Below are 49,958 nucleotides of genomic sequence, written 5' to 3'. Positions count from 1 at the left end.
CTGATTCTACAGTCATTTCTTTTTGTGTTTCTATCGTTTTTGGATCTCGATAAACTGTTTCTGTAGTCATTCTTTTTTGTGTTTCCATCGTTTTTGGACCTCCTTAATACTCCAACACTTCCCTTTTAGTGACACCACTGATAATTGCAGATAATGCGAATGAGAATAAGAAAATGACCACCCCAATAGCCATACCGTAACCGTAAGAAGAATTCGTGTAAGCCTGCTTATACATGTAGCTTAAAAACACTTCCGTCGATCCATCAGGTCCGCCGCCAGTCATTGCTTGAACGAGAAGAAAACTTAAATTAATCGTACTAATAACAAAGAAAGTTAACGTCGTCCGAATGTTGTTCCAAATTAACGGTAAAGTAATACTAAAAAATTGTCTGAACCGTCCAGCACCTTCCAAAGCAGATGCTTCATAAAAACTTTCCGGGATACTTGCCATTGCCGCCATATACATGACCATATAGTAACCAATCGCTTGCCAAATGAGTGCCCCTCCAATGCTGTAAATGGCAATTTTTTGATTTCCGAGCCACATCTTTTGTAGATGTTCCAGGTTAAATAAAGCAAGTAAATTATTTAACAACCCTGTAGTTGGGTCATAAACTGCAGAAAATATTCCCGCGATAACTACAACCGATAAAATATTAGGGATATAAAAAATAATTCGAAAGAAGCTTTTTCCTTTTATTTTTTCTCTTGTTAACAAAGTGGCAAACAAAATCGCCATCACCATCGTGATGAGTGTGACGATAACAATCAAGACTATACTGTTTTGGAGAGACCGAAAGAAGTTCATATCATTCCATAAAATCTTGAAGTTTTCGAGCCCAACAAATACCTTATTATTAGAAAATCCTCCCCACTTATATAAGGACATCCTGAATACCTCAATCGTAGGAACAATCATAAAAATGGCTAACAGGATTAGTGCTGGTGCAGTACAAACAAAAATAAAAATTCTTTTTTCTGTCTTCTTATTCATGCCATCACCTCAGTTAATAAGTACAACGGTGAGACTAGGCGACTCACCATTGTACATAGTGAAAACGAATTTATTTTAATGCAGACCGTAATTGGTCACTCACTTTTTCAACAGAGCTTTGCCAATCTTTCACCTTTTTATCACCAGAAACAACACTGTCAATCGTTCTAAATAATGTATCTGGCATACTTACACCTTCAACAGCTTTCGTTGCAGCAAATCCACCTATTCCCACTTTCACTCCATTATCATAGATACTATAGAATGATTTATTTTCACCTGTCAGTTTATTAGAAAGGCCTTTGATAGGCTGGATCGCACTCGACTCAGCAAAAATTTCAGCTGCCTTATCCGAATAAACAAACGTCATGAAATCTTTAGCAAGTTGTTTATTTTTAGCTGCTGATGGAATCCACATTTGTTCAAAGAAAGTAAATGCATAACGGTCGCTATTAGCATCAATTGTCGGTAAAGCCATCATGCCCCATTCAAACCCTTTAGATCGAGGAGCTTCTTTCATTTCACCAACTACCCACGTACCATTTGGCATAAACAAAGCTTTGTTATCGAGAATCAACTGTTGATTTTTCTTGTAGTCTTTATCATTTGCATTCGCAACAGTAGTTGGTTCTGTATATTTTGCTAATTTTCCGATAATTTCAAAAGATTTTGTTGCTTCAGAAGTTTCCCAAACACCATCTGTATATTTCATAGCTTTATTAAATAACTCAGGCCCGCCCACCCCTAGTAGTAAAGAGTAGAAGAATGTATCAAAGTAGCCTGTAGTAGGGTAAGTAAATAATGAAATCCCTTCTGCTTTCACTTTATCTCCTAAAGCCCACATTTCGTCCCAAGTCTTCGGCACTTCCCAACCTTTTTCTTTAAATAAACTAGCATTATAAAATAATCCAGTTGGACTATAGAACATCGGTGCCATATAAATGTTACCGTCATTATAAGGATTAGTTGCAGGTGTACCAGTAAGCCCTGGTACTAACTTATCTTTGACTTTAACATCTTCACCATAAACATTTTTATCAAAAACATCAGTAATGTCTTCTAATGCTTTATCTTTAATCAAAGTTTCTGTTAGCGCCTGTTTTCTCCCGGTTGCCAACAACACAACATCCGGATACTTTCCTGCTTTCATATTTGAGCCTATGACATCCTCAAGATTTTTGTCCACTGTCAATTTAACATCAACTTTTGGATTAGCAGCTTCATATGCGTCAATCACTTTGCTCCACATCTCTTTACCATAAGCCGATTCAAGTGTTGCCACATGAAGGGTTTGTTTTTCACTGGAGCCTTTACCATCCTTAGCGTTATCAACTTTTGTAGTATTACCTTGGCAAGCTATTAAACTAAAAGATAACAAAGCTGTCATCCCAGACAACAATAACTTTTTTTTCATCTCTATTTACCCCCATCTCCTAATCTTCCTTTCATAATTAAAGAATACAAAACAGATAACGCTTTCACAATAAACATCTTGTTCTGTTTTTTAGATATCTTGCTTTTTACTGAATATCCCACTAAAATCTTTATAAAATAGATAAAAAGTCTACGAAGGAGGGATTCATTTGTCCAATGAAGTATATGAGATTCCACAATTTCAACGAAACCATCTTCCAGTAAAACTTCTTTATATAACAAAATCAAAATACGATAAAGATTGGCATAGCACCATTCACGCTCATCACTTTACAGAGCTATTGTATATTACTAAGGGCAAAGGAACTTTTATATTTTACAAAGAAGAAATCCCTGTCCAAGAACACAATTTGATTATCATTAATCCAAATATCGAGCACACGGAAAAGTCTGATACGGATTACCCGCTTGAATACATCGCACTTGGTATTCAAGGTCTGTCTTTTTCATCTTTAGAAAATCCTAGCCCAGTCACTATCCATAATTATAGCCAGGATCAAAAAAACTTTCTCTTCTATCTTCAGCAATTGGTGGAGGAAGTGGAAAACCACCAAGAAGATTATGACTTAATTATACAAAATATTCTGGAAATTTTACTACTTAAGATGATGAGAAAAAAATCTTTTAATGTAGAGAAAACATCTACTCAAAAAATTAATAAAGATATTGAATTTATTAAAAACTATATTAAGCAGCATTTTCACGAAAATATTAGCCTAGATACATTAGCAAGCATTAGTCATATTAATAAATATTATCTATCCCATTCCTTTAGGAAATTCGTCGGTGTGTCGCCTATTGAATATTTAATTCAAACTCGTATTAGAGAAAGTAAAATTTTGCTAGAAACTACTAATTATTCGATTTCTAATATTTCAACCATTACCGGTTTTTCTTCCCAATCATTCTTTGCACAATCATTTAAACGAGAAACAAATCTATCTCCTTCACAATACAGAAACGCTATAAATACTAGCAAAAATAAACTAGATTCTAGTGCAAAAATTTAAAGATACATGCAATGAACCTATACTTCTTTAATGTATTGTTACTATTATTTTGGAAAGAGAGTGTTCCTATGATTCAACAATTAAAAACATATTATGGTGAGGATATAAAAATTAATGAAGCTGTGTTGTCAGAAGATTATAGCTGGTTTTTAGTTGAAGGAAACAAAGTCGGAATCCGAAAAATTCGATTACATCAAAGGGAACATCAATTGCTTTCATCCATCTTAACACCCATTCATACTGATACGTTTTATAAAACAGAAAAAGAAAAATCGTGGTATGAAGCATTATACAGAAATAACAACATCCCTATACGGTCCGTTCGTTTTTTACACTTTTTCACAACACAATCTATTGTAGAAAGAGAAGAATTTCAAGATGCTTTACAGTCTATGTTTTCTTTTACTACTACAATGATATGGGAAACCTCGCAAGCTGGTGTTCTCATCTTAGAAGAAAACATAACGGAATCTGTATTGCAAACAGCCTTAGATACACTAGAAACAGATTTTTTTATATCCCTATCCTTCTTTGTTGGAAGACGTTATACGCAAACAGCTGAATTTACTTACCTGTATCAATGGGAACGAACATTATTTTCTGTTCTTTCTCCCTATTTATCAAAAAAAATTACATACATTGAACAACTGCTCCCTTATCAATTAATGATTTCATTACCGAAAGAAGAAAGAGGAAAATATACGCATCAATTATTGGCACATATTTCAAATGATAAAGAACTAATAGATAGCGTTAAAGTATTCTTCCAATGTAACTTAAATGTCTCTCTTGCAGCTAAACAATTATATTTACATCGTAATACTTTGCAGTATCGAATTGATAAATTCATTGAAAAAACAGGAATTAATATTAAAACTTTTGAAGGTGCAGTAACAGTTTATATGGCATTTCTTTCTTTAGATATCTCATGAAAGACGATACAATATTCATTTCCCTTATATCATCATCGTTTTATAGTATCTTGTGTGGTTCGGAAACTCTATTAACTTGTTTTTCTACGAAAAAAAGGATACTTTCTTCCCATATCTATAGATGAACTTAAGTTCTACAGAAGCTTTCTCATATCTTAAATATGTAAACTTGCATAAAAGCTCCTCATTCTTTTGTGCACAATGCCAATTTACTTACGCTTTTAATAATCTTATAATTCTATTAATTACAAAAAAGGAGTGGATATTTATGGCGGAACTTGTATTAGATCATATTTTTAAAGTGTATGATAATAAAATCACTGCCGTTTCTGACTTTAACTTACATATTGAAGATAAAGAGTTTATTGTATTTGTCGGTCCTTCTGGGTGCGGAAAATCAACAACTCTACGTATGATTGCAGGTCTAGAAGACATTTCTGATGGTTCGTTTTATATTGATGGAGATCGTATGAATGATGTCGCTCCAAAAGATCGCAACATTGCAATGGTATTTCAAAATTACGCACTCTACCCGCATATGACTGTTTATGATAATATGGCATTTGGCCTGAAACTACGTAAACTTCCAAAAGATGAAATTAATCGTCGAGTAACGGAAGCGGCGAAAATCTTAGGACTAGAAGATTACTTACAACGCAAACCAAAGGCATTATCAGGTGGACAACGCCAACGGGTTGCACTAGGAAGAGCTATAGTCCGTGATGCAAAAGTATTTTTAATGGACGAACCTCTATCAAATTTAGACGCAAAGTTACGCGTAAGCATGCGATCAGAAATTTCTAAACTTCACCGCCGTTTAAATACGACCACTATATATGTGACACATGATCAAACAGAAGCAATGACAATGGCATCACGCCTTGTTGTTATGAAAGATGGGCTCATCCAGCAAGTTGGAACTCCAAAAGAGGTATATGATACTCCTGAGAACATATTTGTTGGCGGATTCATTGGTTCTCCAGCTATGAATTTCTTTACCGGTACATTACAAGATAGCTATTTTCACATGGAAAATATCCGCTTCAAAGTACCAGATGGTCAACTAAAGACATTAAAGCAAAAAGGGTATAATGGAAAAAAAATCATACTCGGTATTCGTCCTGAAGACATTCATGATGAACCTATCGTTCTTCAATCTTCTCCTGAATCCACAGTCGAAATTACAGTAGAAGTCGCTGAATTATTAGGTGCTGAAACGATGATTCATGGAAAACTTTCAAACCAAAACTTTATTGCGCGAATTAACGCTCGTTCCGAGATTAAAACTAACGATACACTTCCATTAGCTTTTAGTTTAGCGAAAGCACACTTTTTTGATATCACTACCGAGCAAAGAATACGAAATAATTAACGAATGTCTAAAAAAATCCCGATAGAATTGTCCCGTAAGTAACTCAATCTTTCCATTTTATTGTATGCATAACTTCTACTTCAAAAAAATAGATGTAGCTACGACAAACATTTCTTGAAAAAGAATTCAAGACTAGATTCCACGATATATGCGACAGAACCATACTAAAAAACATCTCATATGAATATGAAATGTTTTTTAGTATTTTCTATTCTTTTAATAAATCTAATAAACCATTCCCTTCAGATGTACGTTCATATCCTAAAGGTACAGTTCTTTTAATAAGTTGTGCATATATTTCTGGTTCTGATAACTTTCTACCATATTCCCTTTCACACTGCTTTATGAGCAATGCCAGTGCTCCAGCGACATGCGGTGTCGCCATAGAAGTACCACTTAATACCGCATATTTCCCTTCAGGATACGTAGATAATATTTCATCGCCTGGCGCCACTAAATCAATTTCTTGATTTGAATTACTAAAACATGCGATTTTCCGATCTAAATTGACAGCGCCGACTTCAATTACTTCTGAGTATGCACCTGGGAAATCTAGTTCCTCCGTGTTATCATTACAATCTCCATTATTCCCAGCAGCACATACGACGAGAACATCTTGCTTTACCGCATTTTGAATTGCTTCATGTAATTCCGGAACGTCTTGCGGGCCACCAAGTGACATGGAAATGACTCTAACTCTTTCTTTATTAGGCCCTCTCCAATTTACAGCATAATGAATCGCCTCAATAATTTGCTCATAACTTCCAGAACCATCCCCTGCTAAAACCTTTAACACTAGCATTTTAGCAAGTGGTGCCACTCCTAAAACACCGATTCCATTTTCAGTCGCTGCAATTGTCCCCGCTACATGAGTACCGTGTCCGTTATTATCAAGATAAATATTTGGATCTCCTTCGTAATCTTTCGTGAAATTTCTTCCGCCGATAATACGATCCTTTAAATCTATATGATTCGTATCACACCCTGTATCTAATACGGCAACGACAATATCTTTTCCTTTCGCACTCTTCTCCCATACTTGCGGAGCGTGAATGAGTTGTACACCTGGCGGAATTTCATTTACTTGTTCAACCACCTTATCTACTGTAAAAGGAATCAATTGTATACCTTTTTGTTTATTCGCTGTACTACTATTCATCGTAATCCCTCCTGAAAATATATTATTTTCATTTCAGACCACTTTTGAAAACACTTACATTTAACATTCGTTTTATGTGTTTCGTTTTCCTTCCTTAAAAATGTTTCTCAATAAAGCTTACGAATTTTATACTACTCTTTTATCCCGCTTTAATAGGCCGCCCGATCGGTGAGGGCTGATAATCAGTGGGGATAAAGAACCCCCCGCTGATTAAAGTTTCACTTTATTTATCTCGTAATTTTTAGACACGAAAAATTACGAGATAAATAAAAGGACCAATTGAATGGTCCTTTTATAGTTTTTAAAGAATGATATGGAATTTTAAAAATAATTTAAATTAAGACTAAACCTCACTCTTGTTTAAAAACTTTTCTATTTCTTTTATTAAATATTTCGCTCCATCTATACTAACAGTAATGTTTCCATTTGCTAATGATATGTTTTGATTTGAAACATCACCTGTTATTTGACAAGCATTGTAAGGTTGATATTTTTGTAAAATGACTTTGTCTTCTTCTACGAAAATTTCAAGCGGTGATTTGATTTGTATTCCCAATACATCACGTAATTCTTTAGGAATTACAATTCGTCCTAATTCGTCTACTTTTCGAATAACTCCTGTTGCTTTCATATTACTTCCTCCCTTACTTTTTATTAATTTTTTCACCTCGCTTTTTCCATTTTATCACTTTTTGGTAATACCTGCCTCTTTTTAGAAAATTTTGTACTCAAGTTAAAAAAACACATTTAACGAATACGTAATCTCTCCTTCAATTGTTTTAAATAACGAGATCGAATCAGTAAAAAATATACAACTTGAATTCCTATGAAAATACTTAATACAATCGCATTTTCTTTAAATAATGAGTACTCAAACATCTGTCCGAGTGCAGTTAACGCTACTGCCCCATGTAATGTTGCAACACCTATTGGAACGAAGAATAAAAGTCCCAATCGAATTGTAACTACTTTCGATAATTCTCCACTTGTTAAGCCTACTTTTCGAATCATTTCAAACAAACGAGTATCATCCTCCAAGTCAGAAAACAAACGGAAATAAAGGAAGCTTCCTGCACATACGAAAAATACAATCCCAATAAAGAAACCTACAAACAGAATTGGTCCTGCAATTTGTAAACTTTGGTTTTGTTCGTACTCTTCTGCACTAAACGTTGTATGTTCTTCATAAGGATTCATCTGATGCGTTAGTTCTTTACCAACCTCAACTTCATCTTTCGTTCCTTCTGTTTTGTACACATAATCTTTTTCCTCTTTAAATCCATCTTGTAATACATCATACTGATTGTTAGAGATTACATAAACGTTACCTCTTATTATTTTACTTAATGAAGAAGTAGTAACTTTTTTCACTTTTAATGGTTCATTCAAATGCGGTAACGTAATTTCTTTTCTTTCTTTCATCGGTGGTCCTGGTATATCGACTGCTAAAAATAGAGCTTCTTTATTTGCAACAGTTTGAAATGGTTCTCCTGTTAATTTCGCATATTTTTCATAATCTGATTCTTTTATAAAAACGGCACTGCTTAATGACTGCTCCTCCGCCTTTTTCGTTGAAACACTCGTTTTAGAAGCTACTATATTATGTTTCTTTAATCCTTCGTCAATCATTTTCAAATGCTGTGATTCATTACTATTTCCTTGCTTAGAATGATAGTGAAACGCAATTGGTCTCTCCATAATCGCCTTTGTCATTGATGTAAAGCCAACTAATGTACCTATTGCTGAAAATGCTACAGTTGAAATTATGGTTACAATAAAGAACATTCTTGCGTTATCTCTCATACGGTAAGCTAAATCGGACAACGTAATAATATTTGTCTGTGTCCAATAGAAACGTTTACTTTTTTTACACAGTCTAATAATAAAGACACTCAACTGCTTATACAGCAAATACGTACCAATAATGACTACCGTTGTAACAGGAATCATCATGATAAATACCATTGCACCGTGTGACATAAGTGCTCCCGCATATCCCACACTAAGCAATATGACTGCTAATATAGAAGAAATAATGGATGCTTTCGGTTCCGGCTTCGCTTCTGCTGATCCTCTAAACAATTTCATAATTTTATTCTTTCGAATCATTCCTGCACTAAACAATGAAATGATCATAAATAATACGAAAAACATAATACTCGTTACAACAATGGCTTTCATTGGAATGTAATAAGGTAAGGAAATATCTAACTTTAATATCATGGGAGCTACAAACATTAATACTCCAGAAAATAACATTCCTGCAAGAATCCCAAAAATAATTGCCCCTATCCCAATCATAATATTTTCAAAAAAGATCAGACGCTTTAATTGATATTTTGTCATACCTAACATCATTAAAATCCCTAATTCACGCTTTCTCGTTTTTAAAAACATTCCCATTGAATATAAAATAAAGAAAAACGTAAATAAGTAAATAATGGACTGTGCAAAAGACATACTTACAAATACGTACCGGCCTAATTTTCCAGCACTTAACGCCGGATGAAACGCGAAAAATGAATAAACAAAAAAAGCCATAATAGCAAATGCACTACTTAAAAAATATGCTGAATATGTTCTTCTATTTCGCGTCACATTCCGATATGCGAGTTCTCTAATGTTCATATTACTTCTCCGCCCTTCTACTAACTATGTTCTTATATTAGTAAAATGCGGAAATAGCTTCCATCGATTCAAATGACAAAAACCTTACATTATTGAAAGGTTTCAAAAAAATTGCTTAAACGATGCAGTTTCATTATAATGACTACATTCATATTCATACACACATCCTATTGTATATTCGTTAATTTTGCGAAATAATAAAGGATAGAAGTATGTACCAATATACATATAAACTTATTTACCGCTTTAATATGAATAGGAGGAAAACATAATGACATTGCAAGAACAGATTATGAAAGCATTACACGTTCAACCTGTAATTGATCCGAAAGCAGAAATCCGTAAACGTGTTGATTTCTTAAAAGATTATGTAAAAAAAACAGGTGCGAAAGGATTTGTACTTGGAATTAGTGGCGGACAAGACTCTACATTAGCGGGACGTTTAGCCCAGCTTGCAGTTGAAGAAATTCGTAATGAAGGTGGTAATGCAACATTTATCGCCGTGCGTCTTCCTTATAAAGTACAAAAAGATGAAGATGATGCACAATTAGCATTACAATTCATTCAAGCAGATCAATCTGTTGCATTTGATATTGCTTCAACTGTTGATGCTTTTTCAAATCAATATGAAAACTTATTAGGTGAATCATTAACAGATTTCAATAAAGGCAACGTGAAAGCACGTATCCGCATGGTTACACAATATGCAATCGGTGGACAAAAAGGGCTACTTGTTATCGGAACAGATCACGCTGCAGAAGCTGTAACAGGGTTCTTTACAAAATTCGGAGATGGTGGTGCAGATTTATTACCATTAACGGGATTAACGAAGCGCCAAGGACGCGCGTTATTACAAGAGTTAGGTGCAGACGAGCGACTGTACTTAAAAATGCCAACAGCTGATTTATTAGATGAAAAACCAGGTCAAGCTGATGAAACAGAGTTAGGTATTACATACGATCAACTTGATGACTATTTAGAAGGTAAAGCAGTTCCAACTGACGTTGCAGAAAAAATTGAAAAACGTTACACAGTGAGCGAACATAAGAGACAAGTTCCAGCATCTATGTTTGATGATTGGTGGAAGTAAGTAAAACATAAAAAAGAAGCTAATCTCATTTAGCTTCTTTTTTATATGTTAACGATATACCCCTACTCTTTTCTCCAATAAATCTTGCAAGCAATCTTCATGCTGTTTACAAAATAACGGTGGCATGTCGTCTAACGGGAAAAACTGCAAATCCAACGTTTCATCACCGTCTGCTCTTTTCTCTCCTCCAACAATTGAGCATGAAAAGACTATCACAATTGACTGAGCTCTGTCTCCATTTGGATATGATTGAAAATATTTTGTATACACTCCAATAAGCTCATTTATTTCTACATCATACCCGGTTTCTTCTTTTATTTCTCGAATTGCGGTTTCTGCAGCCGATTCTCCAATTTCCATTGCCCCGCCAGGAAAGCCCCAGGCGTTAAAGTCTCCTCTTTTTTGCAGTAATACTTCTCCTTCTTTATTAAATACACAACCACCGGCAAAGTTTAAGAAAACATAATCATGCCCTACTTTTTCACGTAATTCTTTTATATAATTGGCCATTCTCTTTCCCCTTTTCATACTTCTTCTATCACTATTTCTTATCTTTTTCAAGCAATTCAATAATTCGATCTAGCTTCTGGTTCATATTAATCGCGTGGTGTTTCTTTGCAGCACCGCTTTGTAATACTCTTCTAATAAACAAAGTAAATGATATGAAAAACAAAACGATAAGTCCGATTACTAAACAAGTATATATCAATGTAAATATATTACTTTCGAAGAAGTTCATTCAGCATTCACATCCTCTCTTTGTTATTTTATCACATAATTCCCAATATTTTAAAGTAATAAACAAATATAAAAAGAGCACCTTTTACAGATGCTCTTTTTCATTACTTAATACGTAAATGTAATTGTCGCTAATGAATAATCTGCCATCGCACTATATGGTGCTACTTGATAAGATACACGCTTTGCACCTTTTGGCCAATTTATTTCATTTAACACTTTCTTTATATCTTGCATTGTTCCATCCATAGATTGCTTATATCGTACTTCTACCTTTTCTGGCTTAGAAGCGAATTGTTGCTGTAATTTCTTCTTAAACTCACTATAATTCTCTGCTCCGTATTGTGTAGACATATATTTTAAATTTGTTTCTTTTAACATTTGTTCATACGCCGCATTCTTTGAACTACCCGTTTTTATCTTGTTTGTTAATTCATTAAAATAACTTGTAGTTGCTGCTGGATATTTACTACGATCCCAGTCGTGATCTTTACTTAATTGCTCATCAGACATATTAAAATATGAATATGTTACGCGCCCAGCTTTATCCGGTACCGGATCATCGAATGTAGTATCAAGATGATACCATTTGTTTTCAATGTTTACTAAATTCCATGCGTGAGCTTGTCCATTTCCTGTACCTGTTACAATATGGTTTTGAATACCCGCTTCTTTTAGCAATTCATATGTTAATAACGTATATCCTTGGCAAACGGCAGAACGATTCGCTAACGCTTCATATGCTGTATATGCCCCATAAGACGTATCATACGATACATGTTTTACAACGTAATCATGAATAGCTTTTACTTTCTCATGCTCATCCATTCCTGGTTTTACAATCGAGCCTATAATCGCTTTCACCTGAGATTTTACATATTGTGTTTGCTCTTTTGATTCACGGTACTTAACTTGCAGTGTAAACGTATAGTTTCCTGGTAGCCCTTTAATAGAATATTTAGTAGAGGCTACATTATATTTTACATACTCGTCTGCATCTACAATTTTATTAAACTCGCCATACAATTGGTCCATCACATTTCTAGCATTTCTATCTTTCGTTTTATATGTGATTGTAATATTTTCTTCTCGATTATCAACCTGTTTTTTTAATTCTTTTCTAAAATCATTTAACAACTTTGCATCTGATTGTGATGTCGCTACAGTTGAATTCGTAGCTGCATAAGATACAGATGAAGCCTGTAAGCCTCCCATTACTATCGTTGAACAAAGTGCGGCAGCTGTCACATACTTACTTGTCTTTCCCATCATGTCACTCCTTACATTCTATAACTATACGAAAAAGTATCGTATAGTTTCAGAGTATACAATACTTTTTCGTATAGGTCATATGAGATTATGCATATTTAACATTGTAAAAAGGCTGTTCTTTTTATAAGAACAACCTTCTTCCTTAACAAGTTTGTAATACACAACATGCATTTTCAAAACGTCGATTTTTCAAGTCTTCATTTCCAATGCAGAAATAAAGCATCCCTAAATCTCCCCACATCATATTACAATTTTTAGTATCTGAGTCAATTTGGAATAAAAGCGTCATTTGCTGTGGGTCTATTTCCATATACTGTCCAGTTTCGTACAATACCTCATCTTGTACAGAAAATGGCTCACCAAATATTTGATGGTTATCGTAGTTATCTGGGATTAGCTCTTCAAGTAATTGTAAGAAACGATCTGAATCATCCTCATCTTCAATGAAAAGCTCTGGCAATTTATATGTCAGTTCAAAAGTAGTCGCACACTGGTTATAATTCGTTTGCAATTCATCCGCTCTCCGTAATTGCTCAACAGGAACATCATAATAAAACACACGTCCCGCTTCGGTTGGATTCACATCTTCTTCAAAGTAATTTTCAACGCTAAAGAAATATAACATCCCTGTCTTAGGAAGATCATGAACCATACCAACATTTTGTAAATCCTTTAAATTAAATTGTGCAATAAACTGTAACGGATTTCCTTTATGCGTTGGATATTCAAATGTAAATGGCAAGTCAGGAACCCCTCCCATTTTCGAACTACCTATCGCTACTGTTTCCTCCTGCTTTGGCACAACTTTTATACAAGGAAATACAGTATTCATAAGTTCCTCTTTTAAATGCGTCAGCCCATATTTATCAATTAATACTTCAATTTGTTTATTCATACATTCTCCTTATATTTACATACTTATTTATATCATCGCACAAAAATTATACTCCATTCTTTATAAAAACAACAAGCCTCCGAAAAAACGGGCTCTTCCTTCATACGCGAACAAGTTTAAAAAAGCATAGTATACATTGTTCCTACAAACACGATAGTTCATTATTTCTTCCAGTACATTTTCCCCTCGTTCATTTTTATTTTTAATATAAGGAGGAATTCCACATGGGTTACGGATATAGTTGCGGCGGTTACGGTTACGGCGGTTACGGCGGTAGTTGTGGTGGATGTGGTTATGGAGGTTTCGCTTTATTAATCGTTTTATTCATCCTTCTAATCATCATCGGAGCTAGCTGTTGGGGCGGCTTTGTAGGCTGCTAGTAAATTTAAAAACTATTGTAAAAAAGCACGTACAATACGTGCTTTTTTGCCATTTTCAAATTTTTTATGTGAAAGGAAGTATGCTTTATGAAGATTGATGGTGTTTTTGAAGGAGGCGGTGTACGCGGAATTGCGCATGTAGGGGCAATTTGCGCGTTAGCTGAAAAAGGCTATGAATGGGAACGTGTAGCTGGAACATCAGCTGGTTCGATTATCGCTGCGCTCCTAGCAGCAGGATACTCTTGCTCAGAGCTAAAAACGATTATAACAAATATTGATTATAATAAATTTACGAAGAAAACCTTTATTGACAGAATCCCATTTATCGGAAAAGGATTAAGCGCATGGACTACTCTTGGTATTTACTCTAATATTTTTATAGAAGAATGGATTGAAGAATTACTGCGAAAAAAAGGAGTTCACTTATTTACAGATTTACCTGATTTAAATAAGCTTAAAATTATCGCTTCTGATATAAGTAATGGTAAAATGGTTATCTTTCCCGATGACTTACCAAACTACGGATTTTTAAATTATCGCTTCTCTATTGCTAAAGCTGTAAGAATGAGTAGTACAATCCCCTTCTTTTTTGAACCGGTAAAATGGAGAACCCCAAAATGGAAGCAACCTTGTTATATGGTTGACGGAGGAATTTTAAGCAATTATCCAATTTGGATTTTCGACTCTCCTACCTCTCCCCGCTGGCCGACTTTTGGGTTTCATTTCGTAAAAGATGAGATTCAAGCTGACCCAGCCCACTACAACGAGCCTATCTCCATGTTCAAAGGACTTTTTAAAACAATGATGCAAGCCCATGATTTACGTCATTTAGACAAGGAATCAAAAGCAAGAACAATTACAATCCCAACAGGGTCCATTACTAGTACAAACTTTGAGTTAACAATGGAAGAAAAAGAGTGGCTATACAATTCTGGTTATAACGCCGCAAATAAGTTTTTACAATCGTGGAACTTCAGACAATATATTGATAACTATAGAAACGGAAATCAGGATCGAAAATCAAATCGTTATTTCCGTCAACTTGACTCATAATATTATTATCTTTTATACGAGAACACGTAACGCTTTCAAAAAATAAGCCTAGTAATAATATATTACTAAGCTTATTTACTTTCTGCATCATTATTATACGTTGTTTAAGGATAAGTTAACCCTTCTGCTTCCTCTGCAGTAATAACGGTGTATCGATTTCCCGTTCGTAATCCTAACAATTCTGCTTTTTCAATTGCTTCCTGCTTCGTCTCCGCATAAGCAGCTAAATATTTTTTTCCATTGATAATTTGACAAATTACATATTGTTTCATTATATTCTCCTCTTACTTTTTCATTAAACGTACAAGTTTTTTTATCCCCATTTCAATTTCTTCTAACGTTGCGTATGAATATGATAGACGCAAAAATTGATTTGCATTTCTATCATACAAAGTACCTGGATTTAATAAAACCTTTTCTTTCAAAGCTTTATCAAATAAGCTACGATTTGAAACGGAGATATTCATATGTAACCAAATATAAAAACCACCTGCTGGTTCATACCAAGTTGCTATATCATGGCAATATTTCTCTAACATTTGTAACATAAAATCTCTGCGTTTTTTCAACTTAGTTCTTACAAACTGTAAATGTTCATCATACGATCCATTTGTAAACCATTCCGCTGCAATTTGCTGGGATATAGAACTCGATCCATAATCTGTTTGCATTTTTATGTCTGCCAATCTTTGAATAACAGGCTCAGATCCAACAATCCATCCAATTCTTAATCCTGGACTAATAACTTTAGACATACTCCCGATATGTAGTACAATTCCATTTTTATCATATGCTTTTAAAGGCTTTGAAACTGGCTCATCAAACCATAAGTCTTGATACACTGCGTCCTCTATAATTGGCAACCCAATTTCATTACATATTTCCATCACTTCTATTCGTTTCTTCGTATTCATACTAAAGTTCGTCGGATTATGATAAGACGGGATTGTATATAAAATAGATGCATTAAATTGTTTCTTATATTTCGAAATATATGATGTATGTAAACCATTCTCATCCATTGGTATTCCAATGAGACGCATTCCTGCGGATTGAAAAACATTAAGCGAATATAAATAGGATGGTTTTTCTAATAAGATGGATGCCCCTTTTGGAAGAAGCCCCATAGAAATAAGTTGCAAAGCTTGAATTGCTCCTGAAACAATTAATATAGAATCAGGCGTTACATATATACCATGTCCTTTTAAATAGTCTGCAACCTTCTTCCTTAAAGAGAGATTTCCTTTCGGCTCTTCATAGCCAAGTATCATCTTGGATCCTAAAAGTTTATTTATAATATCTCTCATCTTTTTTTCAGGTAAAAGACTTGGCGCGAGCTCACCTGTTCCTAAACGAATTACATGCGGATCAAATTCAGCTTGATTTATTTCTTGAATAGCAGGCAGATTCGGATAATGAAGTCCTGTTTCTACATAAGACTGCCAATTAGGCGGGGGTGCGTATGTGGAGGCATTCACATTATTATTTACAACAATTGTTCCTTTCCTGCCATTCCCTTCAATGTACCCCTTGGCAACTAGTTCATCGAAAGCCATTACAATTGTGCTTCGATTCACACCAAATGTATATGCCAATTCTCTTTGTGAAGGTAATTTCGTTCCAACAGTCCATTCTCCATTAACGATTCTTTCTTTTATATACATTTCTATTTGTTTGTATAGAGGCGTCGCTAGAGACATATTCGGTTTCCAAACGATTCTTTCCATCATATCACCTTACATTCTTTTTGGTTGGTAACCTCCCCAACCATATGGATGGATACAAATTTTCATTTCTTCTATACAATATACACTATCATAATGAATTTAAATAGGAGGTAATATGATGGGTGAAGCAATTATTCATGGTATCATTCTTGCATTTGGTCTTATTATTCCGTTAGGCGTCCAAAATGTTTTCGTTTTTAACCAAGGTGCGAGCCAACCAAACATTTGGAGGGCAGCCCCTGTCGTATTAACTGCCTCTATATGTGATACGTTACTCATATTGATAGCGGTACAAGGTGTTTCCCTTGTACTCCTTACTTTTTCTTGGCTAACTAACTCGTTATATATAATTGGATTTTTCTTTCTCCTATACATGGGCTTTGTTATTTGGAGAAGTAACCCTTCCAACGATGTAAAACAAGAAAAAAGTATGCCCTTAAAAAAGCAAATCCTTTTCGCCGCATCGGTTTCGTTATTAAATCCACATGCAATTTTAGATACGATCGGTGTAATTGGAACCAATTCTATTCAATACATAGGAAATGAAAAATGGGCTTTCACACTTGCAACTATTATCGTTTCTTGGATTTGGTTTATAAGCTTAGCTTTAGCGGGGAAATTTCTAAAAAGGCTAGACTCAACCGGAAAGACAATCGTATTATTAAATAAATTTTCTGGTCTCATCATATGGAGTGTTGCACTTTATATGTTAAAACAAGTTATTTATTCCTAATGAACGAAAGAGAATTGCATGTTACTGAAAACATCATGCAATTCTCTTACAAATTATGAAGTAGGTTCTGGTTTCTTTTTTACGTTCTTTGCATCTTTTGCTGGTTTAATCCAAATGATTGCTATAGCAGCACCGATCCCAGCGAATATACTTGTTAAATAAAATACTTCATGGTCAGCACCTTTCATGAAAAAAGAGTATAGAGGTGGTCCAGCTGCTACACCGATAAAGCGCATTGAACTATAAAATGACGTAACCGTTCCCCTTTGCTCCTTTTCAATTCCTTGTGTAATTAAAGCATCTAAACATGGGAGCGCCATACCAATTCCTATCCCCATAATAACGAGACAAAGAAGTAGTAAATAAATCCCTTTTATAAATAAAGGAATGATGACTGATGCAGCTGCCATTAAAAAACCAATATAAATACACTTCTTCATCACATTTTGATTATCTCCGATTTTTTTACCAGCCATATAGGAACTAATTGACAGTACAAGTAATGGGATCGCAAGCACACACCCTTTCCATATACCATGAATGTCATACTTTGATTCCAGTATAGTTGACAAATAAAAGAGAATTCCGAATAAAATAAGCATAATAATTGCACCTAATGCAAAAATGGCAATTAACCATCTTCCTTTTTCACCAAACGTAGTAAGAATTGATTTTATAAACTCTTTAAGTGGTGGTACTTCTCCTTCTTGTTTCTTTGCCTTTACTAGAACAAGTAATAAAACAATTGATACTACGCATAAAACTGGAATCGCCCAAAAGGGTAAGAACCATACAATGGCAGCAAGAGCAGACCCTAAAATAGGGCTCAGAACTTTCCCAAATGTATTGGATGTTTCTATGATTCCTAAACCTGTACTAACTTGTTTTTCATCCTTGTATAAATCACCAACACACGGTATAACAACTGGCATTGCACCAGCAGCACCAATACCTTGAATCGCTCTACCAATCAATATCCAAGTGTAGGGATTATCCACTTTCCAAGATACCCAACCAGTTATCGCTCCTCCTATAGCCGCAATCAGCAAACTCGGAACCATTACCATCTTTCGTCCCCATCTATCTGATAAATAACCAGCAATCGGTATAAGTAGAATGGCTACGATAGAATAAATTGTAATAATCATGGATACTTGAAATGATGAAATATGTAATTTCTTTTCAATAGTCGGCAGGATTGGGATGAGCATTGAATTCCCTAATGTCATAACAAGTGGAACTGATGCAAGCGCAATTAAACAACAGTTTTCTTTTTTTAACATGTTGGCTTCGAAACCTTTCATCATATATTTCTTACCATATAATAGCCCTGCTGGAACGTAATTTTTCATTCCACCAGGGCTATTACATCTTTACTACTTCCCATTTACAACAAAAGAAATTGGGGGAAATATAGTATTATTTCTATTCTTTGAATCCAGTTCGCAATATATTCATACCAATTAATTGAAAAAAAAAGAAAGGAAGAATCCTTCCTTTCTCCTATAACCTTCTACAATTAGCGAGTATATCCGCCACCAAGTTGTTGTTCTGCCATCGCTACTAGGCGTTTAGTGATTTCACCGCCTACAGAACCGTTTGCACGTGAAGAAGTGTCAGCGCCAAGTTGTACACCAAACTCTTGTGCAATTTCATATTTCATTTGATCTAAAGCCGCTTGTGCTCCATGTGATGCTAATTGATTAGAATTACGATTTCTAGCCATTACCAATCACCTCCTTATTTATATATAAATTGTGTTAAATTTCAATTTAAATACATGGTAATTTTTGGTTATTTATATTTTTAAAAAAGAGTCTCTACAATGAGAGACTCTTAGATCATTTTATCCCGCTTTAATGGGCAGTAAGCCCCCCACTGAAAGGCTTTATCTCAGTGGGAGTAGTTGGCATTAAGAAGTTACTACTTCTAAATTTCTATTTGTTAGTACTTCCATTTCTTCTTTTCATATATCTTTCGCATTATGTCCAAACCATTCGAGTGAAACAAAAGAGGTATACTTTAATTGGTATACCTCTCTCAAACATATACTTTACATAATAATATTATTAATATCTTTCCAACAATACGCTGTCTCTTCCACCTGTAATCTTTCTAAAAATTTTGTATCAATTTTTTCTGGATTAAATTTTTCATAAAACGTTTTAGAAGGGTTATTCGTAACAACCCATACTAAAAGTGATTGCATATCATTTTTTATACATTCAGATAGTAAAGCTTGAAATAACTTTTTTCCTATTTTCATTCCTTGATACTCTTGTAAAAGGTAGATCGCATATAATTCTCCATCACAATTATATGCACCAGTTCTTTCTGCTCCTCCATCGATGAATCCAACTATTTCTCCATTTAACGTCTCTGCTACAAATCTAAATTGATGATTACATTCTTTTTGAAAAATATTTTCCCATTGTTTTTCCCGTTGCTCATATGTTATATTTTCTAAAATCTCGTTAGGGAATATGCCTTTATATGTCGTTTTCCAACTATCAGCGTGGACCTTTGCTATACCTGGTATATCATCTTTTATCGCTCTTCTAATATGTATTTCCATCATTTCTCCCCCCTTGTTATTCACCATTATATCAATTTATTTCCTTAAAAATCCAAATTAAAAAAGAGTAAATTCACTTCACTCTTTTTTATCACCATTATCTACTTTCCACTTCAACTGAAACTACTCGATCAATCTCTTTTAGGGAACTATATAACTCCGTCGTATACAAGTCTTCTGGAGCTAAAATAACCATCTCTAATTGCTGAAATGCTCCACTATCTATATCCTTAATCTTCACGCGTTTTACATGCATTCCTAAATTTTTAATCTGCTTAAATATACCATCTAACTCATGATGCTCTTTTACAGTAATTTTAATAGACAAGTCCTTTTGTCTTAATGAATACGGTCCTGCAATTTTCACAAGTTGCGGAAGTACATTAATTGCTAAAATGATTAAAATCATAGCAACCGTCGCTTGCAGATAAAATCCTGCTCCAATCGCAATACCTAAAGCTGAAGCAGCCCACACCATAGAGGCAGTCGTTAATCCAGAAATAACATCATTACTTCTTCGTAAAATAACACCTGCCCCAAGAAAACCAATTCCACTCACAATTTGAGCAGCTAGACGCATTGGATCCATATTGGTATGCCCTGGAACAGAATATACATGTACAGATTCAATTGAAACCATCGTAATTAAACAACTTGCTACAGAAATAACCATACTTGTTTTCACACCAAGTGGTTTATTCTTTAGTTGCCTATCTATCCCGATGAATAATCCTAAAAAGAGTGCTAAACCTAATTTGAGTAAAAATTCATATGACATATTTCCATTCTCCTTACTTAACAATGTTTCCCTTAGAATAATTCACTATAACTCTTTTATGATATCAATTCCAGTCTTTTCTATTCGTTTAACGTAAAAAACCGAAAAAACATTTGTGACGATGTTTCCCCGGCTTTTTATTACGTTTAAGATTCTTCTTTATTTCTGATCTTTAATCTTAATCTCTGCATCTTTGTAGAATGCTAATTTACTGTCATTATACTCTTTTGTAAAATTGTTAAATTGCTCTTTTGATTTTTGTGCTTCCACAGTTAATTCATTAACAACTTTAACTTTTTCACCAATCTCTTTTAATTTCGTTTCTTTTACTTTTAATTTTTCATACAGTTCTTTTTCAGTCGCCAACGCCTTCGTATAATTTTCATTCATCTTTTGGAATGCATCATAACGGTTTTTATACGACTCTTCTACTGCTTTCGCTTGTTTTTGTAACTTTTTATCTTCAAGCTTCTCTATATTTCCTTGAACAGATTTTGTTTCTTTCTGAGCTTTTTCTAGCATTTCTTTCTCATTTTTCAATGCTTTTTCACGATCATCTACATTTGCAGTAGCTTGCTCTATTTTCTTCATAACAGCGTCATTATGCTCTTTACCTTCTTGTAAAATTTGAGAATATAGTTCTTGGCCTTCCTTCTCTAACTTCTCTAATTTTTTCGCTTCATCAACCAATGATTTTTCTTGTGTCGCCGCTGTTTCAAAAGCTGTATATAAGTTTTCTTCTGGTTTTTCACCAAAACAACCTGTTAATAGTCCGACTGATAGTGCTCCAACTACTGCTACTTTTCCATACTTCAACGTTCATTCCTCCATTACATACGGTTATCATGCCAGAAATTCACTGGGAAGTGATTCTCTTCATGATAAGCTTCAAACTCATAACCCTTTTCTTTTAACCCTTTTAAAATTGCTGGCACAGCAGCAACTGATTGTGGATGAATGTCATGCATTAAAATGACTTCTTGTGGTTTTGTTGCATTTGTTAATACATTTTGAGCAATTTGTGCTGCAGCTGCATCAACTTGCATTTTGTTATATTTCCAGTCTAATGAATCAATTGTCCAATCCCACACTTTAAAGCCGCCTTCTACCACCTTATTTCTAAGATTTTCATTTAATCCAGGCATTGAACCGTATGGTGGACGTGTTAATTTAGGTGATTTCCCAATAATATTAGCGATTAAACTTTGATCTTCTTTCATCTCATTTACATACTCGCCATTTTTATATAACTTTGCAAAATTATGCGTCATACTATGCATTCCTACATAATGACCTTCTGCATTTTCACGTTTCACTAAATCTGGAAACTCTTTTACATTCGCTCCAATTAAAAAGAATGTCGCCTTCGCATCATGTTGTTTTAACGTATTTAATAATTCAGCCGTATATTTCCCTGGGCCATCATCAAATGTAAGATAAGCAACTTTTCTTTCCTTGCCATTAAAACGACTTGGTGCCGTTTTATTCATTTCTACTTTTGGTTGTTCACTTGCGAGTTGTACTACATTTTCTTGTTTTGCAACAGCCTTTGCTGGTGAAGTAATGGATTGAAACATGAAATACCCAATAGCTACTGCTGCAATCGCTATTAAAACGAATACTACTCGTTTAATTTTAAAAGCTTTTTCCATTCTATCGAATTCCTCTCCCTATTAATCTTATATATAAATCACCCAATATAATTATACATCTATTTATTTTATTACACTATATAAAACAAACTTTATATGTATTATAATGGGAGTTTTATCAAAATGGTCGTTCCTATTCCTTCTTTACTTATAATATTTATTGTACCTCCATGAAGCTCCACCATTTTTTTAACGATAGCTAAACCAAGACCCGCAACTGTAGCATGATTATTAATCTGGTAAAATGACTATTCTATATATGGTAAATGCTCTTTAGCAATTCCAATCCCTTCGTCTTTCACCTTTATCACTGCTTGTCCTTCATTTTTAGTCGCTTCAATATATACTTTACCATTTTTATGTGAATATTTAATGGCATTTTGAACAATATTCAAGAAAATTTGCTTTAGCCTATTTCAATCTCCTATCAATTCAATTCGTTCTATAGTTTTGATGAATTGCATTTACTTCTCTTCAGCATTAGGAGTTAATTGCCAAATCGTCTCCTCTAGTATATCGTATAATTGCACCTTTTGTTTATATAAATTGAAATGAATTAAGTATAAAAAATCGTTACAGAAAAATTGCTAATCCATCTCGATAAAAAAAGATTGGCAAAGGCCAATCTTTTTTTATTATTCATTTCGAGCTGGCTTTGGTGTTACACCTAAATGTTCATTTAATTTTTTCGAAATATCTTTTACATTTTTTTCATTTGGAATGTAATAATAAATACCTCCAATACGTTTATCCGTACCTTCCACTTGCATTTTTTCCATTTCCAAATTAGATCCTGCCATATTTTTCGTAATAGCAAGCATATCATCGAAAGTTAAGTTCGTTTTCATATTTTTATCAACCGCATCAAGTAAAGAGCCCATTTTGCTAATAGATTGAACAGACATCGCTTTTTTAGCAATTGCTTCAATTACAAGTTGTTGTCTTTGACCACGCATTGCATCACTGTCAATTTTACGCGTTCTTGCAAGTGCAAGTGCTTGTTCTCCATTTAAATGTTGATACCCTTTTTCTAAATGGATCATACCAGCTTGGTCTTTACTATCTTGTTCTGTGAAAGTAACTGGTACATCAATATCAATACCACCAAGTGAATCGACAATTTGTACGAATGATTCAAAGTTAAACTTCACATAATAATCAACAGGAACATTTAAAAATCTTTCCACTGTATCGCGTGTACTTTCAACACCACCAAATACGTGTGCATGTGTAATTTTATCTAATTTCTTTCTAGATGGAATATATACACGTGAATCACGCGGAATACTTACTAATTTAACTGATTTATCATCTTTATTAATTGTCGCTAATAAGAGTGCATCTGTACGAACAGCTTCTCCGTATTGACTTTTTCTCATTTCACTACCATCAACACCCATGATTAGAATTGAAATGTTATCCTTTAAAGGTTCAACTTCTTTATCACGCTTCGATGATTTATCAATTTGTGCATATGCATCACTTACTACTGCTTTTGCTTTATTATATATTAACGATCCATATCCTACTCCACCAAAAATAAGTAGGAAAAACGGAATTAAAATGAACCATTTTATTGACTTTCTTTTAGAACGTTTTTTACTGCTTCTCGTATTCTGTTCTAATTCAGAGCTCATATCCATTCGCCTCTCTTTCTCTTTCCCAATTATAATGCAAGTCTATTAACCTTCATATTGAATTTCCTTTCAATTACCTTACAATTTTGTAATGTTACTGCGCAAATCCAATATGTACTCCATTTCACATTATACTCTCGTGCTTATTTTTGGCAAGTCACTATTTTTCAACTTCAAATATTTAGCATTTCGCATTTTCCAAAATTACCGATTTATAAATTCATTCATTTCGAATCATTCAATTTCCCCATAAAGTGAAACTTTAATCAGTGGGGTTTTCTTCAGCCCTCACCAATCGGACTTTAATGGGCAGCAAAAATAAAGAACAAAATTAGTAATACAATCCGTACGAATATAGTAATGTACATTTCATATTATTTTTTCTCAAACGGTGTATACATTGTTTTCTTCCCATGATTATTAATGAAAGCTGATTTTGCTTTTATTTTCGTCTTTTGTATTTCTATCTCTTCATTTGAGAAATTCACAATAATTTTAATATTTTTTCCATACGAAGCTGATTGTACTAACTTATCTTCTGACAAATATGCAAAGTCCGTCATTTCTTCTTTTACTGCCTTTTCATGAACTTCATTCCAAACTTTCAGGTGCTGCGTAATTTCTTGTTTATGCTTATTCCACTCTACTTCATCTAAATGGTACAACGGAGGAACGTTATACAATAATTCGTATAGCATACGGTTTCCGACCTCATCTTTTACTTTCAAGCTTCCCCATTCCCAGTGATGCGTTGTAATTACAGAATCATTGTATACTAATTTATATAACGGTACTGAATATACAGGATTTAAATACACTTGTTTATACTCTTCTTTTAACGGTACTTGTTTTGCATATTTTTCTGGAACATTTTGATTCGGTGACCAATATCCGCCTACATAATACGGACTTGTTTTGTTTTTCCTCATATCTTCATCGTCCCATTTAATTACAGGCGTTTCAATACCATGAGCAAATGCAATCGTGCTACTTGCAAAATCATTTCCACCCTCAGAACCCACTACCATACCTTTTTCTTGTGCAATATAATCCATTCGTTGCAGTCTTGCTTTTAAATCTTGCTCTTGTGTCGTTATATGTTTCGCTGAATAGTCATCGTAAATTTCACCTGTCGCATCACAATCAATAAACCATGAATTATATTTAGGACCATTTTGTAATATATCATTCATGCGTTCTTTTACACTAGGCAGAGATAAAGTTGGATTTAATTTTCGCCCTCTCCCTAAAAACCCTTGCACCTTTTCTCCATTTTTCTTCGTTACAGTAGCCTCTTCGTATAATGATGGGTCATTAAAGGATGCTGTGTTCCAATTTTTATCACTTTTTTCGTGAATGGAATGATATGAGTCATACGGACCAACTAAATACCCCATTTCCTTAGCTTTTGTCACGAAATTAGGTTGCATAAATCCTTGTTCCCAGTTCGGCAGACCAATCCACGCTTTTTCTATTCCTGCCTCTTTCATTTCCTTTAGTATGTCCGTTCCATCTGCATTACCCCATTTACTTACCTCTTCAACCGCATCACCAAGTAGCGACTTTAATAAATGCTTATTTAAGCTATACAATTCTGTATTCGTTAAGTGACCTACGCCTTTCTTTAATAGCACACTAGCTTCCTGATTAACGTTTTGAAAAATATCCTCTTTATAAAATTCTTTCATAGATAACACTTCGTTTATATAACGTAAAATAACATTTTTTTGATACTTATCAATGAAATCTTGTTTACTTACTTGATCTAATACATTCAATTCCCCAGACTCCGAACTATTCTTTTGGATAAGTTCTTTTATATGGCTAAATACAGGACTATTTATTTGCTCTCTTATCTTCGCCCAATTTACATTACTGTCAGACAAACCATTTTGATTCCAAAAATAAAAATGAGCCGCACCATAAAGTTTTTCAATCTCTTTATTTTTTCTAGCCTTTTCTTGTAATGTTTTAAATTCACCTTTTCCAGCAATATTATCCTTATACAGTTTAGCAATACTGACTGCATCATTATTTGTCACATATAATTGAAATCCATATGTTTTACTTTTATTTATACGCGGGAATTCATGTGTAAAATCAAATCCTATTTTCGGATCCGAATGAAATTTTAATTCATTATTAAACATATTGTTCGCAATATATACAATCGAATATTTAGAACCATTTAACGCGAAAAACTTCATAGAAAATGATTCAGCAAATGAATATGCATCATCCTTTAAAAACTTCTTCCAATTTCCATCATTACTCGGAATTTGCTTCCCTTCCCATAACGGAAGTGTATAATTTTCAGCTTGTACTTTCGGCCAAGTAAAGCTTTCTGCACCAGTCGATTCCACTTCGATATTTAAGTGATCTTTTTTCTTCTCTAGACTCACTTTTACTTTTTGATCTGGATATTCCCAAGATGTACGATCCTTATCTTTTTTTACATTCGACACCTTCATTTTCGGCAAGGGCTGTGACGCCTGTTCCTTTACACCATCATGTTCTACAGTTAACGTGAAAGTCTCTGGATTGACATCATAAGTAAACTCTTTATACGTTGCTTTCTTTATTTTAGACTCTTGAACAGTATTGCTATCTTTTACATCACACCCGACTAAAGTCGAAAATGACATCGTTGTAAGAAGACATATTGCTATCATTTTTTTCATCTTCTGCACCTCCACCACTGAATATACAGGGGCTTTGTTACAGGAATGTGGCAAAAAAATAGAGCTAGCATAAACTAGCTCTATTTGCGTATTAAAAATAAAGTGAAACTTTAATCAATGGGGGTTTTGTTCATCCCCCACTGATTATTAGCCCTCACCAATCGGACGTTTACGGACAGTTCATCTCCCACCTAACTTCTTTGCTCCAACTGAATTTTGAGATGGGAATTTTACTGTCCGTTAACGCGGGATAAAGGCAAATCATTCTAAGTTGTAACACTTATTTCTTAACTAAAAAAATACGTGTATATAATATAGCCTAAAGCTAGCACTAAAATTACTAAGGCTGTACCTTTCCAATTCATACCACCTGTCATATCAACTGGACTACCTGTTTCAGCTCTGTTTAATCCATCCTTTAAAGAACCAGTAGGATTATTTTTCAATTCACTTTGCCGTATACGTTCTCTTTTTTCTTCCGGTGACTCTTGCTTCATAGGATCACCTCCAAATGAATACACACTTTACTAAATTATACATTATTACTTTTCTTTTATATGCCAACTGAAAAGCTATTTACAACAAAAAAAGCTAGCCATGCTAGCTTTTTTATAGTTCTATATGTTCTTCTTTATTTACTGTAATACCTCTATGATCGATTTCTAGCTCACACACTTTCATAGACGTAAATACTCTCGCTAATTGCTCAGCAATTTCTTGACGTTTCTCATAAGGCGTTAATATAAAAATAGATGGTCCTGCACCGCTAAGCGCTGTACCGTATGCACCGAATTCTTTTGCACATTTACGAATAGATGGTAATAACGGTACTAGCTCTAAACGATACGGCTCGTGAAAATGATCCCTTTCCATCATTTCGCCTACAACTTCCCATTTCTTTTGACATAAAGCAGCTACTAATACATTACTTATTGCACTAGCCTTAACAGCTTCATGAAACGGGAATACATCTGGTAATACAGATCGACTTTCATCTGTATTTAGCTCTTCATTTGGAATAAGAGAAATAACGCCTAATTCCTTACTTTCAATTCTTACAACCGAAACATTCTTTCCATCAAGTGCTCCGATTACCGTTCCTCCTAATATAGAAGCAGCAACATTATCAGGATGACCTTCAAAATTTGTAGCAATTTGAACTTTTTGATCAGTCGTTAAGTTCAAGTTGCCTAGTTGATTCGCAAGCTCTATCCCAGCTACAATTGCTGATGCACTACTTCCTAGTCCTCTTGTTAATGGGATATTACTAGTAACTTCTATTATATAAGGTGATAAAGAAGGACTCACTTTACATGCCGTACTAACGATTAAATTTTTATCGTCTGTCGGAATCGACTCATCAAAAGAATGGATCACTTTCCATTTATTAGATTTCTCTTTTACTACTACATGCAAATACAATGACAAAGCTACTCCTACTGAATCGAATCCAGGTCCAACATTCGCTGTACTAGCAGGAACACGAATACTTAATGGTATCACGACATAATCACCCCTTTAATATGCTCTTTAATTTGTTCTATATTATTTGAAACACTTGCAATATCTAATGTATTAGAAGAAATTGCAATATCAGGATCTTTCAAGCCGTTCCCAGTTAAAACTGCAACAACTGTTTCTCCTTTTTTGATTTTTCCAGATTGAACATGTTTCATTACGCCAGCTAATGAAGCATTCGATCCTGGCTCAGCGAAAACCCCTTCCGATTTTGCTAATAATCTATACGCATGTAAAATTTCTTCATCTGATACCATATCTATTTCACCGTGAGACTGCTCAGCAGCCTCTACTGCATATGACCAACTTGCTGGGTTACCGATGCGAATCGCTGTTGCAATTGTTTCTGGCTCGTCAATTACATGCCCTTTTACAATAGCAGCTGCTCCTTCCGCTTCAAATCCATGAATTCTTGGCTTCTTATATCCTTTTTCTTTCTCATATTCACAGAAACCCTTCCAGTACGCTGTAATATTTCCGGCATTCCCAACAGGAATCGCTAAAACATCTGGTGCACTTTGCAATTGGTCACAAATTTCAAATGCTGCTGTTTTTTGCCCTTCAATTCGATAAGGATTTACCGAGTTAACTAATGTGATTGGCTCTTCTGCAGCAATATTTCTTACAGCCTTTAGTGCATCATCAAAATTTCCTTCTATTGAAATGATTTCAGCACCATAGGCAACTGCTTGCGCTAATTTTCCATGTGCAATCTTTCCTTCAGGTATTACGATAATACATTTCATTCCAAGGCGTGCCGCATATGCGGCAGCCGATGCTGATGTATTACCTGTCGATGCACAAATAATAGCCTCTGAACCTTCTTCTTTCGCCTTCGCAACTGCCATTACCATACCACGATCTTTAAAAGAACCTGTCGGATTCGCTCCTTCATACTTACCATATAACTGAATTCCTAATTGTTTTGATATATTTAATAACGGAATAAGCGGTGTATTACCTTCCATTAAGCTCACATCAGGTGTATTTTCATTGACCGGTAAATAAGAAGCATACTGTTTTAATAATCCTTTATACATATTGTTTTTCCTCCTCAATAATGTAGTAACTGTTTATTTCACTTGCGACATCTTCTATCGCTCCTAAAACTCGTTCGAATTGATACTTTGAAGTTTGATGTGTTACAACAACGACTTCTGCAAGTTCACGATTTAAAGGTAATTGAATCACTTCTTTTAAACTTACAGAATAATTAACGAAACATTCTGTTATTTTTTGCAACATCCCAGGTTCATCTCGTAATGAAATACGTAAGAAATATTTCGAAACGACTTCTTCATCCCCTTGTAATTCATACGGTTCTGGTTCTTTTAACGCACTTTTATTTTTCTGAACTTGATTCATATTTTTAACGATTGAAATAATATCACTTACTACAGCAGAACCAGTCGGTAATTTCCCAGCTCCTGGTCCGTAAAACATTACTTCTCCTACTGCTTGACCGTGAACATATACCGCATTAAATTCATTATTTACATTCGACAATGGATGATGACTTGGTAAAAGTGTCGGTTCTACACTTAAATGAATGGCTGATCCTTGTTTCTCCGCTTTCCCAATTAACTTCATTGTAAACCCTAACTTTTCAGCCATTTGTAAATCTTCTTTTTCGACCTTTCGAATCCCTCTTACTTGCACATCATCTAAAGAAACATTCATCGAAAAACCTAAGTTTGCAAGAATCGCTACCTTTCTCGCCGCATCTAGCCCATCTACATCCGCTGTCGGATCTGATTCTGCAAAACCTAATTTTTGTGCTTCCTGTAAAGCTTCTTCATACGACCATCCATTTTGACTCATCTTTGTTAACATGTAATTTGTTGTACCATTTACAATTCCCATTATTTTTTCAATCTGATCTGATGCTAATCCGTCTGTTAACCCTCTTAACACCGGAATACCGCCCGCTACACTTGCCTCATAACACAAATCACAATCATTATCATTTGCCAGTTGGAGAAGTTCTGCACCGTATACAGCCATTAAATCTTTATTTGCTGTCACGACATGTTTCTTATTTCGTAAAGCCTTAACAATATGCTGCTTCGCTTCTTCAATTCCGCCCATTACCTCTACTACAATATCAATATTTGAATCATTTAGAACTTCATCGACATGACTTGTTACTACGATTCCATCAATACAAACATCACGTTCTTTTTCTAAATCACGTACAACAACTGTCTTCACTTTCACTTCATACCCTGTATCAAGTGCAATTTTTTTACAATGTTCTTTCAAAATATGGACAACACCACTTCCGACCGTACCTAATCCTAACACTCCTACATTAACAACATTATTCATCTTCTAATCTCCTCCTACAATTTTATTTTTTATCTTTATCAATCACCTTGCTCTGCTTTTCAATCATGCAGGTGGTGGTTATTTCCGTACGTACAAATCGTTTCATGTTACAGCACCTCCTTTCAAAGTAATAAAAAAACACACTCATCCCTAGGAAAGGGACGAATGTGTTTTCGTGGTTCCACCCTTGTTCCAACCTAGACATATTTCTCTCTAGATTGCTCAAGTTCAGATAACGGCTGATTCCGTCAATAATTACTAGATTACTCGTTCACTATTGAAGTTCAAAGGTGGTAAAATCATTTCTCGTGTTAGGAAGCTCACACCCTTGACTTCCCTCTCTGTAAACCGTAAAAATGATTTCATGTCCTTATCGTTACTTTTCGTTCATGTTTATTTGTTAACTCATTATACTCGCATAAAAAACAAAATCAATACCATTTTTTATTTATTTTTAATTTTCAATCTTTAAAACTATAAAAAACACACTCATCCCTAGGAAAGGGACGAATGTGTTTTCGTGGTTCCACCCTTGTTCCAACCTAGACATATTTCTCTCTAGATTGCTCAAGTTCAGATAACGGCTGATTCCGTCAATAATTACTAGATTACTCGTTCACTATTGAAGTTCAAAGGTGGTAAAATCATTTCTCGTGCTAGGAAGCTCACACCCTTGACTTCCCTCTCTGTAAACCGTAAAAATGATTCCGTGTCCTTATCGTTACTTTTTCGTTCATGTCTATTTGTTAATTTATTATAGTTATGAAGTTTTTAAAAAGCAAGCCTATTTTTACTAACTATTTTCAAGAAATTTTTTTATTATATTTCACAATATCATTATGCAACTGCCACTCAATTTACCTATTTTGTTATTTCTCCAGTTTTTAAATCAACAGTTCACATATAAACATCCCATTCTAAAACACATACATACCCACAAAAAACTATACCAATAAAATTTTTCAATACAATCTTTTCGTATAACTTTCTTCTAAAGAACGTGCAACATCCTCTTCAGAAGTATTTACTTTCGCGTGCTCCAGCAACATTTTCGCTGCTGATGGTAACTCTTTTTTATGTAACCAAGATTCTGGATCCCACATATTAGAACGAATAAAAGCTTTTGCACAATGAATATAACACTCTTCTATTTCAACAACAATTCCAAGTAGCGGCTTGCGTCCATTTGCCTGCATTTCTTGCAAAATTTCTTCGTCGTTTGTTATATACGCTCGGCCATTTATTCGGAGTGTCTCCCCAAGACCTGGAATAAAAAAGAGTAACCCTACACGTGGATTTGAAATAATATTCAAAATGGAGTCTATACGGCGGTTGCCTGGTCTTTCTGGAATGATGATTTTATTTTTATTGAACACATATACAAATCCAGATGCATCTCCTCTGGGTGAGGCGTCACACTCTCCTAACTTATTTGCAGTAGATAATACTAGAAAAGGAGATTTGGATAGAAAATCTATACAGTGGTGGTCTAGTGATGAAATAACTTTCTTTAACGCTCTCTCACTTGGTTGCCCCAATATTTTCCGTAATTCTTCCTCTGTTGAAATAATCGATTTTATTTCCGTCCTCTCTATACCCACTTATACCCTCTCCTTTTTCTTTATTTTCCCAAAATTCAATACAGATATTGTATAATAAAATTTGCAGAAAGGGGAATTTAAATGACAGAGTGGTTAACAATATTTGATACTGAAAAAAATATACTTGGGAAGAAATTACGTGATGAAGTGCATCGTGACGGTGATTGGCACGAAACATTTCATTGTTGGTTTGTAGAAAAAGATGAGGAGGATATGTTTTTATATTTCCAATTACGCTCTAAAAATAAAAAAGAAGCTCCGAACATTTGGGATATTACTTCAGCTGGACATATTATGCATGATGAAGATGTACAAAGTGGTGGTCTTCGTGAAATTGAAGAAGAATTGGGGCTTTCTTTTCAAACGACTGATTTAGCATATAAGGGCATCTTTAAAATAGATTATGAAATTTCAAATCTTACAGATCGCGAGTTTTGTCATATGTATTTCCACAACGTCATTAACCCACTTCCATTCGCACCAGGTGAAGAAGTAGACGATGTGATGAAAATACATGCAACTTCTTTTCTACAGCTATTAAAAAGAGAGATTTCATCTTTTACCGCTACTTCTGTTTTGAGCAATAAACCGCTAACGATAACTTTTGATGATATTTATCCATATGATTTTGCATACTATGAATTTGTTGTTGAACAAGGAAAAGACTTACTAGAAAATAAGAGTTTATAAATAAAATAGGACTCCTAGCATCGTACTGCAAGGAGTCCTATTTTTTCATTATTGTTCAAGCATTTTCAATCTACTCTCTACTTGTATAAATAAACGAACGATTAATAACAGCATAATCACCATAATCGCTATCATTGTATGTGGATATCTAAACAGTACACTAATCACACTTCCAATGAACATCATGATGAATCCGTTTTGCTTCATGACTTCCGCACTATACCTATTACCTGCATCCCATAATTCTTTATTTTTCATAGATCGTTTCGTACGATAACCATATGCCGCATTAATATCTGTCGGTGGATTTTTTTGAAGGATAATTGCCGCAAATATAAATATAATACCTATTAAAATACTCATTCCTATGTTTATTAGTGCATACATCAATTATATCCCCTCCTAACCTACACCTTCATTATACGACATAATCCTGTTTTCCCTAATTTATAACACATTCATTTTCTTTCTTTTGATGTCTGGAACATACTTGGAAGTGTTACAAAACGCGCCCCTTTCGTTTTTAACTGCGGAATAATTTTGTCTAGCGCCTCTACGGATCCTTGCAAATGCCCACCTGGAGTTGAATGCTGAAGTATGATACTACCAGGAAATGAGTTCCCTAACACATTATTTGTAATCGTATCAGCGCTTACACCTTTCCAATCAACCGTGTCAACACTCCACTGTACAATCATAAAATTTTGCTCAGTTGCCCACTTCAATTGATCTTCAAGTATTTCACCATACGGTGGACGTACAAATTTAGGAGCATAGCCGACTAAACGTTTTAATATTTCTTCCGTTTTTATAATTTGATTACGGTACTCGACCTCATTTACTTTCGCTAAATTTGGATGACTATACGTATGATTGCCAATTACATGCCCTTCATTCGCAATACGCTTTACGACATTCGGAAACTTTTCTGAGTTTTCACCAAGTAAGAAAAAAGTAGCTTTTACATTATGTTGTTTTAACTTATCTAATATTTTCGGCGTAAATTCTAAATCCGGTCCATCATCAAATGTAAGTGCGACTTCCGCTTTATTGTACGGTCCTGAAAATGCGTATGCATATTTTTCGACCCATGAAAATGGTGTCCACGATCCACGTTCATCTGCTTTCATTTGTACTTCATAGCTTTGAGGGGTATATGTGTATGGCAATGTGCTTATATAATTTCCGTAATAAAATAAGTTATATGGCATATAGGTATACGGAACATCTCGTTCTAGTCCCCATTGATATGGAGCAAACATTTGTGGCGAATAAAAATAATACATAATAAAAACCTCCCTAAAATTTCATATGTGATTCCTCTACACTTTGTTAGAGAAATTCTTATTCATAAACAAAAATAAGACTGTCCGTAATTTGGACAGTCTTACTGCTTATTATTGTTAATAAATTGATGTGCTATCTTTTGGCAAAGCTTTCACATGTTTTAAATAACTCGTCACTCTGTCATCATCACCTTGCGGGTACTGATATCCATAAGCGCTAGCAATTTCATTCGCCACTTCCCTAAATAAATCACCCATGACAAAGAATGATTCCCATATGTTTTCATATTCTGCATTAGAAAATGTCTTTTTAAATTGCTCCCACATATCTCCTTCGAAATATTGCTCAAAATGCTTTCCAAACTTCCCTGCATTAACTGTAAAGTCTGTTTTCATACCAATATGCCATTCTAGCATTACGATGAACATATCTCGTACTGGTCCTTTAAGCATTCCTTTCGCATAAGAAAGCTCTTCTCTCCATAATCCTTTTGCCACATTCGTACTACACCACCAAAATTCATTACAGCAACCTAAAAATTCTTTTTCTGTAGGCTTTTTTATTAAGTAATCTTTATCGCTTGCTGGCGGGAATTCTTCCATACAATTATCTTTATCGAGAAGTAATTTACTTAAGCTATCTTGTCCAACGAACTTTTTTATTAAATCAACCGGAACTAATGTTAAATCAATCCGATTTCCATCCATGAACTGCATTAAATACGGAAACTTCCCGTCCCCATCTGGTGGAACTAATGACATTTCTTCTGGCATTTGTACAATCATTATTTCTCCAAACCTATGAATCCAATTATGATTAGACGTAAAAGAGCGTATATCTTTTACAACATATATAATATCGTAGTCTTGAAAACAATCTCTTTTCACATTTGGATTTACACGCGATCCATTCATGATGACAGCTCGAATTCTTTCATCCTCTTTTGCTGTATTTATAATTAAATCCAGCATTTCTTTTTCAGTTCTCATCTATTCCTAACCTCCAATTTTTAATATAAACTTATATTTTGAAGTATGTTGGAGGTCCACGAGCTAACTGCGTTATATACGATACATGTTATAACTTTTCAAATATCTTTTTCATTCTATTTATCTCCTTTCGTTATTCTTTTACGACTGCCATTATAAATCCATCGTACCCTTTACTTCCAACTGTTTGAAGCGCTGTAGCACTTACACGTGGCTCAGCAGCTATTAGCTCATAGAAGCGACGTATCCCTTGTACGCGAGGGTCATTACTCGTATTGTCAATAACTTCCCCTTCACGTACTACGTTATCCCCAATAATTACAGTACCAGGGCGTGATAGTTTCAGTGCCCATTCAAAATAAGCAGGGTTATTTTGTTTATCAGCGTCTATAAAGATAAAATCAAATGGTTCATACTTCTCATTTTCTATTTGTTGTAAAGAATCTAAAGCTAATCCTGTTCGCACTTCAACTCTATCATTCAAATTAGCGCGTTCAATATTGCTACGCGCAATGTCAGCATGCTTTTCACTTGCTTCCAATGTAACAACTCGGCCTCCCGATGACAATCCTCTTGCAAGCCATATCGTACTATATCCACCTAGAGTACCAATTTCCAAAATGTTTCGAGCTCCTTGAATTTGAACTAATAGTTGCAAAAACTTCCCTTGCGTTGGCGATACGTCATGTGCTGGTAAATTAGCTGCAGCGTTTACTTGAAGAACTTCTTCTAATGTAGAATCTTTCGGTATTAATACATCACTCACATATTGATCAACGGCCGTCCATTTCTCAATCATACTCATGAAAATACCATCCCTTCAATTTTTCAATGCTTTTCTACTATCCACTTTTGATTATACCGAAAATTCTGTCTTATATACAAAAAATAAAGAAGGGACATCTACTTCATTACAAAATAGATATCCCTTCTTTTGTTTATACATGTATCCCTTACGGATTAGTAGACCAAAGTCCTGCTGATTTAATAAATGTACGTTTATTTAATTTCAGCTGCGCTACGATAAACTCTGCAATATCTTCTGCTTGCATTACTTTATCCGGATTTCCGTCAGTTAATCCTAAATCAACAGCCATGTCTGTTGCTACTGTACTTGGAGTTAAAGCTGTTACACGAATGTTATGTTTGCGAACTTCCATCGCTAACGATTCTGTTAAGCCAAGAACACCAAATTTAGAAGCACTATATGCACTTGTTACAGGTGCACCTTTTTGTCCTGCTGTAGATGAAATATTAATAATATCACCAGATTGTTGTTCAATCATGCTTGGTAAAGCTGCGCGAGTTGCATAGTATACACCCATTAAGTTTACTTGAATGATTTTTTCCCAATCAGCAACGTCTAATTCTAAAAACTTACCGAATTTAGAAATACCAGCGTTATTAATTAAAATATCGATAGATCCTAAACCGTTTTTTAACGTTTCAATTGCAGTAGTTACCTCTTCATATGAAGAAACATCAGCAGTCGCAATAACAGCTTTTACGCCTTCCGCTTCTACTTCTTTCGCTACAGCTTTTAAGTTTTCTTCTGAACGAGCTAAAAGACCGACATTTACGCCTTCTTTCGCTAATGCGATCGCTACAGCGCGACCAATCCCTCTACCTGCTCCTGTAATTAAAGCATTTTTGCCTTGTAATAATTCTGCCAAGTATAACACTCCTTAATCATCTCAGTTATGTACTATATTAAAATTGTATCTATGTTTATGTAAAAAGGCAATGATGCACTTTCATGTGCGTAGGTTACTTGTAGGTAACTATCGAAAGTTCTTATTTATAATTCTCATGTTTTTGCCATAATTCATGTAAAATAGAAATAAATCCCACACAGGAGAGTGTATGCGTATGAAAAGAAAAAACGGTTCTTGTCACTAACCGCAGTCGGACTATGTATCATATTTTTGGCCATGTACTTTATATTTGGTAATCCACTACATTATAAAGTAATAGAAAAAGATACTAGCGAATATCTCCATACTATAAAAGGATATAAACAAAAAGAAATACAAAACATAACCGGAAAATATACTCCTCTTTATAAGATCGGCTATTATGCAGAAGTCGTATATAAAGACGAACCTTATTTTACATACTCTTATACATACGATAATAATAAAATAATCCAAGGCAACGGCATTTTAGGAAGACATACTGAGTCATTTGAAAATCTTAATTGAAACTGGTCATTGTTTGACGAGTTAGTAGACGGTATTCATACAAACTTACAAGAAAGAAGTTTAAGTAAATAGAAAGATTATTCTATACGCCATGTTCAATTCGTTGATATTAATGATGATGATAAAAACGGTGCAGAAGCATACGTTAACTTTAAAAAAGATAAAGAATCTGATTACTCATACCGTATGAATAGTGAAGGAAAAGCTTATCAGTATAGCTGCAGCAATGGTAAATGTATGTATAAAGAAAAATAGTGTTAGAAGATATGCCCCTAACACTATTTCTCTTTATCCTTAGGAATACACACAATAAATTCCGTACCCTTCCCTTCCTCACTCTCGACTTTTATTTCTCCTTGATGAAGGTCGAGTACTTTTTTTACGATAGCCAAACCTAAGCCACTTCCTCCATAAGCACGATTTCGTGAAGAATCCGCTTTATAAAAGCGCTCAAAAATATGTTGCTTCTGTTCTTTTGATATACCAATTCCTGAATCGCGAATACGTACTTCCACTACCTTCTCATATTCTTTTAACTGGATTGTAATTGTGCCACCATTTGGAGTAAATTTAATACTATTATGAATTAAATTAATCCAAACTTGACTCATACTTTCTTGGTCAGCAGTAATGTGTACTTTCTCTAAATTAAGTTCCAATTCAATTTCTTTTTCAGCCCAGAGCGGTTCACTATTTAACACAATTTGCTTTAACTGTTGATCTAATCGATAAGTCGCTCTTTCTGGTGTATATTCTTCCGACTCTAAAAGGGTAAGCTTCAGTAAATTTTGACTTAGTTTAGATAATCTCGTCGTTTCCGTTTCAATAATGGTAAGGTAATGCTCTCTCTTTTCCTCGGAAAGATTGTTATCTTGTAGCGCTCTAGCAAATCCTTTTATAGAAGTTAATGGTGACTGTATTTCATGAGAAACATTCGAAACAAATTCCTGGCGCATTTTCTCCATCGCATTTAGTTCATCTGTCATATCATTTATACTTTTTACGAGCACACCAATTTCTCCATCATATTTCTCTTCATTTCGTATTTTTACGGAGAAGTCCCCTTTTGCAATTTTTTGTATCGGTTCAATAATAGTCCAAATCATCGCCTCTCGCTTCGGTCTCATTAATACCCCAATCAACACCCAAATAAGAACAATAAATACAAAGCCGACCATATCACTAATTAAAAAAGTAACAAAAGGTGATACTTGTATTTCAAGAGCATTTATTACACTTGATGATACATAAAAGGCTATAGACCAAATTATTGTGAGAAAAGAAAAGAGAGCTATTACCGCTCCAATTATTTTCAATATCTTCACCTTATTCATTCGCTCTCTTCTTCTCATTTACTTACCTCTAAGCGATATCCTAAGCCTCTTATCGTTTTAATACTAAATTTCGACTTCTCTTCTTGGAACTTCTCACGTAACCGATTTATATGAACGTCTAGTGTACGCTCATTCCCTTCAAAATCATATCCCCATACATCTTCAATTAATTGTTCTCTCGAACAAGTCCTTCCCGCTTTAGAACCTAAAGTAAAGAGCAATTCGAATTCTTTTAGCGGTAACGTAACCATTTGTTCTCCAGTTGTAACTTCAAATGTTTTACGGTTTAACAGTACATTTCCAACTTGAATTGATTGCGACACAGTAATTTGATAACGTTTCAATAACGCCTTTACCCTCACTACTAGTTCTATCGGATCAAATGGTTTTACAAGATAATCATCCGTACCAAGATGAAACCCTTTTACTTTTTGAGATGTTTCTCCTTTAGCAGTTAGCATCAAAATAGGGATATCATAGTATTTTCTTAATTCAAAACATACATCAAATCCATCCATATTCGGCATCATGATATCAAGAATAACCATATCAACTTTCACTTCATCTATTTTTTGAAGTGCATCTAGACCATCAATTGCTTCATATGTTTGAAATCCTTCCCGCTCTAAAAATACAGAAACAAGTTCTCTAATATGTGGATCGTCATCTACTATTAAAATTTTTGGTAGCAAAGAAAACCTCTCCTTTCTACATAGCATCTTTTCTATAACTTTTAAAAATGAATCATCAGCGGAGTATAAGCCCCACTGATGATTCATTTTATAATACGCCCTCTTTAATTTTCAATTGTTGCGTTGCAAATTCACGATACATGTCATGTGTGCGTAACAATTCATCATGTGTACCACTACCTGTAAGATTCCCTTTTTCTATAAAGATAATTTTATCTGCATCTACTACAGTAGAAAGTCTATGTGCAATAACTAACGTTGTTCTGCCTTTCATTAAGTTATTTAATGCCTTTTGAACGACAGACTCTGATTTACTATCTAAACTAGAAGTTGCTTCATCTAACATAAGAATTTGTGGATTTCTAAGTAACGCTCGGGCAATGGCAATTCGCTGTCTTTGTCCTCCAGAAAGTTTCACACCACGTTCTCCAACTTCTGTTGCATATCCCTTTGGCAAGTCATGAATAAATGCATCCACATATGCCATCGCTACTACTTTTTCAATTTCTTCATCTGTCACTTCTCCCTCGACGCCGTAACAAATGTTATCTCGAATCGTTCCATCAATTAACGGACTATCTTGTGAAACGTAACCAATTTGACGTCGCCATGACTGTAATGAATAGTTCGTAATTGTATCTTTCCCTAATTTAATAGCACCGCTAGTTGGCTCATAAAAACGTTCTAATAGTGAAAATAATGTCGTTTTCCCGCTACCACTTGGCCCTACGATCGCTGTTACTTTTCCTGATTCAATTGTGAAATCAATATTCTTTAACACTTGCTCTTCTTCGTTATACTCGAAATGTACATTTTCAAGAACAATTGGTTGCTTAGCATTTGTGACTTTCACACCCGTTTCATGGTCTTCTACTTCGTATTCTAAAATAGTATTAATTCTTTCCGTTGCACCAATTGCCTTTTGGAATTGTGTAAAGAACATAGATAATTGACTCATCGGCATTATAATTTGAACTAAATATAAAATAAACGCTACTAGTTCCCCAGTTGTTAATGCACCACTAGAAACTCGCATCCCACCATATCCTACGATAATAACAAGCAATGCCATTAAAACAAACGACATAACTGGTGAAATTAACGCTTGCACTTTTCCCTCTTTCAAACCAAATTGCAATAACTTCTCGATACCTTTATTTCCAGTTTCATATTCTCTTTTTTCTGTGTTCGAAGATTTCACTAAACGAATTTCTGATAATACTTGCGTTAGCACACTTGTAAAAGAAGCTGTTTCATCTTGAAGTGCTTTTGAAATCTTATACATTTTTCGTCCTAGTGGAACTAAGATCAGTACTGATAATGGAATAACCGTTAAAAGTAAAAGTGTCATTTTCCAATCTAAAACAAATAATACGATTAATGATCCGACAATTGAAATACCGCCTGTTAATAAATTTGACAAATGCTCAGAAATTAATGTCTTCACTACACCTGTATCATTTGTCATTCGGCTAATTGTATCGCCTGTTCTATTTTGATCATAATAAGATACTGGCAATATAAGTACCTTTTTCCACAAACGTTCTCTCAGTCCGGCTACAATCTTCTGCCCGATATAATTTAGTAAATATATAGATAATCCTGCAGCTATAGTTTGCATAATAAAGAATGCAACTAGCCCAACAATTTGTCCTGTACTAATTGACGAAAGTGAAAAATTATCTACTAATCCTTTTGTTAACATTGGAATAAATAAACTCGCTCCCGTAGAAAGCAAACTCATGAATAACGCAAAAACAAGAATCCCTTTCGGAGGATTTGTATCTTGAATAAGGCGTAAAAACTGCCTCCAACTCCCTTTTTTCTTTATTTCATTTCTAACTTCCATTTCTGTCATCTCCTCGTGTTAAACAAAACTGTTCTTTCTAAAAATAGAATACAATACAAATGTAAACTGAATGTAAACACACTTTTTCTGTTTTTACAAAATATACATAAAAACTCATCTTTACAACAGATATAAATATCTGATATTATTACCTGGTACTTAATATTGTTCTATGTGAATGATAGATAACTAATTTACAATACTATATAAACCTCCAGTTATTGAAAGGAGTATCCTTTTTGCAAACAAATATACATTCTAAAAAGGAAACAATTATTTTTATTCATGGTTTAGTCGGCAATCGTCGTGCTTTTAAAAAAGAGCATAAACGATTTTCCGCCTCTTACAACATTATTACTTATGACTTATTAGGTCACGGCGATGATAAAGGAGAAGCTATCGAATTTTCATTACAGCGTCTCGTTGATCAATTATTGAATTTATACGAAAAAGAAGGCATTCAAAAAGCTCATATTTGCGCTTTAAGCTACGGCTGTTATATCTCTACCATTTTTGCACAAATGCATCCAGAAAAAGTTTTGAGCATTTGTCATATTGGTGGACATTATAATAACCCTTCCCTTTTATATAACGTATTTCAAAAGTTTTGGGAGAAGCGAGGAGACGATTACTCTAAATGGCTCTCTCAATACGCAAATACCATTTTTCCAAGTGGCATACTAAAGGCAAATCCGTTCGCAGTCATTTCAAGAAATATTTATTATCGGTTCGGATTGCAATTACATTCATCAATTATTGCCCAATCATTACGTCATCGGTTAGAATTCGATTTAAAATCTAAATTAAAATCACTTCCCCACCCTATTCTATGGGTAATGGGCGAACATGATCATCTCTATAAATCTTGTCTTTTTGATTTAAAGTCCATTCTTCCTAACGTTTTATATAAAGAAATACCGCTAGCAGGACATGCAGCAAACTTATTCCGCCCCAACTACTTTCATGATCTATACGCTCGATTTTTAAACGGGAAGTTACAGTAAAAACTATTACCTTCCAATTTATTAAACTATAAAAAGGCTTCCCAAGTTTCCCTGGAAAGCCTTTTCTCTATACGAAAAGTATATAATCTACTTTTTCTTAGTATGCTTTTGTGTAACCTAATAGGTGCTTGCTCCAGTAAGAGTTACTTACAGAACTAATACGTACACCAGTTGCATCAGTTTCTGCACTAATGAACTGACCGTTTCCTAAGTAAACACCCATGTGAGAAGGACCTGATTTATAAGTGTTTTGGAAGTATACTAAATCACCTGGTTGTGGATTGCTAGTTTTTGTTTTAGAGCTCCAGTATCCAGCAACTGTTTGACGAGCGCCTTTATGACCAGTTTGATTTAATACGTAGTGAATGAATCCACTGCAATCAAAACCAGCAGGTGTTGTACCAGCTGTTCTGTATGGTGAACCATTTAATGATCTAGCGAATCCAGCGATTGAAGATGTATCTCCACCAGTTGTTGGTTTTTGTACGTCTTTACCTGGTTGTTGAACGTTATTTGTAACGTTATTGTTATTTGTAACGTTGTTTACTCCGCCTTTTACAAACTTAACGAAGTCTGCACTTACGTAACCTGTGCGGCCGTTATGGTTAATTTTGTACCAACCATTTTCAGCGCCAGTAACGTTTAATACTGTACCGTTTGTTACACCACCGATTACAGCGTTGTATGTAGCTGGGCCTGTACGTACTTTTAAAGCACCAGTGTTAACAACATAAGAACCACCAGTTTGAACTGTAGTAGTATTGTTGTTTGTAGTTGGTTGTTGTGTTTGGTTAGATACAGCAGAACCACCTTTTGTTACGAAGTCTTTGCTTACGTATCCAGTTCCACCATTGAAGTTGATTTTAAACCAATCTTGTACTTCACCAACAACTTGTACTGTTTTACCTTTATTTACAGAGCCTAATACTGTATGAGATGTACTTGGGCCTGTACGTACGTTAAGTGAAGAAACGTTTACAGTGTAAGTACCAGTTCCTTGTTGAACAGTAGTTCCTGTTTTACCACCAGTCGTTACGAAGTCACCACTTACATAACCAGTTTGACCGTTTACAGTTACTTTGAACCAACCGTTTTCTTGTCCAATTACTTGTAGTACTTGACCTTGTTTTACTTTAGAAATAACGCTATGTCCTGTACCAGCACCTGAACGAACATTTAATACATCAGCAGTTACTGTGTATTTTAAGTCGGATTTTGTTTCTACAGTTTTTGTTTCAGTTACAGTCGTTTGTGTTTGAGTTTGTCCATTAATTTCTTTTAGCGCTTCGTTTGAAACTTGTGCATGAGCAGAATCCATACCTGGAACTGCAACACCTGCTACTGAAGCTGCTGCTAAACCTGCAATTACTTTTTTCATAAGTTGTCTTTACTTCCTTTCCCTACTATCCTCTTAAAAAAAAACTTATAAACTTAATACTTTACAATATTATCAAAGTAAAATATTCATTAAGTTCCATTTTTTAACAAGAGTTTTATTTTTCACACAGAGTTCATTTTAAACGAGCGAAGTGAAATCCGTGTGAACTTCATGTGAACTTTACCATTAAACTTACTCTTTTTGCAATGCTTTTTTTATATTTCTTATGTATTTTATTGAAAATTCGACATACCATTCATTATCTTAGTATATATTTTCTATCCACTTAAAAAAATTCTATTCATCTAACACAATGCAAAGAATGTATTTCCTAGTATAGTTCTTCCTATGAAGTATACTCTTATCATGACAAAAAACACTTTTTTTATCAATAGTATAATATTTTTAGAAAACTATTTTTGATACTATCTATCGCTTTTAAAAGATTTGACGATTTGTAAGATTTAACTTCAAAAATTCTGTTCTAATTTGACGAAAATGTACATTCCACTAACTATTTTTCACTACATATGGAATTTTCAGGATATTTATATTATCATATATACAGTGGTACCTTAATCCATACAAATATTATCCACCCTACCCGGAAACCAATCGAACTTTTACAGGTCGGTATTCTCCACTTAACATTGAATTTTGAGATGGAAGCCTTATTGCCTGCAAATAGCGAAATCAAAAAGGAGGTATATTTATGAAAAATATAATAGATAATCCTATCAATAAAAATATAGAACTGTACTATGCTTTTTTTCAATTCGTTTCAATTATTACCTTACAAAAAATATCAACTGTTGAAACACGTAAAAACGAATTAAAAGATCAGATGAAAAATTCCTATCAAAAAAATCCTTACTACTTATAAAAAGGTGAACAGGTTGTATCCCTGTTCACCTTTTTATAAGTAGCAAAACCCCGATTGGTTCAAATAATAATTAGTGGGGGATAAACAATTCCCCCGCTCGTTCCTACATTATTTATATAATTTTCACACGGTTTTCTAAAGGCTGGTATTCTTTTTCACCTGCAGGTACAACTGGTTTACCAAACGGCATTTGCGCAATAAGCTTCCAATTTTCTGGAACTCCCCATTCTTTTCTCACTTCTTCATCAATTAATGGATTGTAATGTTGCAATGTAGCACCAAACCCTTCAATTTCCAAAGCTGTCCAAATTGCAAATTGTAACATTCCTGAGGATTGCTGAGACCAAATTGGAAAGTTCTCTTTGTATAATGCAAATTTTTCTTGCAGTTCTTCCACCACTTCACTATCTTCGAAGTATAGAACTGTTCCATAACCACTTTTAAATGCATTCATTTTTTCTTCCGTAGAAGCGAAGTTATTTTCAGGTACAATTTTTCGTAACGTTTCTTTCGTAATATCCCATAACTTATCGTGTTGTTCTCCAAGCAAGACGACAACGCGAGCACTCTGAGAGTTAAAAGCTGAAGGTGTATGTTTTACAGCATGATAAATTACTTCTTGAATTTTTTCATCAGAAACTACTTGTTCTTTACTAATTGCGTAAATAGATCTTCTGTCTTCAATTGCTGAGTAAAAATCTTTTGCCATCATAATTCCCTCCAATTTTCATTTGAGGCTTTTTCCTATGTACACATCATATGCCCCTCAAAACTTATTATTAATAAGTTTCTAACTTTATAATATAAACAAACAATAATAAACTCAAATAATAACACTCACATTTTTTACCTTTTTACTTTATTAGTGCTAAAAAATAAAAGGCAATTTGTTGTTACCGATAGTACGTAACAACAAATTGCCTTTCTTATATGATGATCCAACTCAGTATTTCACTTAATTAATTAAGCCAAATGCATAAGACATTAGCTTATTCGTCTCTGTAAAACGCTTTGTTTTACCTTTTGTTCCCATAACAACTGTAATAATACGAGTATCACCTTGTTTTGCTGTACCCGTAAAACAATACCCTGCGCTATCTGTAAATCCTGTTTTTAATCCGTCTATTCCTTCTATATATAAAGCTTTATTATTTTTGTTTAACATATCATTTGTACTTATAACATTAATATTATTAAATGCTAACTGACTTTGACGTAAGTGAGTCACTTCTAATATTTCTGGGTAATCTTTTATAAGATGATACGCCAAGTTTGCTACATCACCAGCCGTCATTTTTGTTTCACTTCCATCGGGCTCTTGTAATCCAGAAGCATTTGCAAATTTAGCATGTTCCGACATTTTTAACTGTTTCGCTTTTGCATTCATAAGCTGAACGAAATCTTTCTCCGATTTTGCCATATGTTCTGCTAAAGCCACAGCTGAATTATTAGCTGACTCAATCATTAATGCATGATATAAATCTTTAACAGTTAATGTATCATTAACTTGTACTGGGATTCTCGCTCCCTCTGTTTGTGCCGCTTTCGCACTCATTTTCACCGGATCTTCCCAGCGAACTTTCCCATTATGTACATTTTCTAATAGAAGATATGCTGTCATCATCTTAGACATACTTGCTGGCGCAAAAGCCTCATTTTCATTATGTTGATAAATAATATCTCCATTACTCGCATCAATAATCATAGCTGCTTTTGCATCAATTTCCGGTGGTATGTACTTTGGTGGGACTACTTTTTCAACTAATCCTGTTTTAGGTAGTTCTGCCACTTGTAAAGGTTGTCCCTCTATACTTGTTGCACTCTTTTGAGTTCCTTGGAATAAGAACCAACATATCCCTAAAACAATGACTAATAGGACTGTCAGCCTTCCCCATTTTAACCGCTTCATTTCAAAACTCCTTTAACAAACCTTTTATACACTCACATTTAACCTTAACAACTTTCCCTTTATATCGTCAAGGTAAAAAGCATATTTATTCATCTACAGCAATTATTATTTCAATGCATGTATGTTACAATAACAATACTGAAATATAAGAATATTCAATGATAAATCCTTATGAATAAAACTATTAATAGAAGGGATTCATACAAATGCTACTTCCAAAATCATTAAAATACGGAGACACAGTCGGGATCTACTCCCCTTCTTCACCAGCAACCTACACTTCTCCAAAAAGATTTGAACGAGCAAAATCTTACTTACAACAGAAAGGGTTTTATATATTAGAAGGTTCATTAACAGGTCGATATGATTTCTATCGTTCGGGTAGTATACAAGAGCGTGCTGAGGAACTGAATGCTTTAATAAGAAACCCTAATGTTTCTTGTATCATGTCAACAATTGGTGGCATGAATTCAAATTCAATATTACCTTATATTGATTATAATGCTTTTCTAAATAACCCTAAAATAATGATTGGGTACTCAGATGCAACTGCTTTATTACTAGGAATTTACACCAAAACAGGAATCCCTACATTTTATGGACCAGCTCTCGTCCCTTCTTTTGGCGAATTCGAACCTTTTGTTGATTGCACATACAAATATTTTGCTGAAACTTTACTACATGATCATTCTCTTCCTTATCATATAAAACAACCATTATTTTGGTCAGATGAATTTATTAATTGGGAAGAAAAGACAAAGGAGAAAGAACTTCGACCAAACGATTGGATTTCAGTAATTGATGGCAAAGCTACTGGACGTATTATTGGCGGGAATTTAAACACGATACAAGGAATTTGGGGTAGCCCTTATATGCCACATATTCAAGAGGGTGACATTCTCTTTATTGAGGACAGTTCAAAAGATGCAGCTACTATTGAAAGAAGCTTTTCATTCCTTAAAATTAACGGTGTATTCGATAAAATTTCAGGTATCATTCTTGGAAAACATGAGCAATTTGATCATTGTGGTACAAATCGAAAACCTTTTGAAATACTATTAGAAGTACTTCAAAATCAAAGAATTCCTTTTCTAGCAGACTTCGATTGTTGCCATACACATCCAATGATTACCCTACCTATCGGTGTTCAAGTAGAGTTGGATGCAACAAATAAAACGATACATATTATAGAATCTTGGAAAAAATGAATACATGGCTTTTATTGTTTTACAATAAAAGCCATGATACTATATAATTTGGAATGTGAAAGATTAAACTAAATACGTTCCAATATCTATCATTAGAAAAATTAGGTATAAATATATATTTATATGCAAAAGAGAGTGAATAAATGAAACCAACTATTAAAAATTACTTATTTTTACATGTAGCTTTTTTGATATATTCTATCATTATGGTTTACATGAAATGGGCGGCTAAATTTCCCATTGCTTCCATCTCATTTTTTATTGCTTATTTCGGGCTAGTTATACTTTTATTTGGATATGCAATTTTATGGCAACAAGTAATTAAACATTTCGAAATATCAAAAGCATATTCACATCGCGGGATTATTATACTATGGTCAATGCTTTGGTCAGTATTTCTATTTGGAGATACGATTCAGTGGAATCATTTACTTGGTGCAGCTATTATTATCGTCGGAATTGTGGTGGTGACAAAAGATGAATAGTTATATGTTATTATTTATTTTCGGGATAATTTTAGCTAATTACTCACAAATATTATTAAAAAAAGCTACTTTGCAACAATACGATTCTAGAATAAAAGAATATATGAATCCTTATGTTATTATCGGCTACTCTTTATTTGTAATTAACGCTGGATTAAATGTTATCGCTATGAAGGGCATGGCATTAAAACAAGCATCAGCATTAGAATCCTTAAGTTATATCATCATATTAATTTTCGGTTGGTATTTCCTGGGAGAAAAAATAACGAAACGTAAACTCATCGGCAACATGATTATTATCGTTGGTGTAATCGTTTATTGTATCCAATAGTAAAAGGCTCCGTTTGTGATAAACGGAGCCTTTTACTATTGACCTAAATTTTGCACCTTATCTTTCAAATCTCGAACTTGATCTACCGTCTGCATAAGCTCAGAGTTTTTAAACTCTTCTACATTCACTTTCCCTTCTTCTATCTTTGTCATCGCCGTATCAATTAACGTATTTAACTTTTCGTTATATCCGACGATTTGCTGATGAAGATCCTTTGCTACATCAGGCGGTGTTAATTCATTAAAAACGGGTATATCTTGTTTAATTTCACTAAGCTTCGTTTCTAATTCTTTCCGGGCTTCGCTATCATTAACGGCTTTTTCAGCTAATGCTGGTGCATCATTTGCAAATGCACTTATTTCATTTACATAATCTGTCGCTTTTTGAGCATAATCTATGGAGTTCTTTCCTTGTTCAACGAGTGAACATCCCATCAAACCAATTGTAACTATAAATACTAATAAAATTGATTTTATTTTCATTTTAGGCTCCCTTCATCTTTATAATTGTCTGTAAGTTTCTCTATCCTAACTTCTAGCTACATTACTTATAACCTTTTTTCAAATAGCTATTTATCCTCTTACATGCCCGATTACCATTACAACATCTACTTCTATATGTACGCTAATAATATCTTCAATTATATCCGTATATCCTTGTCCTATAGCTGTTCCATAGTGTAATGTAAGCCCCTTCTTTTCATACACTGACTTTGGTACTGAAAAAATAAATCTCCTCAAATTGCTTTCATCAGCCGGTTCCATAATTAAAACAATCCCATCCTCATCAAACATATACGCTCGCCCTCCAACTTTACATTCACTATGGCTCAGTATTGCCTTGGTCAGCAAAATTTAAAACATAATACGTTTATATACACACTCTGCTGCACCATAAAAATAAAAAACATTCCTTCTTTTTGTTAAGAAGGAATGTTTTTTAAAAAATCAATTTCTAACTCTAGCATCTTTCTTTGACGAGGTTTTATTTTTCTTACGGGAACTCCAGCATAAATATACCAATCTTCTAAACTCTTTTTCACCATACTCATCGCACCTACTGCCGTGCCTTCTCCTATAGTTACATTTGGAAAAAGAATAGAATTAGCACCAATAATCGCATGTTTTTTTAAAATAACTTTTTCTGTTTTCACATTCCTATATTGATTCGGGACGGTTGGCCCCATTAATGTATTCCCACTGAAATCATCTAGTACTGCATATACTAAGGTTTTAGCTGAGATATTTGCAAAGTCATGCATTTCAATTCCAACTTCCCCTCCATATAACGCTGTATACGCTGATATATGCGAATAACTTCCAATTGTGATTTTGCCACTTAAAATGCAAAAATCATCAATTCTTACATGATTACCAACTGATATAACACTTGGATTGTATATACTTGCTTTTTTACTAATCAATACATTTTTCCCAACAGATAAAAATCCAATTTTCTTTAGCTCTTCTTGACTATAAAAACTATTCATCTGCCGACACCACCTTCTGTCCTAAACAGATTACAATTTGTT

51 protein-coding genes, 2 pseudogenes and 2 other annotated features are annotated in these 49,958 nt (G+C 34.2%); of the genes and pseudogenes, 14 read left to right on the top strand and 39 right to left on the bottom strand.

Annotation, left to right across the window (positions count from 1 at the left end; all coding sequences use genetic code 11):
• Positions 1-103: 103 nt before the first annotated feature.
• Positions 104-994 carry a carbohydrate ABC transporter permease gene (locus tag MR079_RS13910; RefSeq protein ID WP_139867588.1) on the bottom strand — a complete coding sequence of 297 codons (891 nt, stop codon included), beginning with the start codon at positions 992-994 and terminating at the stop codon, positions 104-106.
• 70 nt (positions 995-1,064) lie between these two features.
• On the bottom strand, positions 1,065-2,381 hold the full coding sequence (locus MR079_RS13905) for a carbohydrate ABC transporter substrate-binding protein (RefSeq protein WP_242294157.1): 1,317 nt from the start codon (positions 2,379-2,381) through the stop codon (positions 1,065-1,067).
• Between the two features lie 196 nt (positions 2,382-2,577).
• On the opposite strand from MR079_RS13905, the gene MR079_RS13900 reads away from it, so the two are divergent.
• From MR079_RS13900 to MR079_RS13890, 3 genes are all read left to right on the top strand, one after another.
• Complete coding sequence (locus MR079_RS13900) at positions 2,578-3,438, top strand: helix-turn-helix domain-containing protein (protein WP_000064377.1); 861 nt, start codon at positions 2,578-2,580, stop codon at positions 3,436-3,438.
• 68 nt (positions 3,439-3,506) lie between these two features.
• Complete coding sequence (locus MR079_RS13895) at positions 3,507-4,370, top strand: PucR family transcriptional regulator (protein ID WP_242294155.1); 864 nt, start codon at positions 3,507-3,509, stop codon at positions 4,368-4,370.
• A 268-nt stretch (positions 4,371-4,638) separates the two neighbouring features.
• Positions 4,639-5,742, top strand: coding sequence for an ABC transporter ATP-binding protein (locus tag MR079_RS13890; protein ID WP_016717250.1), 1,104 nt, complete (start codon positions 4,639-4,641; stop codon positions 5,740-5,742).
• A gap of 208 nt (positions 5,743-5,950) precedes the next feature.
• Here the strand turns inward: MR079_RS13890 and MR079_RS13885 are convergent, their stop codons facing one another.
• From MR079_RS13885 to MR079_RS13875, 3 genes are all read right to left on the bottom strand, one after another.
• The gene (locus tag MR079_RS13885) at positions 5,951-6,901 is read right to left on the bottom strand and encodes a serine protease (protein ID WP_001089044.1); all 951 of its coding nucleotides are present in this window, start codon (positions 6,899-6,901) and stop codon (positions 5,951-5,953) included.
• Between the two features lie 343 nt (positions 6,902-7,244).
• Positions 7,245-7,532 (bottom strand): AbrB/MazE/SpoVT family DNA-binding domain-containing protein, encoded by a 288-nt coding sequence (locus MR079_RS13880; protein WP_000648331.1) that lies wholly within the window; start codon positions 7,530-7,532, stop codon positions 7,245-7,247.
• A 116-nt stretch (positions 7,533-7,648) separates the two neighbouring features.
• Positions 7,649-9,529 carry an FtsX-like permease family protein gene (locus MR079_RS13875; protein ID WP_242294154.1) on the bottom strand — a complete coding sequence of 627 codons (1,881 nt, stop codon included), beginning with the start codon at positions 9,527-9,529 and terminating at the stop codon, positions 7,649-7,651.
• A 271-nt stretch (positions 9,530-9,800) separates the two neighbouring features.
• Here MR079_RS13875 and nadE point away from each other — a divergent pair, with 271 nt between their 5' ends.
• The gene (gene nadE / locus MR079_RS13870) at positions 9,801-10,619 is read left to right on the top strand and encodes an ammonia-dependent NAD(+) synthetase (RefSeq protein ID WP_049112898.1); all 819 of its coding nucleotides are present in this window, start codon (positions 9,801-9,803) and stop codon (positions 10,617-10,619) included.
• A gap of 48 nt (positions 10,620-10,667) precedes the next feature.
• On the opposite strand, the gene MR079_RS13865 is transcribed toward nadE, so the two are convergent.
• The 4 genes from MR079_RS13865 to MR079_RS13850 all read right to left on the bottom strand — a co-directional run bounded on the left by MR079_RS13865 (position 10,668) and on the right by MR079_RS13850 (position 13,524).
• Positions 10,668-11,129 (bottom strand): NUDIX hydrolase, encoded by a 462-nt coding sequence (locus MR079_RS13865; RefSeq protein WP_242294153.1) that lies wholly within the window; start codon positions 11,127-11,129, stop codon positions 10,668-10,670.
• Positions 11,130-11,160: 31 nt separating this feature from the next.
• Entirely contained in the window at positions 11,161-11,358 is a 198-nt protein-coding gene (locus tag MR079_RS13860) for a DUF4083 domain-containing protein (RefSeq protein WP_139867598.1), read from the bottom strand.
• A gap of 107 nt (positions 11,359-11,465) precedes the next feature.
• Positions 11,466-12,626 (bottom strand): transglutaminase domain-containing protein, encoded by a 1,161-nt coding sequence (locus MR079_RS13855; RefSeq protein WP_139867600.1) that lies wholly within the window; start codon positions 12,624-12,626, stop codon positions 11,466-11,468.
• A 145-nt stretch (positions 12,627-12,771) separates the two neighbouring features.
• On the bottom strand, positions 12,772-13,524 hold the full coding sequence (locus MR079_RS13850) for a YwqG family protein (protein WP_139867602.1): 753 nt from the start codon (positions 13,522-13,524) through the stop codon (positions 12,772-12,774).
• 224 nt (positions 13,525-13,748) lie between these two features.
• Between MR079_RS13850 and MR079_RS13845 the strand changes: the two genes are divergently transcribed.
• Both MR079_RS13845 and MR079_RS13840 read left to right on the top strand, forming a co-directional pair.
• Complete coding sequence (locus tag MR079_RS13845) at positions 13,749-13,904, top strand: YjcZ family sporulation protein (RefSeq protein WP_000540426.1); 156 nt, start codon at positions 13,749-13,751, stop codon at positions 13,902-13,904.
• An 87-nt stretch (positions 13,905-13,991) separates the two neighbouring features.
• A complete protein-coding gene (locus tag MR079_RS13840) occupies positions 13,992-14,957 on the top strand; it encodes a patatin-like phospholipase family protein (protein WP_000686819.1) in 966 nt (321 codons plus the stop codon).
• Between the two features lie 104 nt (positions 14,958-15,061).
• On the opposite strand, the gene MR079_RS13835 is transcribed toward MR079_RS13840, so the two are convergent.
• A complete protein-coding gene (locus tag MR079_RS13835) occupies positions 15,062-15,229 on the bottom strand; it encodes a DUF3933 family protein (protein WP_049112887.1) in 168 nt (55 codons plus the stop codon).
• A gap of 12 nt (positions 15,230-15,241) precedes the next feature.
• The gene (locus tag MR079_RS13830; RefSeq protein WP_242294152.1) at positions 15,242-16,687 is read right to left on the bottom strand and encodes an aminotransferase-like domain-containing protein; all 1,446 of its coding nucleotides are present in this window, start codon (positions 16,685-16,687) and stop codon (positions 15,242-15,244) included.
• Positions 16,688-16,802: 115 nt separating this feature from the next.
• Between MR079_RS13830 and MR079_RS13825 the strand changes: the two genes are divergently transcribed.
• A complete protein-coding gene (locus MR079_RS13825) occupies positions 16,803-17,417 on the top strand; it encodes a LysE/ArgO family amino acid transporter (protein ID WP_139867606.1) in 615 nt (204 codons plus the stop codon).
• Between the two features lie 53 nt (positions 17,418-17,470).
• Here the strand turns inward: MR079_RS13825 and MR079_RS13820 are convergent, their stop codons facing one another.
• The 14 genes and pseudogenes from MR079_RS13820 to MR079_RS13755 all read right to left on the bottom strand — a co-directional run bounded on the left by MR079_RS13820 (position 17,471) and on the right by MR079_RS13755 (position 32,187).
• Entirely contained in the window at positions 17,471-18,700 is a 1,230-nt protein-coding gene (locus MR079_RS13820; protein WP_242294156.1) for a bacillibactin exporter BcbE, read from the bottom strand.
• A 236-nt stretch (positions 18,701-18,936) separates the two neighbouring features.
• Positions 18,937-19,143 (bottom strand): alpha/beta-type small acid-soluble spore protein, encoded by a 207-nt coding sequence (locus MR079_RS13815; protein ID WP_000113545.1) that lies wholly within the window; start codon positions 19,141-19,143, stop codon positions 18,937-18,939.
• Between the two features lie 327 nt (positions 19,144-19,470).
• On the bottom strand, positions 19,471-19,995 hold the full coding sequence (locus MR079_RS13810) for a GNAT family N-acetyltransferase (protein WP_242294151.1): 525 nt from the start codon (positions 19,993-19,995) through the stop codon (positions 19,471-19,473).
• Positions 19,996-20,089: 94 nt separating this feature from the next.
• Complete coding sequence (locus MR079_RS13805; protein ID WP_000119508.1) at positions 20,090-20,770, bottom strand: MgtC/SapB family protein; 681 nt, start codon at positions 20,768-20,770, stop codon at positions 20,090-20,092.
• 159 nt (positions 20,771-20,929) lie between these two features.
• On the bottom strand, positions 20,930-21,586 hold the full coding sequence (locus MR079_RS13800; protein WP_242294150.1) for a YkyA family protein: 657 nt from the start codon (positions 21,584-21,586) through the stop codon (positions 20,930-20,932).
• Positions 21,587-21,600: 14 nt separating this feature from the next.
• On the bottom strand, positions 21,601-22,422 hold the full coding sequence (locus MR079_RS13795; protein ID WP_139867612.1) for a peptidoglycan-N-acetylglucosamine deacetylase: 822 nt from the start codon (positions 22,420-22,422) through the stop codon (positions 21,601-21,603).
• Between the two features lie 101 nt (positions 22,423-22,523).
• Positions 22,524-22,976, bottom strand: a pseudogene (locus MR079_RS13790) (sensor histidine kinase); the annotation flags it as partial.
• Positions 22,977-23,057: 81 nt separating this feature from the next.
• Entirely contained in the window at positions 23,058-24,059 is a 1,002-nt protein-coding gene (locus MR079_RS13785; RefSeq protein ID WP_139867614.1) for an LCP family protein, read from the bottom strand.
• Between the two features lie 374 nt (positions 24,060-24,433).
• Complete coding sequence (locus MR079_RS13780; protein ID WP_139867616.1) at positions 24,434-26,740, bottom strand: glycoside hydrolase; 2,307 nt, start codon at positions 26,738-26,740, stop codon at positions 24,434-24,436.
• Positions 26,741-27,027: 287 nt separating this feature from the next.
• A complete protein-coding gene (locus tag MR079_RS13775) occupies positions 27,028-27,237 on the bottom strand; it encodes a DUF6366 family protein (RefSeq protein ID WP_113712372.1) in 210 nt (69 codons plus the stop codon).
• A 112-nt stretch (positions 27,238-27,349) separates the two neighbouring features.
• Complete coding sequence (gene thrB / locus MR079_RS13770) at positions 27,350-28,243, bottom strand: homoserine kinase (RefSeq protein WP_242294149.1); 894 nt, start codon at positions 28,241-28,243, stop codon at positions 27,350-27,352.
• Positions 28,240-29,298, bottom strand: coding sequence for a threonine synthase (thrC, locus tag MR079_RS13765; protein ID WP_000276440.1), 1,059 nt, complete (start codon positions 29,296-29,298; stop codon positions 28,240-28,242). Before thrC ends, thrB begins: the two co-directional genes overlap by 4 nt.
• Positions 29,291-30,586, bottom strand: coding sequence for a homoserine dehydrogenase (locus tag MR079_RS13760; RefSeq protein WP_242268242.1), 1,296 nt, complete (start codon positions 30,584-30,586; stop codon positions 29,291-29,293). The genes thrC and MR079_RS13760 overlap by 8 nt, the downstream gene beginning before the upstream one ends.
• Before the next feature lie 154 nt (positions 30,587-30,740).
• Positions 30,741-30,972: a binding site (T-box leader), on the bottom strand.
• A 113-nt stretch (positions 30,973-31,085) separates the two neighbouring features.
• Positions 31,086-31,317: a binding site (T-box leader), on the bottom strand.
• A 231-nt stretch (positions 31,318-31,548) separates the two neighbouring features.
• Complete coding sequence (locus MR079_RS13755; protein ID WP_139867621.1) at positions 31,549-32,187, bottom strand: pyridoxamine 5'-phosphate oxidase family protein; 639 nt, start codon at positions 32,185-32,187, stop codon at positions 31,549-31,551.
• 81 nt (positions 32,188-32,268) lie between these two features.
• Between MR079_RS13755 and MR079_RS13750 the strand changes: the two genes are divergently transcribed.
• Positions 32,269-32,877 (top strand): NUDIX hydrolase, encoded by a 609-nt coding sequence (locus MR079_RS13750; protein ID WP_139867623.1) that lies wholly within the window; start codon positions 32,269-32,271, stop codon positions 32,875-32,877.
• Between the two features lie 48 nt (positions 32,878-32,925).
• Here MR079_RS13750 and MR079_RS13745 read toward each other — a convergent pair whose 3' ends face one another.
• The 5 genes from MR079_RS13745 to MR079_RS13725 all read right to left on the bottom strand — a co-directional run bounded on the left by MR079_RS13745 (position 32,926) and on the right by MR079_RS13725 (position 36,826).
• Positions 32,926-33,264, bottom strand: a complete 339-nt coding sequence (locus tag MR079_RS13745) for an SdpI family protein (protein ID WP_139868132.1) — start codon at positions 33,262-33,264, stop codon at positions 32,926-32,928.
• 71 nt (positions 33,265-33,335) lie between these two features.
• Positions 33,336-34,163 carry a peptidoglycan-N-acetylglucosamine deacetylase gene (locus MR079_RS13740; RefSeq protein WP_139867625.1) on the bottom strand — a complete coding sequence of 276 codons (828 nt, stop codon included), beginning with the start codon at positions 34,161-34,163 and terminating at the stop codon, positions 33,336-33,338.
• 117 nt (positions 34,164-34,280) lie between these two features.
• On the bottom strand, positions 34,281-35,153 hold the full coding sequence (locus MR079_RS13735; RefSeq protein ID WP_242294148.1) for an aminoglycoside 6-adenylyltransferase: 873 nt from the start codon (positions 35,151-35,153) through the stop codon (positions 34,281-34,283).
• Between the two features lie 133 nt (positions 35,154-35,286).
• Complete coding sequence (locus tag MR079_RS13730; RefSeq protein WP_139867627.1) at positions 35,287-35,958, bottom strand: O-methyltransferase; 672 nt, start codon at positions 35,956-35,958, stop codon at positions 35,287-35,289.
• A 148-nt stretch (positions 35,959-36,106) separates the two neighbouring features.
• Positions 36,107-36,826, bottom strand: a complete 720-nt coding sequence (locus MR079_RS13725; protein WP_000818985.1) for a 3-ketoacyl-ACP reductase — start codon at positions 36,824-36,826, stop codon at positions 36,107-36,109.
• Between the two features lie 258 nt (positions 36,827-37,084).
• On the opposite strand from MR079_RS13725, the pseudogene MR079_RS13720 reads away from it, so the two are divergent.
• Positions 37,085-37,609 (top strand): annotated as a pseudogene (locus tag MR079_RS13720) (DUF3139 domain-containing protein).
• 23 nt (positions 37,610-37,632) lie between these two features.
• On the opposite strand, the gene hitS reads toward MR079_RS13720, so the two are convergent.
• From hitS to MR079_RS13705, 3 genes are all read right to left on the bottom strand, one after another.
• Positions 37,633-38,706, bottom strand: a complete 1,074-nt coding sequence (gene hitS, locus MR079_RS13715) for an envelope stress sensor histidine kinase HitS (RefSeq protein WP_242294147.1) — start codon at positions 38,704-38,706, stop codon at positions 37,633-37,635.
• A complete protein-coding gene (gene hitR / locus MR079_RS13710) occupies positions 38,703-39,380 on the bottom strand; it encodes an envelope stress response regulator transcription factor HitR (RefSeq protein WP_113712109.1) in 678 nt (225 codons plus the stop codon). Before hitR ends, hitS begins: the two co-directional genes overlap by 4 nt.
• Before the next feature lie 88 nt (positions 39,381-39,468).
• Complete coding sequence (locus MR079_RS13705) at positions 39,469-41,229, bottom strand: ABC transporter ATP-binding protein (RefSeq protein WP_242294146.1); 1,761 nt, start codon at positions 41,227-41,229, stop codon at positions 39,469-39,471.
• Positions 41,230-41,468: 239 nt separating this feature from the next.
• Here MR079_RS13705 and MR079_RS13700 point away from each other — a divergent pair, with 239 nt between their 5' ends.
• Positions 41,469-42,233: an alpha/beta fold hydrolase gene (locus MR079_RS13700; RefSeq protein ID WP_001194311.1), complete on the top strand. Its 765-nt coding sequence runs from the start codon at positions 41,469-41,471 to the stop codon at positions 42,231-42,233.
• Positions 42,234-42,330: 97 nt separating this feature from the next.
• Here the strand turns inward: MR079_RS13700 and entFM are convergent, their stop codons facing one another.
• Complete coding sequence (gene entFM / locus MR079_RS13695) at positions 42,331-43,611, bottom strand: enterotoxin EntFM (protein WP_000755519.1); 1,281 nt, start codon at positions 43,609-43,611, stop codon at positions 42,331-42,333.
• A gap of 712 nt (positions 43,612-44,323) precedes the next feature.
• Here entFM and MR079_RS13690 point away from each other — a divergent pair.
• Complete coding sequence (locus MR079_RS13690; RefSeq protein WP_061182306.1) at positions 44,324-44,494, top strand: hypothetical protein; 171 nt, start codon at positions 44,324-44,326, stop codon at positions 44,492-44,494.
• Positions 44,495-44,606: 112 nt separating this feature from the next.
• On the opposite strand, the gene MR079_RS13685 is transcribed toward MR079_RS13690, so the two are convergent.
• Both MR079_RS13685 and MR079_RS13680 read right to left on the bottom strand, forming a co-directional pair.
• Entirely contained in the window at positions 44,607-45,206 is a 600-nt protein-coding gene (locus MR079_RS13685; RefSeq protein ID WP_242294145.1) for a nitroreductase family protein, read from the bottom strand.
• A 243-nt stretch (positions 45,207-45,449) separates the two neighbouring features.
• Positions 45,450-46,403 carry a D-alanyl-D-alanine carboxypeptidase family protein gene (locus MR079_RS13680; protein ID WP_242294144.1) on the bottom strand — a complete coding sequence of 318 codons (954 nt, stop codon included), beginning with the start codon at positions 46,401-46,403 and terminating at the stop codon, positions 45,450-45,452.
• A gap of 206 nt (positions 46,404-46,609) precedes the next feature.
• On the opposite strand from MR079_RS13680, the gene MR079_RS13675 reads away from it, so the two are divergent.
• The 3 genes from MR079_RS13675 to MR079_RS13665 all read left to right on the top strand — a co-directional run bounded on the left by MR079_RS13675 (position 46,610) and on the right by MR079_RS13665 (position 48,427).
• Entirely contained in the window at positions 46,610-47,611 is a 1,002-nt protein-coding gene (locus MR079_RS13675; RefSeq protein WP_242294143.1) for a S66 family peptidase, read from the top strand.
• Positions 47,612-47,754: 143 nt separating this feature from the next.
• A complete protein-coding gene (locus MR079_RS13670; protein ID WP_000805122.1) occupies positions 47,755-48,096 on the top strand; it encodes an EamA family transporter in 342 nt (113 codons plus the stop codon).
• Entirely contained in the window at positions 48,089-48,427 is a 339-nt protein-coding gene (locus MR079_RS13665) for an EamA family transporter (RefSeq protein ID WP_048557532.1), read from the top strand. The genes MR079_RS13670 and MR079_RS13665 overlap by 8 nt, the downstream gene beginning before the upstream one ends.
• A 35-nt stretch (positions 48,428-48,462) precedes the next feature.
• Here MR079_RS13665 and MR079_RS13660 read toward each other — a convergent pair whose 3' ends face one another.
• The 3 genes from MR079_RS13660 to MR079_RS13650 all read right to left on the bottom strand — a co-directional run bounded on the left by MR079_RS13660 (position 48,463) and on the right by MR079_RS13650 (position 49,916).
• Positions 48,463-48,909 carry a DUF6376 family protein gene (locus MR079_RS13660; protein ID WP_242294142.1) on the bottom strand — a complete coding sequence of 149 codons (447 nt, stop codon included), beginning with the start codon at positions 48,907-48,909 and terminating at the stop codon, positions 48,463-48,465.
• A 90-nt stretch (positions 48,910-48,999) separates the two neighbouring features.
• A complete protein-coding gene (locus MR079_RS13655; protein WP_242294141.1) occupies positions 49,000-49,221 on the bottom strand; it encodes a hypothetical protein in 222 nt (73 codons plus the stop codon).
• A gap of 128 nt (positions 49,222-49,349) precedes the next feature.
• Positions 49,350-49,916: an acyltransferase gene (locus tag MR079_RS13650; protein WP_139867643.1), complete on the bottom strand. Its 567-nt coding sequence runs from the start codon at positions 49,914-49,916 to the stop codon at positions 49,350-49,352.
• Between the last annotated feature and the right edge of the window lie 42 nt (positions 49,917-49,958).

This window comes from Bacillus cereus group sp. BfR-BA-01381, from assembly GCF_022663555.1.
GTDB classification, from domain to species: Bacteria; Bacillota; Bacilli; order Bacillales; family Bacillaceae_G; genus Bacillus_A; species Bacillus_A pacificus.
This window is presented reverse-complemented; position numbering and strand designations above follow the sequence as displayed.

Bases quoted from the DNA above. Each gene is read 5' to 3' on its own strand.
- MR079_RS13810 (WP_242294151.1), bottom strand. From the start codon at position 19,995: ATGATGGAAATACATATTAGAAGAGCGATAAAAGATGATATACCAGGT.
- MR079_RS13820 (WP_242294156.1), bottom strand. From the start codon at position 18,700: ATGTTAAAAAAAGAAAACTGTTGTTTAATTGCGCTTGCATCAGTTCCA.
- MR079_RS13740 (WP_139867625.1), bottom strand. From the start codon at position 34,163: ATGTATTATTTTTATTCGCCACAAATGTTTGCTCCATATCAATGGGGA.
- MR079_RS13705 (WP_242294146.1), bottom strand. From the start codon at position 41,229: ATGGAAGTTAGAAATGAAATAAAGAAAAAAGGGAGTTGGAGGCAGTTT.
- MR079_RS13780 (WP_139867616.1), bottom strand. From the start codon at position 26,740: ATGAAAAAAATGATAGCAATATGTCTTCTTACAACGATGTCATTTTCG.
- MR079_RS13670 (WP_000805122.1), top strand. From the start codon at position 47,755: ATGAAACCAACTATTAAAAATTACTTATTTTTACATGTAGCTTTTTTG.
- MR079_RS13815 (WP_000113545.1), bottom strand. From the start codon at position 19,143: ATGGCTAGAAATCGTAATTCTAATCAATTAGCATCACATGGAGCACAA.
- MR079_RS13660 (WP_242294142.1), bottom strand. From the start codon at position 48,909: ATGAAAATAAAATCAATTTTATTAGTATTTATAGTTACAATTGGTTTG.
- MR079_RS13760 (WP_242268242.1), bottom strand. From the start codon at position 30,586: ATGAATAATGTTGTTAATGTAGGAGTGTTAGGATTAGGTACGGTCGGA.
- MR079_RS13665 (WP_048557532.1), top strand. From the start codon at position 48,089: ATGAATAGTTATATGTTATTATTTATTTTCGGGATAATTTTAGCTAAT.
- MR079_RS13860 (WP_139867598.1), bottom strand. From the start codon at position 11,358: ATGAACTTCTTCGAAAGTAATATATTTACATTGATATATACTTGTTTA.
- MR079_RS13825 (WP_139867606.1), top strand. From the start codon at position 16,803: ATGGGTGAAGCAATTATTCATGGTATCATTCTTGCATTTGGTCTTATT.
- thrC (WP_000276440.1), bottom strand. From the start codon at position 29,298: ATGTATAAAGGATTATTAAAACAGTATGCTTCTTATTTACCGGTCAAT.
- MR079_RS13875 (WP_242294154.1), bottom strand. From the start codon at position 9,529: ATGAACATTAGAGAACTCGCATATCGGAATGTGACGCGAAATAGAAGA.
- MR079_RS13655 (WP_242294141.1), bottom strand. From the start codon at position 49,221: ATGTTTGATGAGGATGGGATTGTTTTAATTATGGAACCGGCTGATGAA.
- MR079_RS13855 (WP_139867600.1), bottom strand. From the start codon at position 12,626: ATGGGAAAGACAAGTAAGTATGTGACAGCTGCCGCACTTTGTTCAACG.
- MR079_RS13865 (WP_242294153.1), bottom strand. From the start codon at position 11,129: ATGGCCAATTATATAAAAGAATTACGTGAAAAAGTAGGGCATGATTAT.
- MR079_RS13795 (WP_139867612.1), bottom strand. From the start codon at position 22,422: ATGGAAAAAGCTTTTAAAATTAAACGAGTAGTATTCGTTTTAATAGCG.
- MR079_RS13905 (WP_242294157.1), bottom strand. From the start codon at position 2,381: ATGACAGCTTTGTTATCTTTTAGTTTAATAGCTTGCCAAGGTAATACT.
- MR079_RS13835 (WP_049112887.1), bottom strand. From the start codon at position 15,229: ATGAAACAATATGTAATTTGTCAAATTATCAATGGAAAAAAATATTTA.
- MR079_RS13850 (WP_139867602.1), bottom strand. From the start codon at position 13,524: ATGAATAAACAAATTGAAGTATTAATTGATAAATATGGGCTGACGCAT.
- MR079_RS13845 (WP_000540426.1), top strand. From the start codon at position 13,749: ATGGGTTACGGATATAGTTGCGGCGGTTACGGTTACGGCGGTTACGGC.
- MR079_RS13910 (WP_139867588.1), bottom strand. From the start codon at position 994: ATGAATAAGAAGACAGAAAAAAGAATTTTTATTTTTGTTTGTACTGCA.
- MR079_RS13685 (WP_242294145.1), bottom strand. From the start codon at position 45,206: ATGATGGCAAAAGATTTTTACTCAGCAATTGAAGACAGAAGATCTATT.
- MR079_RS13735 (WP_242294148.1), bottom strand. From the start codon at position 35,153: ATGAGAACTGAAAAAGAAATGCTGGATTTAATTATAAATACAGCAAAA.
- MR079_RS13840 (WP_000686819.1), top strand. From the start codon at position 13,992: ATGAAGATTGATGGTGTTTTTGAAGGAGGCGGTGTACGCGGAATTGCG.
- hitS (WP_242294147.1), bottom strand. From the start codon at position 38,706: ATGAGAAGAAGAGAGCGAATGAATAAGGTGAAGATATTGAAAATAATT.
- MR079_RS13730 (WP_139867627.1), bottom strand. From the start codon at position 35,958: ATGAGTATGATTGAGAAATGGACGGCCGTTGATCAATATGTGAGTGAT.
- MR079_RS13680 (WP_242294144.1), bottom strand. From the start codon at position 46,403: ATGAAGCGGTTAAAATGGGGAAGGCTGACAGTCCTATTAGTCATTGTT.
- MR079_RS13880 (WP_000648331.1), bottom strand. From the start codon at position 7,532: ATGAAAGCAACAGGAGTTATTCGAAAAGTAGACGAATTAGGACGAATT.
- entFM (WP_000755519.1), bottom strand. From the start codon at position 43,611: ATGAAAAAAGTAATTGCAGGTTTAGCAGCAGCTTCAGTAGCAGGTGTT.
- MR079_RS13885 (WP_001089044.1), bottom strand. From the start codon at position 6,901: ATGAATAGTAGTACAGCGAATAAACAAAAAGGTATACAATTGATTCCT.
- MR079_RS13745 (WP_139868132.1), bottom strand. From the start codon at position 33,264: ATGTATGCACTAATAAACATAGGAATGAGTATTTTAATAGGTATTATA.
- MR079_RS13895 (WP_242294155.1), top strand. From the start codon at position 3,507: ATGATTCAACAATTAAAAACATATTATGGTGAGGATATAAAAATTAAT.
- MR079_RS13690 (WP_061182306.1), top strand. From the start codon at position 44,324: ATGAAAAATATAATAGATAATCCTATCAATAAAAATATAGAACTGTAC.
- MR079_RS13650 (WP_139867643.1), bottom strand. From the start codon at position 49,916: ATGAATAGTTTTTATAGTCAAGAAGAGCTAAAGAAAATTGGATTTTTA.
- MR079_RS13750 (WP_139867623.1), top strand. From the start codon at position 32,269: ATGACAGAGTGGTTAACAATATTTGATACTGAAAAAAATATACTTGGG.
- MR079_RS13830 (WP_242294152.1), bottom strand. From the start codon at position 16,687: ATGATGGAAAGAATCGTTTGGAAACCGAATATGTCTCTAGCGACGCCT.
- MR079_RS13805 (WP_000119508.1), bottom strand. From the start codon at position 20,770: ATGTCATATGAATTTTTACTCAAATTAGGTTTAGCACTCTTTTTAGGA.
- MR079_RS13775 (WP_113712372.1), bottom strand. From the start codon at position 27,237: ATGAAGCAAGAGTCACCGGAAGAAAAAAGAGAACGTATACGGCAAAGT.
- MR079_RS13890 (WP_016717250.1), top strand. From the start codon at position 4,639: ATGGCGGAACTTGTATTAGATCATATTTTTAAAGTGTATGATAATAAA.
- MR079_RS13675 (WP_242294143.1), top strand. From the start codon at position 46,610: ATGCTACTTCCAAAATCATTAAAATACGGAGACACAGTCGGGATCTAC.
- MR079_RS13785 (WP_139867614.1), bottom strand. From the start codon at position 24,059: ATGAGCTCTGAATTAGAACAGAATACGAGAAGCAGTAAAAAACGTTCT.
- nadE (WP_049112898.1), top strand. From the start codon at position 9,801: ATGACATTGCAAGAACAGATTATGAAAGCATTACACGTTCAACCTGTA.